Origin of the sequence: Xanthomarina sp. F1114 (genome assembly GCF_026410255.1) — a bacterium.
Taxonomy (GTDB): Bacteria; Bacteroidota; Bacteroidia; order Flavobacteriales; family Flavobacteriaceae; genus Xanthomarina.
In genome coordinates, this window is the sequence record NZ_JAPMLL010000010.1 from 57,672 (window position 1) to 115,342 (window position 57,671).

General features: G+C 33.8%; 49 protein-coding genes, 1 tRNA gene and 1 pseudogene (2 of these 51 cut by a window edge). 20 read left to right on the forward strand and 31 right to left on the reverse strand.

The features are described from left to right. The 10 genes from trpD to OS188_RS09640 form a co-directional block, all read left to right on the forward strand. Positions 1–164 carry the final stretch of an anthranilate phosphoribosyltransferase gene (trpD, locus tag OS188_RS09595; RefSeq protein ID WP_267148621.1) on the forward strand. 835 nt of this gene lie to the left of the window's left edge, so 164 of the gene's 999 nt are visible here — the last part of the coding sequence; its start codon lies off the left edge, out of view; it ends in the stop codon at positions 162–164. Then, the gene (gene trpC / locus OS188_RS09600; protein ID WP_267148622.1) at positions 161–946 is read left to right on the forward strand and encodes an indole-3-glycerol phosphate synthase TrpC; all 786 of its coding nucleotides are present in this window, start codon (positions 161–163) and stop codon (positions 944–946) included. Before trpD ends, trpC begins: the two co-directional genes overlap by 4 nt. Next, positions 943–1,575 carry a phosphoribosylanthranilate isomerase gene (locus OS188_RS09605; protein ID WP_267148623.1) on the forward strand — a complete coding sequence of 211 codons (633 nt, stop codon included), beginning with the start codon at positions 943–945 and terminating at the stop codon, positions 1,573–1,575. Before trpC ends, OS188_RS09605 begins: the two co-directional genes overlap by 4 nt. Then, on the forward strand, positions 1,572–2,753 hold the full coding sequence (gene trpB / locus OS188_RS09610; protein WP_267148624.1) for a tryptophan synthase subunit beta: 1,182 nt from the start codon (positions 1,572–1,574) through the stop codon (positions 2,751–2,753). The genes OS188_RS09605 and trpB overlap by 4 nt, the downstream gene beginning before the upstream one ends. Before the next feature lie 162 nt (positions 2,754–2,915). Further along, positions 2,916–3,680, forward strand: a complete 765-nt coding sequence (gene trpA, locus OS188_RS09615) for a tryptophan synthase subunit alpha (RefSeq protein WP_267148625.1) — start codon at positions 2,916–2,918, stop codon at positions 3,678–3,680. 55 nt (positions 3,681–3,735) lie between these two features. After that, entirely contained in the window at positions 3,736–5,451 is a 1,716-nt protein-coding gene (locus OS188_RS09620) for a metal-dependent bile salt hydrolase (protein ID WP_267148626.1), read from the forward strand. A gap of 12 nt (positions 5,452–5,463) precedes the next feature. Then, a complete protein-coding gene (locus OS188_RS09625; RefSeq protein WP_267148627.1) occupies positions 5,464–6,498 on the forward strand; it encodes a DUF481 domain-containing protein in 1,035 nt (344 codons plus the stop codon). 145 nt (positions 6,499–6,643) lie between these two features. Then, on the forward strand, positions 6,644–6,787 hold the full coding sequence (locus tag OS188_RS09630) for a hypothetical protein (protein WP_267148628.1): 144 nt from the start codon (positions 6,644–6,646) through the stop codon (positions 6,785–6,787). Between the two features lie 86 nt (positions 6,788–6,873). Then, the gene (locus OS188_RS09635; protein WP_267148629.1) at positions 6,874–7,323 is read left to right on the forward strand and encodes a tRNA (cytidine(34)-2'-O)-methyltransferase; all 450 of its coding nucleotides are present in this window, start codon (positions 6,874–6,876) and stop codon (positions 7,321–7,323) included. A 72-nt stretch (positions 7,324–7,395) separates the two neighbouring features. Beyond that, on the forward strand, positions 7,396–8,058 hold the full coding sequence (locus OS188_RS09640) for a hypothetical protein (protein WP_267148630.1): 663 nt from the start codon (positions 7,396–7,398) through the stop codon (positions 8,056–8,058). A 4-nt stretch (positions 8,059–8,062) separates the two neighbouring features. Here the strand turns inward: OS188_RS09640 and OS188_RS09645 are convergent, their stop codons facing one another. Together OS188_RS09645 and argS are read right to left on the reverse strand one after the other, a co-directional pair. Then, on the reverse strand, positions 8,063–8,461 hold the full coding sequence (locus OS188_RS09645; protein WP_267148631.1) for an STAS/SEC14 domain-containing protein: 399 nt from the start codon (positions 8,459–8,461) through the stop codon (positions 8,063–8,065). Positions 8,462–8,593: 132 nt separating this feature from the next. Continuing rightward, positions 8,594–10,378 carry an arginine--tRNA ligase gene (gene argS, locus OS188_RS09650; protein ID WP_267148632.1) on the reverse strand — a complete coding sequence of 595 codons (1,785 nt, stop codon included), beginning with the start codon at positions 10,376–10,378 and terminating at the stop codon, positions 8,594–8,596. Between the two features lie 442 nt (positions 10,379–10,820). Between argS and OS188_RS09655 the strand changes: the two genes are divergently transcribed. Continuing rightward, on the forward strand, positions 10,821–12,890 hold the full coding sequence (locus OS188_RS09655) for a tetratricopeptide repeat-containing sensor histidine kinase (protein WP_267148633.1): 2,070 nt from the start codon (positions 10,821–10,823) through the stop codon (positions 12,888–12,890). On the opposite strand, the gene ctlX is transcribed toward OS188_RS09655, so the two are convergent. Further along, on the reverse strand, positions 12,887–13,819 hold the full coding sequence (gene ctlX / locus OS188_RS09660; RefSeq protein WP_267148634.1) for a citrulline utilization hydrolase CtlX: 933 nt from the start codon (positions 13,817–13,819) through the stop codon (positions 12,887–12,889). The genes OS188_RS09655 and ctlX overlap by 4 nt on opposite strands. 115 nt (positions 13,820–13,934) lie before the next feature. On the opposite strand from ctlX, the gene OS188_RS09665 reads away from it, so the two are divergent. Beyond that, positions 13,935–14,447 carry a DUF3124 domain-containing protein gene (locus OS188_RS09665; protein WP_267148635.1) on the forward strand — a complete coding sequence of 171 codons (513 nt, stop codon included), beginning with the start codon at positions 13,935–13,937 and terminating at the stop codon, positions 14,445–14,447. Between the two features lie 91 nt (positions 14,448–14,538). After that, positions 14,539–14,880 (forward strand): SdpI family protein, encoded by a 342-nt coding sequence (locus OS188_RS09670; RefSeq protein ID WP_267148636.1) that lies wholly within the window; start codon positions 14,539–14,541, stop codon positions 14,878–14,880. 76 nt (positions 14,881–14,956) lie between these two features. Here OS188_RS09670 and OS188_RS09675 read toward each other — a convergent pair whose 3' ends face one another. The 7 genes from OS188_RS09675 to porU all read right to left on the reverse strand — a co-directional run bounded on the left by OS188_RS09675 (position 14,957) and on the right by porU (position 25,303). Further along, positions 14,957–15,643 carry an SDR family NAD(P)-dependent oxidoreductase gene (locus tag OS188_RS09675; RefSeq protein ID WP_267148637.1) on the reverse strand — a complete coding sequence of 229 codons (687 nt, stop codon included), beginning with the start codon at positions 15,641–15,643 and terminating at the stop codon, positions 14,957–14,959. Beyond that, complete coding sequence (locus tag OS188_RS09680; protein ID WP_267148638.1) at positions 15,633–16,655, reverse strand: M28 family peptidase; 1,023 nt, start codon at positions 16,653–16,655, stop codon at positions 15,633–15,635. The genes OS188_RS09675 and OS188_RS09680 overlap by 11 nt, the downstream gene beginning before the upstream one ends. A gap of 96 nt (positions 16,656–16,751) precedes the next feature. Continuing rightward, on the reverse strand, positions 16,752–18,398 hold the full coding sequence (locus OS188_RS09685; RefSeq protein WP_267148639.1) for a pyruvate dehydrogenase complex dihydrolipoamide acetyltransferase: 1,647 nt from the start codon (positions 18,396–18,398) through the stop codon (positions 16,752–16,754). Positions 18,399–18,401: 3 nt separating this feature from the next. Continuing rightward, positions 18,402–19,400 (reverse strand): pyruvate dehydrogenase (acetyl-transferring) E1 component subunit alpha, encoded by a 999-nt coding sequence (gene pdhA / locus OS188_RS09690; RefSeq protein ID WP_267148640.1) that lies wholly within the window; start codon positions 19,398–19,400, stop codon positions 18,402–18,404. A 175-nt stretch (positions 19,401–19,575) separates the two neighbouring features. Then, positions 19,576–20,058 (reverse strand): cytidine deaminase, encoded by a 483-nt coding sequence (gene cdd / locus OS188_RS09695; RefSeq protein ID WP_267148641.1) that lies wholly within the window; start codon positions 20,056–20,058, stop codon positions 19,576–19,578. A 94-nt stretch (positions 20,059–20,152) separates the two neighbouring features. Further along, positions 20,153–21,397 (reverse strand): type IX secretion system outer membrane channel protein PorV, encoded by a 1,245-nt coding sequence (gene porV / locus OS188_RS09700; protein WP_267148642.1) that lies wholly within the window; start codon positions 21,395–21,397, stop codon positions 20,153–20,155. Positions 21,398–21,430: 33 nt separating this feature from the next. After that, positions 21,431–25,303: a type IX secretion system sortase PorU gene (porU, locus tag OS188_RS09705; protein ID WP_267148643.1), complete on the reverse strand. Its 3,873-nt coding sequence runs from the start codon at positions 25,301–25,303 to the stop codon at positions 21,431–21,433. Positions 25,304–25,568: 265 nt separating this feature from the next. Here porU and gldJ point away from each other — a divergent pair, with 265 nt between their 5' ends. The 3 genes from gldJ (at position 25,569) to OS188_RS09720 (ending at position 30,005) form a co-directional block, all read left to right on the forward strand. After that, positions 25,569–27,263 carry a gliding motility lipoprotein GldJ gene (gldJ, locus tag OS188_RS09710; protein ID WP_267148644.1) on the forward strand — a complete coding sequence of 565 codons (1,695 nt, stop codon included), beginning with the start codon at positions 25,569–25,571 and terminating at the stop codon, positions 27,261–27,263. 65 nt (positions 27,264–27,328) lie between these two features. Next, positions 27,329–28,603, forward strand: coding sequence for a UDP-N-acetylmuramoyl-tripeptide--D-alanyl-D-alanine ligase (locus tag OS188_RS09715; protein ID WP_267148645.1), 1,275 nt, complete (start codon positions 27,329–27,331; stop codon positions 28,601–28,603). A gap of 79 nt (positions 28,604–28,682) precedes the next feature. Continuing rightward, on the forward strand, positions 28,683–30,005 hold the full coding sequence (locus OS188_RS09720) for a S28 family serine protease (RefSeq protein ID WP_267148646.1): 1,323 nt from the start codon (positions 28,683–28,685) through the stop codon (positions 30,003–30,005). A gap of 127 nt (positions 30,006–30,132) precedes the next feature. Here the strand turns inward: OS188_RS09720 and OS188_RS09725 are convergent, their stop codons facing one another. The 6 genes from OS188_RS09725 to OS188_RS09750 form a co-directional block, all read right to left on the reverse strand. After that, the gene (locus OS188_RS09725; protein WP_267148647.1) at positions 30,133–31,425 is read right to left on the reverse strand and encodes an aminopeptidase P family protein; all 1,293 of its coding nucleotides are present in this window, start codon (positions 31,423–31,425) and stop codon (positions 30,133–30,135) included. 3 nt (positions 31,426–31,428) lie between these two features. Beyond that, the gene (locus tag OS188_RS09730) at positions 31,429–32,673 is read right to left on the reverse strand and encodes an NAD(P)/FAD-dependent oxidoreductase (RefSeq protein WP_267148648.1); all 1,245 of its coding nucleotides are present in this window, start codon (positions 32,671–32,673) and stop codon (positions 31,429–31,431) included. Between the two features lie 11 nt (positions 32,674–32,684). Continuing rightward, entirely contained in the window at positions 32,685–33,695 is a 1,011-nt protein-coding gene (locus tag OS188_RS09735; RefSeq protein ID WP_267148649.1) for a 4-hydroxyproline epimerase, read from the reverse strand. Next, the gene (locus OS188_RS09740; protein ID WP_267148650.1) at positions 33,688–35,424 is read right to left on the reverse strand and encodes a DUF885 domain-containing protein; all 1,737 of its coding nucleotides are present in this window, start codon (positions 35,422–35,424) and stop codon (positions 33,688–33,690) included. The genes OS188_RS09735 and OS188_RS09740 overlap by 8 nt, the downstream gene beginning before the upstream one ends. Positions 35,425–35,428: 4 nt before the next feature. Continuing rightward, positions 35,429–37,021, reverse strand: coding sequence for an aldehyde dehydrogenase (NADP(+)) (locus OS188_RS09745; protein ID WP_267148651.1), 1,593 nt, complete (start codon positions 37,019–37,021; stop codon positions 35,429–35,431). Between the two features lie 172 nt (positions 37,022–37,193). Continuing rightward, entirely contained in the window at positions 37,194–38,108 is a 915-nt protein-coding gene (locus OS188_RS09750; protein ID WP_267148652.1) for a dihydrodipicolinate synthase family protein, read from the reverse strand. A 148-nt stretch (positions 38,109–38,256) separates the two neighbouring features. Here OS188_RS09750 and OS188_RS09755 point away from each other — a divergent pair, with 148 nt between their 5' ends. Beyond that, on the forward strand, positions 38,257–39,108 hold the full coding sequence (locus OS188_RS09755; protein ID WP_267148653.1) for an AraC family transcriptional regulator: 852 nt from the start codon (positions 38,257–38,259) through the stop codon (positions 39,106–39,108). A 211-nt stretch (positions 39,109–39,319) separates the two neighbouring features. On the opposite strand, the gene OS188_RS09760 is transcribed toward OS188_RS09755, so the two are convergent. From OS188_RS09760 to OS188_RS09795, 8 genes are all read right to left on the reverse strand, one after another. Then, positions 39,320–39,397, reverse strand: a tRNA-Val gene (locus tag OS188_RS09760). Positions 39,398–39,460: 63 nt separating this feature from the next. Next, the gene (locus tag OS188_RS09765) at positions 39,461–40,678 is read right to left on the reverse strand and encodes a bifunctional folylpolyglutamate synthase/dihydrofolate synthase (RefSeq protein ID WP_267148654.1); all 1,218 of its coding nucleotides are present in this window, start codon (positions 40,676–40,678) and stop codon (positions 39,461–39,463) included. Positions 40,679–40,681: 3 nt separating this feature from the next. Then, a complete protein-coding gene (locus tag OS188_RS09770) occupies positions 40,682–41,587 on the reverse strand; it encodes an energy transducer TonB (RefSeq protein WP_267148655.1) in 906 nt (301 codons plus the stop codon). 4 nt (positions 41,588–41,591) lie between these two features. Beyond that, entirely contained in the window at positions 41,592–41,984 is a 393-nt protein-coding gene (locus tag OS188_RS09775) for an ExbD/TolR family protein (protein ID WP_267148656.1), read from the reverse strand. After that, complete coding sequence (locus OS188_RS09780; RefSeq protein WP_267148657.1) at positions 41,984–42,685, reverse strand: MotA/TolQ/ExbB proton channel family protein; 702 nt, start codon at positions 42,683–42,685, stop codon at positions 41,984–41,986. The genes OS188_RS09775 and OS188_RS09780 overlap by 1 nt, the downstream gene beginning before the upstream one ends. Before the next feature lie 51 nt (positions 42,686–42,736). Beyond that, positions 42,737–44,131: a sodium:proton antiporter NhaD gene (gene nhaD, locus OS188_RS09785; protein WP_267148658.1), complete on the reverse strand. Its 1,395-nt coding sequence runs from the start codon at positions 44,129–44,131 to the stop codon at positions 42,737–42,739. A gap of 12 nt (positions 44,132–44,143) precedes the next feature. Then, the gene (locus OS188_RS09790) at positions 44,144–45,370 is read right to left on the reverse strand and encodes a Glu/Leu/Phe/Val dehydrogenase dimerization domain-containing protein (protein ID WP_267148659.1); all 1,227 of its coding nucleotides are present in this window, start codon (positions 45,368–45,370) and stop codon (positions 44,144–44,146) included. 161 nt (positions 45,371–45,531) lie between these two features. Next, positions 45,532–46,599, reverse strand: a complete 1,068-nt coding sequence (locus OS188_RS09795; RefSeq protein WP_267148660.1) for an anhydro-N-acetylmuramic acid kinase — start codon at positions 46,597–46,599, stop codon at positions 45,532–45,534. A gap of 91 nt (positions 46,600–46,690) precedes the next feature. Here OS188_RS09795 and OS188_RS09800 point away from each other — a divergent pair, with 91 nt between their 5' ends. Continuing rightward, positions 46,691–47,833, forward strand: a complete 1,143-nt coding sequence (locus tag OS188_RS09800; RefSeq protein ID WP_267148661.1) for an acyl-CoA dehydrogenase — start codon at positions 46,691–46,693, stop codon at positions 47,831–47,833. 101 nt (positions 47,834–47,934) lie between these two features. Here the strand turns inward: OS188_RS09800 and OS188_RS09805 are convergent, their stop codons facing one another. From OS188_RS09805 to OS188_RS09815, 3 genes are all read right to left on the reverse strand, one after another. Continuing rightward, positions 47,935–48,066 carry a hypothetical protein gene (locus OS188_RS09805; protein ID WP_267148662.1) on the reverse strand — a complete coding sequence of 44 codons (132 nt, stop codon included), beginning with the start codon at positions 48,064–48,066 and terminating at the stop codon, positions 47,935–47,937. A gap of 188 nt (positions 48,067–48,254) precedes the next feature. Continuing rightward, positions 48,255–48,800 (reverse strand): sigma-70 family RNA polymerase sigma factor, encoded by a 546-nt coding sequence (locus tag OS188_RS09810; protein WP_267148663.1) that lies wholly within the window; start codon positions 48,798–48,800, stop codon positions 48,255–48,257. A gap of 356 nt (positions 48,801–49,156) precedes the next feature. Beyond that, positions 49,157–52,573, reverse strand: a complete 3,417-nt coding sequence (locus OS188_RS09815; protein WP_267148664.1) for a methylmalonyl-CoA mutase family protein — start codon at positions 52,571–52,573, stop codon at positions 49,157–49,159. Between the two features lie 137 nt (positions 52,574–52,710). On the opposite strand from OS188_RS09815, the pseudogene OS188_RS09820 reads away from it, so the two are divergent. Both OS188_RS09820 and OS188_RS09825 read left to right on the forward strand, forming a co-directional pair. Beyond that, positions 52,711–53,418 (forward strand): annotated as a pseudogene (locus OS188_RS09820) (DUF4197 domain-containing protein). A gap of 155 nt (positions 53,419–53,573) precedes the next feature. Then, the gene (locus tag OS188_RS09825; protein ID WP_267148665.1) at positions 53,574–53,777 is read left to right on the forward strand and encodes a Lacal_2735 family protein; all 204 of its coding nucleotides are present in this window, start codon (positions 53,574–53,576) and stop codon (positions 53,775–53,777) included. A gap of 38 nt (positions 53,778–53,815) precedes the next feature. On the opposite strand, the gene OS188_RS09830 is transcribed toward OS188_RS09825, so the two are convergent. The 4 genes from OS188_RS09830 to OS188_RS09845 all read right to left on the reverse strand — a co-directional run. Continuing rightward, entirely contained in the window at positions 53,816–54,601 is a 786-nt protein-coding gene (locus OS188_RS09830; protein ID WP_267148666.1) for an ABC transporter substrate-binding protein, read from the reverse strand. A gap of 48 nt (positions 54,602–54,649) precedes the next feature. Beyond that, positions 54,650–55,474, reverse strand: a complete 825-nt coding sequence (gene pyrF, locus OS188_RS09835) for an orotidine-5'-phosphate decarboxylase (protein ID WP_267148667.1) — start codon at positions 55,472–55,474, stop codon at positions 54,650–54,652. Between the two features lie 33 nt (positions 55,475–55,507). Beyond that, positions 55,508–56,584: a peptide chain release factor 1 gene (gene prfA, locus OS188_RS09840; RefSeq protein WP_267148668.1), complete on the reverse strand. Its 1,077-nt coding sequence runs from the start codon at positions 56,582–56,584 to the stop codon at positions 55,508–55,510. A 589-nt stretch (positions 56,585–57,173) separates the two neighbouring features. Next, positions 57,174–57,671: the final stretch of an adenosylcobalamin-dependent ribonucleoside-diphosphate reductase gene (locus OS188_RS09845; RefSeq protein ID WP_267148669.1), read on the reverse strand. The gene runs 2,061 nt beyond the window's last position; 498 of the gene's 2,559 nt are visible here — the last part of the coding sequence; its start codon lies off the right edge, out of view; it ends in the stop codon at positions 57,174–57,176.

Consider the following 57,671-nt stretch of genomic DNA (forward strand, 5'->3'; position numbering starts at 1 on the left):
CAGAAGCCCAAAACAATGTAGTCTGTGCCAATGCTGCTATGGCAATTGCAACAGTTACAAAAAAGCCTCTAGCAGACAGTTTTAATTTAGCAAAAGAGTCTTTGGAAAGCGGGAAAGCTCTAAATAGTTTTAAACAATTAGTAGATATAAGCAATAAAACATGAACATTTTAGACAAAATAATAACAGACAAACGTCAAGAACTCATCTTAAAAAAAGAGATCTTCACTGTAAAAATGCTTGAACAGATTCCTTTTTTTGAGAGAAACACCTTTTCCTTAACCCGGAAATTACAAAATAGCCATTCTGGAATTATTGCCGAATTTAAAAGGTGCTCCCCTTCAAAGTCCATGATAAATAATACGGCCTTAGTAGAAGATATAGCCATTGGTTATGAAAATGCAGGGGTTTGTGGTATCTCCGTTTTAACCGATGAAATATATTTTGGAGGCACATTAGACGATTTAATAACTGCCAGACAAAATTGCAATTTACCCATTCTTAGAAAAGAATTTATAATAGACGAACTTCAAATTATTGAAGCCAAAGCCTTTGGTGCAGACGTCATTTTATTAATTGCCGCCATCCTGACAAAAGCTGAAATAAAAAGATTTTCAGAATTAGCAAAAAGCCTGAATTTAGAAGTGCTTTTGGAAGTTCATAACGAAGAAGAACTACATAAATCTCTTATGCCTAGCCTTGATATGATTGGTATTAATAACAGAGATTTAAAGACCTTTGAAGTGAGTCTTGAAACCAGCAAAACCTTAAGCAAACTTATACCAAACAATTTTCTAAAAGTATCAGAAAGTGGCATTAGTTCTGTTGAAGCTATTACAGACTTGCAGGCTTATGGCTATCAAGGTTTTTTAATAGGTGAGAATTTTATGAAGACTGAGAATCCTGGAAAAAGTGCCAAAGAATTCATAAAAAACATAGACAGATGAAGCTAAAAGTTTGCGGTATGAAATACCCTAAAAACATCCAAGAGGTTGCAAGTTTAGAGCCTGATTATCTAGGTTTTATTTTCTATGAAAAATCGTCACGGTTTTTTGAAAACGAACACTCTATAATACCAAAACAAATAAAGAAAGTTGGTGTTTTTGTAAATGCCGAAGTTTTTGATATTGTAGAAAAAGTAATAAGACACAAATTAAATATTATTCAACTACATGGCAAGGAAGACGAACTTTATGTATTGCGTTTAAATATGGCTTTAAGGCTATTGTCTCCAAATGTACTTGTTTGGAAAGTATTTGCTATGGAAGATCATTTCGACTTCAACAAGCTAAAACCTTTTGAAAATAAGGTCGATAAATTCCTTTTCGATACTAAAGGGAATAATCCAGGAGGAAATGGATATACTTTTAATTGGAAAACTTTAAATATTTACCCTTTTACAAAACCATTTATTTTAAGTGGAGGCATAGGCTTAAACGAATTGGAAAACTTAAAGACATTTTTTAAAAAACCAGTTTCCAAGTATTGCTATGCCATTGATGTTAATAGTAAATTTGAAACATCTCCAGGACTAAAAGACATTGAAAAGTTAAAAACATTTATAACGCAATTATGAGCTACAATATAAACACAAAAGGTTATTATGGAGATTTTGGAGGTGCTTATATTCCAGAAATGCTCTATCCAAATGTAGAAGAATTAAGGCAGAATTATTTAAAAATTATGTCGGATTCAGAATTCCAAAAAGAATTCCATCAGCTATTAAAGGATTATGTTGGCCGGCCATCTCCCCTCTATTTTGCCAAACGCCTTTCCGAAAAATATGAGACGAACATCTATTTAAAACGCGAAGACCTAAACCACACAGGAGCTCATAAAATTAATAATACCATAGGTCAAATTCTTATGGCAAAACGCTTAGGAAAACATCGTATTATCGCCGAAACCGGAGCAGGACAACATGGGGTAGCCACAGCTACTGTTTGTGCTTTAATGGGTTTAGAATGTATTATTTATATGGGAGAAATTGATATTGCTAGACAAGCTCCAAATGTAGCACGAATGAAAATGCTTGGTGCAACAGTAATTCCGGCAAAATCAGGAAGTAAAACTCTAAAAGACGCAACTAACGAGGCTATAAGAGACTGGATTAACAATCCAATAAACACACATTATATTATAGGTTCTGTGGTTGGGCCTCATCCCTATCCAGACATGGTTGCTAGGTTTCAAGCTATAGTTTCAGAAGAAATTCAATGGCAATTAAAAGAACAAACGGGGAAAACAAAACCAGACTACATAATAGCTTGTGTTGGCGGTGGTAGTAATGCGGCCGGAGCTTACTACCATTTTTTAGACAATACAGATGTTAAATTAATTGCCGTAGAAGCTGCTGGAAAAGGCATTCATTCTGGAGAAAGTGCTGCTACCTCTGTATTAGGAAAAGAAGGCATTATCCATGGTAGTAAAACACTTTTAATGCAAACAACCGATGGACAAATTACGGAGCCCTACTCCATTTCGGCAGGACTTGATTATCCCGGAGTTGGACCTATGCATGCACATTTGTATAAGTCAGGTCGTGCAGAATTTCTATCAATTACAGATAATGAAGCTATGAACGCAGGATTAGAGCTTTGTCAATTAGAAGGAATTATTCCCGCTATAGAAAGCTCTCATGCCTTAGCCACCTTTAAAAAGAAACAATTTAAACCAAACAATGTTGTTGTGCTAAGTCTATCTGGCCGTGGCGATAAAGATTTAGAAACCTATATCAATCATTTTAAATTATAGCATCATGGCGTTACCACAAGGGTCAGGCTTTCGGCAGTCGCTCTTTGCAAGGAGCTCCAACAACTGCCTCAATCCTTAACGCAGAAGAAAATCTAGGAAGTTGTTTTTTTACTTCAGACTTGATAATTAAGAAATAAAAGACACGCATTTAAGCAATAAAAAATGAATAGAATTAATAAAAAACTACTGGAAAACAAAAAACTACTTTCTATATATTTCACAGCAGGTTACCCCAGTCTAGATAATACAGTTTCTATTATAGAAGGTTTAGAAAAAAACGGTGTAGATATATTAGAAATTGGACTACCATTTAGCGATCCACTTGCCGATGGCCCAACCATTCAAGCGAGCTCCACTCAAGCTCTAAACAACGGAATGACGACCAAAGTTCTTTTTACCCAACTTAAAGACATTAGAAAAACTGTTTCTATTCCTCTAATTATCATGGGATATTTTAATCCAATCTTACAGTATGGCGTAGAAGCCTTTTGTAAAAAATGTCAGGAAGTTGGCATCGACGGACTTATTATTCCAGATTTACCTGTCGATGTTTATCACGATGAGTATCAAGAGATTTTTGAAAAACACAAACTCATCAATATATTTTTAATCACACCTCAAACAAGTGAAAAACGCATAAGATATATCGATTCTATTTCCAACGGGTTTATCTATATGGTAAGTAGCTCTAGTGTTACTGGAAGTCAATCAGGTTTTGGCGAAGCACAAACTCAATACTTTAAACGCATTGCTAATTTAAAGCTTAAAAATCCTCAAATAGTTGGTTTTGGAATTTCAGATAAAACAACTTTTAACCAAGCCACACAATTTGCAAAAGGTGCCATTATTGGAAGTGCATTTATTAAATATGTATCAGAATTTGGTGTAAATAATCTCAAAAGGTTTATAAACACTATAAAAGATTAGCCAAAACAAAGACAATTTTAATATCTTTATGGTTTCTAATCAACCTTAAACCCTAATGAAAAAGTTCACATCAATCCTATTATTAGCTCTTGTTTTCTTTACATCTTGTAAAGAAAAAAGCAAACAAGAAAACACTACTAATATAAGCAAAGCTACTGTGTATTACGGAGGCGATATTTTAACCATGGAAGGTGAAAAACCTGAATATGCGGAAGCTTTAGTTGTTCGAGACGGTAAAATAGAATTTGTTGGCGATTCTAATAAAGCTATGGAAATTGCTGGTGCAGGTCACAAAATGATTGACTTGCAAGGAAAAACACTTTTACCAGGATTAATAGATGGACACACACACTTTTCTATGTTTTCCACCCAAGCAATTGGAGCTCAAATTCTACCTCCACCAGATGCTGAGGCCAAAGACATTCCTACACTTATCAATATTTTAAAAGAGTGGAATACACCTGAAAACAGAGAACTGACAGGATGGATTTTTGGAATGGGGTTTGACGACTCGGTTCTTGAGGAAAAACGATTTCCTACCAAACACGATCTAGATCAGGTTTCAACTGAATTTCCAATTATAATTGTTCATATTTCTGGACATTTTGCAGTTGTTAATTCAAAGGGCTTGGAAATGCTTAACATCACTTCTGAAACTAAAGACCCTGAAGGCGGTTTAATTAGACGCGAAAAAAACAACGAGCCTAATGGTGTTTTAGAAGAATTGGCAGCCATCCCATATATGATGAAAACTTTAATTCCAACAAATAAAGAAGCTGCGGATAAGTTTTTTGAAGCTGGACAAAAAATGGCTGTTTCTTATGGTTATACAACAGCTCAAGATGGTAGAGTAATGCAAAACCACGAAGATTTAGTCTCATTAGCAAAAGCAGATAAATTAAAAATAGATGTTGTTAGCTATATAGACTATCTATTTGTAGATGAATTTATGGATTCTGAATGGAATAGTAAATCTTATATAAACCATTATAGAATTGGCGGAATGAAGGTAACCTTAGATGGGTCGCCACAAGGTAGAACAGCCTGGAGAACACAACCCTATTTAATTCCACCAGATGGAGCAAAAAAAGATTATTTAGGCTATCCTGCTATTCCAGAAGACAGTGTATTATCTAATATTTACGAAAAAGCTTTTAAAAATAATTGGCAAATTTTAACCCATGCTAATGGAGATGCTGCAATGGATCAAATGATTCGAACCATGAAGCCTCTTACAGAAAAATATGGTAATAAAGATAGACGTAACGTCTTAATACATGGGCAATATGTACGAGATGACCAATTAGATTCCTATAAAGAAATGGACGTTATTGCCTCACTTTATCCCCTGCACACATTTTATTGGGGAGATTGGCACAAAAAAATTATTGGAGATAGTTTAGGTAATAAAATTAGCCCTACAAGAACAGCTCTAAACAAAGGTTTAAAACTTACCATACATACAGATGCTCCTGTAGCTTTACCCAATCTTATGCGCGTTGTTTGGATTGCTGTTGAAAGGACTTCTCGTTCCGGAGTAATTATTGGAGAAGAAGAAAGATTAACTCCTTACGAAGCTTTAAAAGCTATTACCATTTGGTCTGCTTATCAGCATTTTGAAGAAGACACAAAAGGCTCTTTAAAAGCTGGCAAACTTGCAGATTTAGTTATTCTAGACAAAAACCCTCTAAAAGTGACTCCTTCAGAGATAAAAGATATTGTTGTTTTAGAAACAATTAAAGAAGGAAATACAGTGTACAATTCTAATTAAAATTAAATATTAATGTCTTTAAGTTTTACTAACCCAACCAAACTAACCTTATTATTATTTTTATTTTTCAGTAGTTTTTCTTGGTCTCAAAACGACACGCTTGTTTTAAAAAATAAGGACAAAATTATTGGAGAAATAAAATCTATGGACAGAGGTGTTTTAACATTAAAAACAAGTTATAGCGATTCTGATTTTAAAATTACATGGCTTGATATTATTAGCATTAGAAGTGAGCAAACTTATATGTTAACCTTATCTGATGGAACCCGAGTAAACAGCACGCTGTACACAAAAACTGGAAACGAAGGAAAAGTAACCCTAAACCATACCGAAGAACTTACTACAGATATTAAAAATATAGTCTATATAAAACCTGTAGAAAACGATTTTTTATCTCGTTTAACAGCCTCCGTATCTTTAGGTTTTAATATTACAAAAAGTAATAATTTAAAACAATTCTCTGTAAGTAGTAATCTAAGCTATACAGCATACAAATGGTTACTATCTGGTAGTTATAACTCGGTTAGAAGTAATCAAGACGATATTGAAGAAACGCATAGAACAGATGCCAATGTTATGATTAATTACTTTATGAAAAACGACTGGTTTTATTCTATGTCGGCCGATTTCCTATCGAACGATGAACAAAAATTAAAATTACGGTCCACTATAAAGGGAGGTCTAGGTAAATATATGGTTCATACAAATAGAATGTATTTTGGTGGAGGTTTTGGTTTGGCTTTTAACAATGAAAAATATACAGACGAATTAAATACAAATAGAAACTCCCTGGAAGCCTATGGAGGTTTACAGTTCAACATTTTCGACTTAAATGACATTAGCTTAAACACGGATATAACATTTTTCCCGAGTTTAACAGAGGGAGGTCGTTATCGTTTGGATTATAATCTTAATTTTAAATACGATTTGCCTTTAGATTTCTTTATAAAACTAGGCTTATCTTATAACTACGATAGTAAACCAGTAGAAGGAACTTCAAATTCAGATTATGTGTTTCAGTCTTCTTTTGGATGGGAGTTTAACTAATTATTTAAATGCTTATAATTAAAAACACCATTTTAAATCAAAATCACCAATTTAACATTTAAAACACTGATTTTAAGATAGTTTTAATATTGTTTCATTTTAAGATTTGTATATTCTATATGAATCATAAAACAAAACAAACGCCATGGGCAAGATAAAAGATAAAAAGAAATTTGAACGAACCAAGGAACAAACCAATCCTACAAATCCTATTGGAAAAATAAAAAACGAAGTCAACCAGTTTGATATAGATAAGGACACCATAAAAAAGCAACAAAATAAAAAATAAATAAAATTATTCAGTTTTTACAGAAACCTATTCCTATTAGAATGGGTTTTTGTTTTGTCTAAAAATAACACTAGTTAAACTACCTTATGGCATTAAATATTGTACTTATAGAACCAGAAATACCAAATAACACGGGCAATATTGGACGCTTGGCTTTAGCGTCTGGTTCCAATTTACATTTAGTAAAACCTTTTGGGTTTGAGATAAGCGATACGCGATTAAAACGTGCCGGATTAGACTACTGGCAACATTTAAATGTACATTATTACGAAAACATCGACGAGTTCTTTAGTGCAAACTCAAATGCAAAAATGGTGTTTCTATCTAGTCATGGTACAAAATCTCATTGGGATATCTCCTTTGAAGATGAGATGTTTTTGGTTTTTGGAAAAGAATCGGTGGGTTTACCAAAATCTATTCTTGAAAGCCATTCGGAAAAATTATTTAAAATTCCTTTATTTAGTGAACATGTTAGAAGTTTAAACCTGGCCAATGCTGTAGGCATTGTTGTTTACGAAGGACTTAAAACTATATAGAAATAATTTCTATTACCTGCTAAACAGAACGTATAGAAGTTGTTCTAATTTCTTAATATAAATTTTAAACTTATGAAATATCACGTGATTATCAATAGTGTAAAATCTGTTGAAGAATTAAAAGACGCTTGGTCAAATAATGATTATATACAATTACTTGAAAAATTTGGTTTTGACGATGCAAAAGACTCTAAGCCGGAGGATTTACTTGAACTTCTCTTTATGGCAATATCAGATTTTGAACCAGAAGAAGCTGCTGCCATTATTTTAGATTATAAATTATCAGAGCATTTAAACGAAAATCAGATAGAACAAATTTCTCATGAAATGTTATTGGATAAAATATCAGAAGAATATGCTGACATTACATTACATCATGAATTATATAATATCAATCAATTATTAAATAGGGCTTATAATGGCACCTTTCCAAATGCTAAAGCTACATTAATTGAGTTTGAAATGACTCCAAATAAAGAGGTTTCAAAAGAAAATGTATTAAAAGCTTTTAATGCTACACTTGCCAATAGCAATATTATAAAGCGTTTATTTTCTAATCAACTTGCTGGCCAAGAACCATTTGAAGAAGCAGAAAGTATTATTTGGGATTTAACTTCTAACGGAGAAAACACATATGTATTAACCACATCTGAGTATTGGATGAGTAAAGACGAGTTTTCTGAAGCAGAGTTCGACGTAACTACTATCGAATTTGAAGGGGAAGAAGACGATTAATCTTCTACTTATTAGGGTTAAGGTTGTTATTTTTTTCTTGCTCGTACAAAATCCACTGTAAAGCCTCTTCCCTATCTGAAAATATGCGGAGGTTCCAAGCTTCTTTTCTAGGAAGCTTATCTAACATATCTGTTGCCATGCTGGTTGTTTGATTATATGCAACTACAGCCATAGCCGCAATTTCCTTGATAGTTGCTAAGTTTCTTTGTGCAAGAAAATTATAAGTATAAGCATTTTTTTTATTGATAATTAAGTAGAACGGAGCTTTTAATTTAGATCTCAATAAATCGTGATAATGGCCTATCATTTCTTCGTCCATAACCACTCCTCGGTTGATTATAACTTCAGCAATTTGCTCTTGTAAAACAATTATTTTACCGTAAGGCACTGTTATTATTTTCATTTCTTAATCGGTTGGCATATACAAAACCTAGAAATCTAGATAAGGCCAATTATCTATACCAATAAAGTTACAATAAAAATAAAAACAATCTGTTTTACAATGTATTTTTTTATAAAATAATTCTCAGCATATTTACATGCGCTCTGGCACCTGAATCCCCAGCAAGCTAAAAGCATTTTTAATAATGTTAGCCACAACCATAGATAATTGTATTCTTAATAGCTTTTCGGTATCTGTATCTGCACCAAGAATAGATACATTCTGATAAAAAGAATTGAATTCCTTAACTAAATCATAGGTGTAATTTGCTATTAAAGCTGGACTATGATTGTCTGCTGCGTTTTGAATAACCTCCTCAAAAAGTTGAATTTGTTTAATTAATTCTCTTTCTTTTTCATGTAGAGTTATTTCTGTTGAATCTAAGACAACATTAGAATCCATATTGGCTTTTCTCAATATAGATTGAATTCTGGCATAAGTATATTGAATAAACGGTCCTGTATTTCCTTGAAAATCTATCGACTCCTTTGGATCGAATAAAATTCGTTTTTTAGGATCTACTTTTAAAATGTAGTACTTTAAAGCTCCTAAGCCAATTACCTTATACAAATCTTGTTTTTCAGATTCTGTATAACCGTCAAGCTTTCCTAATTCTTCTGAGATGTCTCCAGCTGTAGAAGCCATTTCTTTTATTAAATCGTCGGCATCTACAACAGTTCCTTCACGGCTTTTCATTTTACCCGATGGCAAATCGACCATCCCATAACTTAAATGAAACAAGTTATCAGCCCATTCAAAACCTAATTTCTTCAGTATTAAAAACAGTACTTGAAAATGATAATCTTGCTCATTTCCAACCGTATAAACCATTCCGCCTACGTCCGGAAAATCTTTAATACGCTGAATAGCTGTTCCAATATCCTGTGTCATATAAACAGCAGTTCCATCACTTCTTAAAACGAGCTTTTCATCTAAACCTTCGTCTGTTAAATCGCACCAAACAGAACCATCTTCCTTTTTAAAGAAAACACCTGTTTTTAAACCTTCAGTAATAAACTCTTTTCCTAATAAATAGGTTTCGCTTTCGTAATATAAGGTATCAAAATCTACCCCTAAGTTTTTATAAGTAATGTCGAAACCAGCATAAACCCAAGCATTCATTTTCTTCCAAAGTGCAACCACTTCCTCATCGCCAGCTTCCCATTTTAAAAGCATGTCTTGAGCGTCTTTTAAAATAGGCGCATTCTTTTTTGCTTCCTCTTCAGTTTGACCTTCTGCAATTAAATTTTGAATTTCCTTTTTGTATTCCTGGTCAAATTTCACATAATAGTTCCCAACAAGTTTATCTCCTTTAACTCCCGTAGATTCAGGGGTTTCGTTATTTCCATAATGCTGCCAAGCAACCATACTTTTACAAATGTGAATACCTCTGTCGTTAATGACTTGTGTTTTATAAACTTTCTTTCCAGAAGCTTCTAAAATTTCAGATACGCTATAACCCAATAAATTGTTTCTAATATGTCCAAGATGTAATGGTTTGTTGGTGTTTGGCGAAGAATATTCTACCATAACAGCTTTATCTTCTGGCTTTGGACTAACATAACCGTACTGTAAATCTGTACTAATCTTGTTAAAAAACTGAATATAATAACTATCACTTATTTCAACATTTAAAAACCCTTTTATAACATTAAAACCAATTACTTCTTCCACATGCTCAACTAAGTATTCTCCAATAATTTCGCCTATTTGTACTGGGTTTCCTTTAACAACTCGTAACATGGGAAAAATAACTACAGTTATATCTCCAGCAAACTCCTTTCTTGTAGCCTGAAATTCGACGGATGGAAGTTCTTTCCCAAAATTAGTTTGAACGGCTTGAATAACTTGCTTGCTTAGGATATCTTGAAGACTCATGGTTTATGTTTTTTAAGGATGCAAAGATAAAACTTTTATCACAGCTGAAAAGCCTATCCATGTAGTTAATATGGCTTATTAAATTTTATAAACTCAAAACACCAAATTAATTCTAATTTTAGCACCATATCCAATTGTATTTTTAGAAAATGCAGAACATGCATTTCATCGACTAAAGTGCAGTTTTTCCTACTTTTTTACCTTTCATCGAAAGCTCTTTTTTAGTCAATTTTTTTTAGCATCATTTCAACCAATTTTTTGGCATTAAAACCCATAAATTAGATTATTACGTCTCTTTTCACAATTTTTGTTAGACAAAGCTATTAATCGTCCCCAAACTATGGACACAATTGAACTATCTAACTATTGCGACTCTAAATAAAAGCTACCCCTCTTAACCTCAACAAGTTAAAAGCTCATTTTATTGTTGCAAAGCTATCTTATGAAAAACTTATTTTCTATAGTTGCTTGCCTTGTTTTTTTCATTGGTTTTACTCAAACCAGAGAACAGGATAGTCTTACCATTCAATTAGCTTTTCAAAAATCTGATACCACCAAAATAGAGACCTCTTTACTTCTTATTAAAGAATTATACAATAATGATGAATATGATAAGGCTCTAAAGTACATTTCGCAAACAGAAAAACTGTCGCAAAACCTCAATTACAAAAATGGGATTGCAGAAATTACATATTACAAAGCTTTAATTTATGCGTTTAAAGATGATTATATAAACTCTAGAGACAATTATTTAAAGGCAAAAGAGCTATTTATTCAGTTGCAAGATACCTTACATATAGCAAAAGTTAACAACAGCATTGCTTTAAACGAAATTAAACGAGGCAACTACAACACTGGGCTTCAATACTCATTGCTGGCATTAAAAGAGTTTGAAAAAAGAAACTTAAAACAAGAGTTACTTACAGCTTATAAGTGTTTAGCTAGGGCCTACTTTCAAATAAACAACCAGTCAAAAGCGACCGAATATTATTCAAAAGCTTTAGAAATTGAAAAGCAATCCAATAATAATAATAATAATAATAAAGGTTCTATTGAGGTACTGGAAAAGTTAGCTAGTCTATACTCTCTTCAAAAGGAACATAGAAAATCTATTGACTATTACGAACAAATTTTAAAGCAAATTCCTTCTGAAAACGATTCTCTAAGAGGCGAAATACTTCCAAAATTAGGTGGCGAATATCTGCAATTTAATGAGTACGACAAAGCTTTAGAGCATTTGGTTAAAGGATTAAGGTTAAACCGAAGTTTAAATAATTCGCATGGAATTCTTGTTTCCTTAAACAATCTTGGCGCATTAAATTTACATAGAAAGCATTTAAAATATGCCGAAATTCAGTTATATGAAGCTAAAGATATTGCAAATGCAATTGACGACAAACAGGAGCAATTAAAGAATTATGGCCTATTAAAATCTTTAGATTCAACCAATAAAAGGTTTGATCGTGCATTTATTTGGCAAAAAGAATATTATCAGCTGCAAAACGAATTAGAGCAAGCTGAAATTAAACCACAAACAGAAGAAGAAACTCCTCAAATAATAAATAACTTAGGAATAAGCTCTAAAGTCAATAAGGAGGTTTCTAAAAATGAGCAGGAACCTGTAAAAACTCAAAAAGAATTTGATAGATTAAGGCTTATTTTTTATGGATTACTAGGAGCTATTGCCATACTTTCTACATTCTTAATTCTTATCTATTTAAAACGAAATAGCCGTCTGAAATATACTAGAGAACTAGAAGAAAAAAACGAACGTATTGAAATTCAAAATGAAGCCATTTTAGAACAAACAAAACATTTAGAAGATATTAATAAGGTTAAAGACAGACTTTTCTCTATTGTTTCGCACGATTTAAAAGACTCCTTAACCTCTATAAAAGGTTTTATAGATTTATTAAAAGATGGCTCCTTAACTCATGAAGAATTTAAATCTTTAATTCCAGAATTAAGCGATAATGCGAATAATGCGTCTTTGCTTTTATTTAATCTATTAAATTGGTCTAAGTCGCAAATGCAATCTCTAGAATCGAACCCAACCCTTTTTGATTTACAAGAAGTATTTACCGATAAAATTAATTTATTGGAACAAAGCATGGAAAAGAAAGGTATTATTTTAAGAGATAAAACCTTACGCGATTTTGTTTATGCCGACAGAAGTATGGTAGAAATAATTATACAAAACATTCTAACCAATTCTATAAAATTTAGTAAAGAAGGAGATACAATTACTATTGCAAATCAAATAAGCAATGGCAAGTCTATAATCAGTATTTCAGATACTGGAGTTGGCATTTCAAAAGAAAACCAACAAAAACTATTTAAAAGCTCTTCTTTTACAACCATAGGTACCAAGAATGAAAAAGGTACTGGTTTAGGTTTAACTATCTGTAAAGAATTAGTAGAACTAAACCATGGTAGAATTTGGGTTGAAAGCGATTTAAATATTGGAACTACCTTTTATGTGGAGTTACCTAAATCGAATCCTCAAGATTAAGACTTAGGTAAAAACACCTCGGCCATCATGCAACGCGCACTTCCACCTCCACAAGTCTCAATAGTCTCTAAAGAACTTGATAAGATATCACAATGTTTTTCTATGGTTTTAATTTGAACCGGAGTTAAGCAATCGTGAGCAGCTTGACTCATTACTAAGTAACATTGGTCGTTTTCTCCCTTAACTTGCAGCATATTTCCAGCAAAATTAGCAACTTGCTCTTCTGTAATAGCAATTACTTCTTTCCCGTCTTCCTTTAATTGTTTTACAACATTTTTACGTTCTTTTTTATCGTCTATGGCATCTAAACAAATAACTGCAAATGTTTCTCCCAATGTCATCATTACATTTGTGTGGTAGATAACCTTACGTGTGTCTTCTACGGTTTGATAGGCTGTAAAAATAACAGGAGTATATTCAAAATCCTCACAAAATTCAATAAGTAAATCTTCATGAGCTCTTGCAGATAATGCACAGTATGCCTTTTTGTTAGCTCTATCTAAGATTAAGCTTCCTGTACCTTCCAGAAACACCTCTTCGTCTTCAGCCGAAGTATAATCAACAATTTGATTAATATGATAACCTAAGCTCTCAATTTCTTCGAGAACATCTTCTCTGCGTTCCACACGTCTATTTTCAGCAAACATTGGATATAAGGCAACATCCCCATTTTGGTGAAAAGAAATCCAGTTATTAGGGTAGATAGAATCTGGAGTATCAAACTCATCTGTATCACTAACAACAATAACCTGAACACCTACTTGCCTCAACTTTTTAACAAACACATCAAATTCTTCTTGAGCTTGAGTATTAATTTCTGCATTCTTCAAGTCCAATTCTTCCTGAAAATAATTATTTACAGCAGTTTGCTCATTCATTCTAAAATTAATAGGACGAATCATTAAAATGGTATTTGTGGTCTGTTGCATAAGTTTATTTTTTAAAGTGCAAAATTACCTATTTAAAACGAAAAGATATTGTTTAAAGCAATAAAAATTGTTACTTTACTCTGTACATATTTACTTTATTTAATTACAAGAATTTATGAAACGTTTATTAGTTATTATGCTGTGTTCGCAAGTACTTTTTCTATCGTGTATCGAGAGTAAAAGCACGAGAGAAATCAAACCTATAAATTGGGAAGAAAGAGAAATTAGCATGACCAAAACGGATAGTTTTAATTTAGGACAAAGTTACCTTTCTGTTTATTCTGAAATTTATAGCATTACAGAACACCGTACCATTAATTTAACCGCTACTGTAAGCTTGAGAAATATTAGCCCTACTAAGGATATCTATTTATTAAATGCCAGTTATTACAATACTTCTGGAGAATTATTAAGAACCTATTTTAATAAACCAGTAGCCTTAAAACCCTTAGAAACCTTAGAGATTATTATTGATGAAAATAATAAACACGGAGGTTCTGGTGCCAACTTTGTGTTTGATTGGGCCGTTGAAGACGAAAACGATCCAGAACCGCATTTTGAAGCTGTTATGATTTCTACTTCTGGACAGCAAGGGATTTCCTTTTTAACTCAAGGAGTCAAACTGTAATTTATGTAATTAGTAATAAATTAATTATAAAGAAATATAATAAAGCCTAAATGAGCTGGCTAAAAAAAACCTTAAAAATCTATACCAGAAAATGCCAAGCACCAACCTGATATTTATAATTCCTGTTTCAACCGGACTCATTTTCATAATTTCGGGATTCATAATGCTAATATTTCCACCTCAAAAAATAAATAATCTTTACGGTTATAGATCTCCAAGTTCTAAGAGAAATCAAGAAACTTGGGATTTTGCTCAGAAATACTCCTCGAAGGAATTGATAAAACTTGGAGGTTTATTAGCCTTATCTGGACTGCTTGGATTTATCTATCACCCAGTTAGAGACACAGCCATGATTATTGGTCTAGCATTAGTTATTTTAACTGTAATTATTCTCATAATTAGAGTGGAATCTGCAATAAAGAAGAATTTATAAAGACAGGTCGCAACCTGTCCTAACAAGAATAACATCTATAAACCTAAACAAATTACGCCACTAATCACCTTTTAATCTAAGGTGTAGAATTCGCCACCTGCAACAACTTTCCATTATAAAATTGATGTCCTTCTAAAGAAAAATTTCCAATATATTTCGACATTTCAAAAGCTGAAATTGGTGCTTCATAGCCTGGAAATGCTTCCTCTAACATCTCGGTTTGTACAGCGCCAAGAGCCAAAACATTAAAACTAGGTCCCGTTTCTTTAAATTCTTCTGCTAATAATTCAGTCAAAGATATCACGGCTCCTTTACTGGAACTATAAGCCGAAAGCCCAGGAAATTTAACGCTTCCTTGAACACCACCCATTGAACTAATACTAACTACATGCCCCATTTTACCCATAAATGGAAGCACGGTTTTTATCATTTCTGAAACTCCAAAAACATTGGTTCTATAAACCCACTCAAATTCCTCAAAAGTAGTTTCTATAAACGGTTTATTTAATAAGGCACCTGCATTATTGATTAAAATATCAACCTGTTTCCAATTATTTTTAATAAAATCTGTGATTTTACTAAAATTAGAAGGCTCAGTTATATCAAACGAAAACGTAGTAACATTCTCTAATTGAAGTGTTTCAACCGAAGCTTGATTTCTTGACAATGCCAATACTTGATGTCCTTGCTCTGCAAAATGCTTTACAAGCTCAAAACCGATTCCTCTACTAGTTCCTGTAATTATAATATGTTTAGTTTTCATGTAATGTAATTTCTTTTGTTGGTGTTTTACTCATTCTTTCAATTACGGGAAGCATCTTATTCATTAAACTTGCCATATGCTCATAATCTAACTGATCTGCTTCGTCTTTTACATGATGGTAATAGTCGTAATTAGATAAATCGCAAGACGAAATAGTCTGACTTGGCAATTTAAATTCCTCATAAAAAGGATAGTTATCAGAGGCTTTAAATAATTGATACTGCTTAGCAACTTCCGATAAACCTACAAGATTAGTTCCAGCATATTCGTTGATTTTATCTGCCATATTAGAGCTGTCATACCCTGTTACAAAAGCAACATATTCTCTGTCTGTAAACGGAACTCCAATCATTTCGAAATTTAACAAAGTGTACAGATTTATTTCTTCAGTCTTTAATTTTTTAGCCAAGTGTTTGGCACCTAACAAGCCCATTTCTTCTGCAGAAAATAAGACAAACATCAAGCTTCTTCCATTTGACTTAGTTTTTGTAAAGTATTTTGCTAAAGCTAAAACTGCACTGGTTCCAGCTGCATTGTCGTTAGCTCCATTGGCAATAGAATCAGTTCCTACAGCTTTTCCATAGCCAATATGATCGTAATGTCCGCCAAGAATGATAACCTCTTCTTTTAGTTTTTCATCATTCCCTTCAAGAAAACCAATGATGTTATATGCATTCTTTTCACCTACTTTAAAACTATCTCTATAAGTTTCAAAATAAGGTTTAAGCTTATAGCTCTTAAACTTATTCTCTATATAAGAAGCTGCTTGCTCAATACCTTCAGTTCCAGTATTCCTTCCTTTTAATTCATCTGAAGCTAAAAACTCAACCGTTTCTTTAAGTTCTATACTTGTTATTGGTTTGGAGTCTGAAGACGAAGTCATTATAACATCGTTTTTTGAAGGACTAGGAATCGAATTCTGACTAGGATCTTCATTATTCATTACAACCTTTGTAGACTTACAAGCCACTAAAAGAAATACAAAGCCAAAGAGGGTTAAAAAGTGTTTCATGAGTTTTATTATATTTTGTTTAAAGATAAAAAAACCTGTTTCATTTTAAATGAAACAGGTTAATAATATACTTAGTTTGGTTTAATATAAAAATAATTATACCAACATGGTTACAGGGTTTTCTATATAACCTTTTAAAGTAAGTAGAAATTCTGATCCTGTTGCTCCATCAACTGTTCTGTGATCGCAAGCCATGGTTAATTTCATGGTATTTCCAACTACTATTTGCCCATTTTTAACCACTGGTTTTTCAACAATAGCTCCAACAGATAAAATAGCAGAGTTAGGTTGATTGATAATAGATGTAAAGCTCTCTATTCCAAACATTCCTAAATTAGAAATAGTAAAGGTGCTTCCTTCCATTTCTTGCGGTGTCAGTTTTTTATTTCTAGCTTTTCCTGCAAATTCCTTAACAGACGCTCCAATTTGCGTTAAACTTTGCTCGTTAGCAAATTTTACTACCGGAACAACCAAACCATCTGGAACTGCAACTGCTACACCAATATGCACATGGTTATTTAATTTCATTTTATCGTCAAACCATTGCGAGTTTACTTGTGGATGTTTCTTTAAAGCCAACGCACAAGCCTTAACAACTATATCGTTATACGAAATTTTTGTGTCTGGTAACGAATTATATTGAGCACGGAAAGCCATAGCATTTTCCATATCAAACTCCACATTTAAATAGTAATGCGGTGCAGTAAATTTAGATTCCGCTAAACGCTTAGCTATAACCTTACGCATTTGAGAGTGCTTTACCTCATCGAAATCTTCTTGTCCTGTTGGAACAAATTTCCCAACTGAAGCCGTAGCCGAAGGACTAAAGTTTTCTATATCGCGTTTTATAATTCTTCCATTTTCTCCAGAACCTTTTACTTGAGAGATATTAATTCCTTTCTCATCGGCCATTTTTTTAGCTAATGGAGAAATAAATACCCTTCCTGAATCTGAAGATGATGCCGAAGTGGAACTTGAAGATGATACTTCTTTTTTAGTTTCCGTCTTAACAGGTTCTTCCTTTTCTTTTTTAGGCGCTTCTTTTGATGAAGCTTCATTTTTAGAGGAAGCACCTTCTGCTTTAAAGTTTTTAGCAATATTTGAAACATCTGTTCCTTCCGGACCAATAATGGCTAAAAGAGCATCCACCTTAGCCGACTCTCCTTCTTTTAAACCTATATATAATAAAGTTCCAGCTTGAAAACTTTCGAATTCCATAGTGGCTTTATCTGTTTCAATTTCTGCCAGGATATCGCCTTCAGAAACTTCTTCTCCTATTTTTTTAAGCCATGTAGCCACGGTACCTTCTTCCATGGTATCGCTTAAACGTGGCATAGTAACTACAGTTACTCCTTCTGGTAATTCTGTGTCTGATTCTTCTTCTGATTCTGAATCGGCTTTTTCTTGCCCCGTTTCTTCGTCCTTAGACCTGTCTTTATCCTCAGATGGCTCTTCAGATTTATTTTCTGATTTAGAACTGGATATTAAATCTGAAATATCTTCTCCCTCTTCGCCAATAATCGCTAATAACTCATCAACTTTTGTTGTCTCTCCTTCTTGCACCCCAATATGAAGCAAGGTTCCTTCATGAAACGACTCGAACTCCATAGTTGCTTTATCTGTTTCAATTTCAGCAAGAATATCGCCTTCTTCAATTTTATCTCCAACTTTTTTCAACCAAGTAGCAACGGTACCTTCTTCCATGGTATCGCTTAAACGTGGCATGTTTATAATTTCAGCCATAGCTTATATTTTGTGTTGTATAAATGGATAATCTTTTTGATCGTAAACAGCATCGTACATAACGTTTAATTCTGGATACGGAGATTCTTCAGCAAATTTTTCGCATTCGCTAACTAAATCTTTTACACGCTTATCTATTTTCTTTATATCGGCTTCCGAAGCATATTTCTTTTCAAGAATAATATCTTTTACCTGAGTAATAGGGTCTATTTTCTTGTATTCTGCTACTTCATCCTTTGTTCTGTAATGCTGGGCATCACTCATCGAGTGACCTCTATATCTATATGTTTTTAACTCTAAGAAAGTTGGTCCATCTCCACGTCTGGCTCTTTGAATAGCCTCATCGAAAGCTTCAGCAACTTTTACAGGATTCATACCATCTACTGGGCCACATGGCATTTCGTATCCTAAACCAAGTTTCCAAATATCTGTATGGTTGGCTGTACGTTCTACAGATGTTCCCATAGCATAACCATTGTTTTCGCAAACAAAAACAACTGGAAGCTTCCAGTTCATAGCCATATTAAAGGTTTCATGAAGAGAACCTTGTCTGGCTGCTCCATCTCCAAAACAACATAAGGTAACAGCGTCTATATTATGGTATTTATCTCCAAAAGCAATTCCTGCTCCTAATGGAATTTGTCCGCCAACAATTCCGTGGCCTCCATAAAAACGATGTTCTTTAGAAAAAATATGCATAGAACCACCAAGACCTTGAGAGGTTCCAGTAGCTTTCCCATACAATTCTGCCATAACACGTTTAGGATCAGCCCCCATCCCTATGGGTTGTACGTGATTTCGGTATGCCGTAATCATTTTGTCCTTAGTCAAATCCATGGCGTGTAAAGCACCAGCTAAAATAGCTTCTTGACCATTATACAAGTGAAGAAATCCTCTTACTTTTTGTTGAATATAAACGGCAGCAAGTTTGTCTTCAAACTTTCTCCAGAACAACATATCCTCATACCATTTTAGGTAAACTTCTTTGGTTATTTTTTGCATTTAATTACATATTAAAAAATATTTTTCAATATAAACCTCTTTAGGGTTTAAGAACATTTTCCTCATTTTTAGAAACAAGGAGAAACAGTCTACAAAAGTAACACTTTAGTCACTAATGAAAAAACTGTAAATCGTAAAATTTTAGCTGAAGACTCTTAAAACTTTTAAAACTCCTTTATAAGACAGCCTTATCGAATATTAAAGGCAATAAGTTTGCTAAGGAATGAGATCTCATAACCTTCCCTGTCTCCCCCATAAAGTAGATTTCAATATTGGAATTCTGTTTTACTTCATATTCTGCAATAGCTTGCCTACAAGCACCACAAGGAGGAATAGGGTGAATAGTTTGATGTATTTTAGAACCTGCAATAATAGCCATTCTAACTATTTTAGCGTCTGGATATTGAGACCCAGCATAATAAATAGCTGTTCGTTCTGCACATAAACCTGACGGATAAGAAGCATTTTCTTGGTTGCTTCCTAAAATTATTTCGTTATTATCTAATAAAATTGCTGCACCAACACTAAACTTCGAATAAGGTGAATATGAATTATTTCTAGCAATAGCCGCCTGATCCATCAATGCAACAACCTCCTTTGGCAATTCTTCTAAATTGTCGTAAACGTTTAATTTAGATTCAATTATTATTTCTTTCATTTGTTTGAAATATACTTAAAGATAATGATACTATTTCAGACAAAAAAACTATTGCGATTGGCAATAGTTTTTTTGTGGGCTTTTAAAATATAGCTTAATACTCTGTATAAGCTTCTCTGTCTATATTGAAAGTTAAAGAAAAACGCAAGGTGTTTTCTAATGGACTAGGCACTTTTGATGCCGAGAACAGATAAGACAAGTCAATACCAATAACATTGTATTTAAATCCTGCTCCTATAGCAAAAAACTGTCTGGCTCCTTTTTCTGGACTTTCATGGAAATATCCAGCTCTAAAAGCAAAAGAGTCCTGGTAATAATACTCTGCCCCTAAAGCCCAGGTCCATTCTTGCATTTCTTCGCTAAAACCTCCAGGTGCATCAGCAAAAGACTGGAACATACCTTTCATGAAACCAACGTCCGGGTCTTTTCCTTCAATAATATAATTGGTGTCCCTTTCAATTAGATTGTCTACTGACGCGTCATAAACGCCATCTCCATCAACATCTTCATACACCAACTTTGTTCCTGTTATTGGCGGTGTTGGTACTAATAGTTTTGTAAACTCGGTAGATAATGAAATTTTATTATAATCGTCTAAAATAAAATCAAATCCTGCTCCTAAACGTAAAGTTGTAGGCTGAAAGTTTTCTTGCCCCCCTTCGTCGTACTTAAATTTTGGTCCTATATTCTGAATAGCAAATCCAAACCTGTATTTACCATTAAAACTATTATATGCTTCCTCTTCACTTTGGTAAAAACCTGATATATCTACACCAAACGTACTAGCTGCAGAAGTATCGTTATTACCATCCGGAATTTTCAAATCTGAATTTAAATAACGCATAGCAACTGCCATTCCAAATGCATCACTTAATCTCAATCCATAAGAAAGATCGAAAGTAAACTCGTTCGGACTTTGGATTAATGGGGTTTGATTTTCATCTTCAACAAACTCAATATCTCCTAAAGAAAAATATCTAAAACTAGCTGCAAAAGAACTTCTTTCATTCAATCTATTAAAGTAGGTTACATTTCCTAAGAAAATATCATTTACTAATTTACTTAAATAAGGTGTATAACTTATTGCAACTCCTTGTTTGGTTTCAGAAAACACATATTTAGAAGCGTTCCATTGTTGCGAAAAACCATCAGCAGAAGTAGCTACCCCCATGTCTCCCATAGCAGCTGCACGTGCATCTGATGCAATAAGTAAGAAAGGAACTCCTGTTGTTATAACTCTCGAGTCGTAGGGATTAGGAGTTATTTCTTCAACAATATTTTGAGCTTGCATTTGAACAGCAAAAACGAATGCCGACAATATTAAAATTGATTTCTTCATAAATTATTTTTATTTAACAAATATATATTTTTATTATAGTATAACAAGTTTCTCTATTTTCTCAACGGTTTTATTTAATACTGCAGAACGCACAGTAAGTTTATAAATATAGACGCCTTTCCCAATTTTATCTCCAAAATCATCACGGCCATCCCAGACCATATCTCTTGATAATGAGGTAGCTCCGTTATTACAACATTCTCCACTGTTGGTTTGTCCGTTTATAGTTTTTACTAATTTTCCAGAGACAGTAAATATTTGTACTAAAACGTCTAAAGATTCTGAACTATTGTGATTGAACCAAAATTCGGTATAATTAACAAAAGGGTTTGGATAATTTAAAACGTTTTCAATAACCAATTGCTGATTCTCATCATACACTACAAATTGAATTTCTGTAGTAGAAGAGTTATTATAAACATCCCAAGCTTTAACAGACATGGTATGTAAACCAGGTTCTAAATCTCTTAAAGGGTAATTTACAATCCCCTTTTTATAATCGTCCAATTCTGTTTGATAGTAGTCGTTTAAGACATAAGGATTTGCTTCGTCTCCATCTAAAATGCCAACAATATCATGCCCAATGCCACTAGCTGTATTAATTCCGTTTTCGTCCTCTAATTTTATTAACAAATTAGGCGATCTATTTGTTATGCCTCCAGATACAAAACTTTCGTCGTTCATATAGGCCGCAATTACTGGTCCTATATTATCTTCTGGCGCATTTTCATTTAAGCCTCCTATTTGAATTTGATTAACACTGGCCCCTGCCTGATCTTCATGAACTCCATTTCTTTTTGCATATAAACTTACGCGTCCAAAATCTACTGGAATACCTATATCTCTTGGCACTACAAATTCAATATCAAACTGTCCATTAGTTATAGAAGATTGTCCTCTAAAAATAATTGGTCCCAAGGTTTCAAAATCCATAATTATTAAATCTCCGCCCTCTGTAACTCCATCGTTTCCTAAGGTTTGTCTTTCTATGTTTTTGTCGTAAACCGTGGCTGACAGAACTCCATTATAATTGGATAATATGTTTCCAGACAAGTCTGTAACTTCTCCTGAAAGCTTAACACGACTTAAAGCTTGTAACACATCTATGGTTCCGTTTATGGGAGCATCGTTAACTTTTGTCAATACAATATTGGGTTTTGGAAAAGCCAAAGTCATAGCAGGATCTCCAATATAAAAAACCAGCCTTCTTTGACCGAGAATTGAAATAGCAGGATCGTTTTTAGTCAGTCTTAAAGCTTCTGCCATAGATGGGTATTCATGCCCAGAATACGGGGTATTGCTCCCATAAGAAAACAAATATTGCTCTAGTGCTTTATTAAAAGTAACGCCCACATTTACATAAACCTGTCTTGTTGTAGTAATTAGAGAAATAGCTCCTCCATCTTTATTCCAATAGGTGTATTCTCCTGCTGTAGGACGAAGTGGATTATCGAATTTGGTAAATTCGCAAGTTACAGTAACAAAACAATTGAGTTTACATACATTATTTAAACTTTGAGCATCGGGTTTTTCAAAAATACGCTCATGGGCCAATCCATCTTCGCCGCCATGTCCAAAGTAATTTATAACCAAAGCACCTGTTTCAATAGCATTGTTTATAGCCACATTGACCGTAGGATACCTATCGCCCCCTGCTGAAGACTCTTGTTTATAAGCATCCGAATGAATTTTAGTAACATTAATAAAAGGTTTTTCTATGGCTACTTCATCTCCAATAAAATCTGTAGTTTCCTGAAGAGATTTTTCCCAAGCTATATTGACATCATCAGAAATAACTACAAAATTATTTCTCCAGCTCCCATAAGAATCGTCTATATAATATCTTTCTATTTTATCTACAAGCTCTCTGGCACTCTGATAGTTTTCGGCTAAAATTCTACCTACAGCTATATCTAATTTATCCGAAATCTCCATAGACCCTTCGTTCTCATCCATCATTCCATAATAATCATCGGAAATAAAAGAGTTTGCAAGACTAAAACTATTATAGGAATGCCAGGAAGGTACAAAATTAGTGTTATTAGGAATTCGGTCTTTATAATCATAAGAGCCATCTCCAAACAAACAAAGGTATTTTATACGGGAATCTTCAGAACTGGCATTGTCATAAATATATTTTACAAAATTTCTAATAGCTCCAATATCCTGATTTCCGGTACTAAATTCTGCATATATTTCATTTAAACCAACAACTTTTACTTTCAAATTGTTGTTTATTCTATTTATTTGTGCCAATCTTTCGGCTTGACCGTAGAGACTATTAGGAGTAACTATTAAATAATCAATATCATCGTTTTGTCCTTGAGTATTTTTAAAAATAGTCCCTTTTAAATTTTGATTGTAAACGGAAGAATTAGAACTCTGAGAAGGCTCGTAATAATTTAATGGAGTTACAATAGCGTAAGATTTCAAGGTTCCCAGACTAGAGGTAAAACTAAAACTAGAACTATTATCTTCGTTTACAGCTGTTGTTACATTATATATGTCTGTAACATCCCAAATTTCCTTAACCTGAGATGTATTGCTTATATTATATTGACCAATTCCCGTCAATTGGGTAACTGCCTTATTTTTAAAAGTAAATTGATTCCCTGAAAAATTTAAAGCCCGGGTTGCTTCTAAAGAAATATAATCTACATATGCTAAAGCGGAAGGGTTTCCACCTTTATTGTATATTAACGACACAGCTATGTTAGAAGAGCTCACATTAATATTGTTGTTAAAAATAGACTCAGTTGCCAAATTAGCGTCTGAGGTTGCTGCAAGTGGCATGGTAGTAATATTATCACTATTAACCTTAACCGTCATTGTTGTTGGTATGGCAGATGTAGCTCCAAGATACACTTTTAGATTAACAGGTTCCGAAGTTACTAGATCGGGAAAGTTAAAATTGAAAGTTTTGTCGGTTTCTAAATCAAATTTATCTCCAAACCAACGTCTTCCTACGGTTACCAAATTATATTCATCCTTTTCGTGAAACTTGTAATCTTGAAAAGTGTCTATCATTAAATCAACGGGTCCAGAAGGCTGCATAAACGGTTGAACACGCTTTCCATTTCCAGGACTTATATTTATGTAATAATAGGTCTTTTCTGTATAATTATTAATATGAGTATTACTAACGGCATCGAACCCAAATGGTCCTTGACCATAAAAGAGAATATAATCTGTATCGTTAAAAACGCCATCATTTTCTCCAACTACTCTAATAGCATTTTCTTTTACGTCTATGGGATAAGGCTCCGAGTTAGCAAACGGAATCATCCTTCCACCATTACCATATAGCTTTATGGTGCGTGGGTCAATATTATTGACATTAACTCCCATTCTAGACAAGAAGTCTTTAGTTATTCTAAATACGCCAGTGGCTTCTATATAAAACTTGTACCATTGTCCATTATTTAAAACAGAATTACTAATAACACGTTGGTTTCTATTAGAAGGTAATCTGCCATTGGAATAACTAACCGAAAACGAGGTTACTTTCTTAATGGTTCCGTTAGCTTCTTTTATAATTGGCGATAAAACAAAGAACGCACTCATTTTGTTTCTTGCTACCGAAGTCTTTAAACTATATGTTAATTCCGAAGGCAAAGTTTTTTCATCTAAATCTAATAACTCTTTAGATGTTATAGTAGTATAACTAACGTTAGTTACACGAACGGAAGCCTCATCGACCGCTTGATTAATCTGCCATTGCGCTACAAATTGAACTCCATCAATATCATCATAATTATAATTAGCTTCACTAAAACCAGGCAATTTAATGGTATAGCTTTCCGTTGCAAGCACCTTTTCTCCTTCCCAAAGAATTTTAAATTGCTTTTGTTGCGAATAGAGAACTAGAGTCGTAAAAAAAAATAGGAATAGGAATTTCTTTTTCATTGATTAAATAACGTGATTAATTGTCTGTTAGTATGACAAAACAAACAATTTTAGAAAACCTTTCAAAATTACAATAATAATTTATAAATAATACCGTTATTTAGACACAAATTAGTGGGGATTAACGACCAAAAATCATCGTTATAACGCACAATAAATAGGATGAAATACATAAAAAAATCATCAAATTTTATAAATTAACTTGTATTATTACCGATATTTCTTATATTGCGTCACCAAAAATAGTATAAGCTTACTTAAAAGTATGAATATGAAAAAAGTTATGGCATTTAAGATTTTGTTACTCTTAGCAATTTCTATAACAACAGTTGGTTGTAAACGATCATCTAGCTCCAACAGCTCTAGAGCTACTGGTTGGCAAATAAATAATAAGGATGGTGGGTTCCAATACAACACACAATTTAAAGAACAAGAAACTGCGCCAGGCCTCGTTTTTGTAGAAGGTGGAACATTTACCATGGGTCGCGTTCAAGACGATGTGATGCACGATTGGAATAACACGCCAACCCAACAACACGTTCAGTCCTTTTATATGGACGAAACAGAGGTAACCAACAAAATGTACTTAGAGTACTTAGATTACTTAAAAAAATCATATCCTCCAACAGAAGATAATTACAGAGCTATTTATAATGGTGCGCTTCCAGATACTTTAGTTTGGAGAAACCGTTTAGGATATAACGAAGTGATGACAGACAACTATTTACGTCACCCGGGCTATGGAGAATATCCTGTTGTTGGTGTAAGTTGGATTCAGGCTGTAGAATTTTCTAACTGGAGATCCAATCGTGTTAACGAATTAAAGCTTATGAATGAGGGCTATATCAGTAAAGATGCTGCTTACCAAAAAGGAGAAGGAGAAACTTTCGATACAGATACTTATATTAACGCACCAACTCAAGTTTACGGAGGTAACACAGAATATACAAGCTCAGAAAACACCAGAAGAAGAGTTCAAACTAATGCGGAAGGTGAAGAAACAGGACTATATGCTACAAGAGAAACTGGAGCAATATCTCCTAAATACAGACTTCCAACAGAAGCAGAATGGGAGTATGCGGCTTTAGGTTTATCTGAATTAAGAAGCTACAACACCATTAGAGGTAGAAAAAAATATCCTTGGGATGGACAATATACACGCTCTGGAAAACGTAAAGTAAGAGGAGACCAATTGGCTAACTTTAAACAAGGAAAAGGTGATTACGGTGGAATTGCAGGATGGTCTGACGATGGTGCCGATATTACAAACGAAGTAAAACAATATGCTCCAAACGATTTTGGATTATATGATATGGCTGGAAACGTAGCAGAATGGGTTGCGGATGTATACAGACCTATAGTTGACGACGATTTTAACGATTTTAACTACTACCGTGGAAACGTTTATACTAAAAATGCCATTGGAGAAGATGGAACAGTAAAAATTGTAACTGCAGACGAAATTGTTTTCGATACCTTACCTAACGGGAAAGTTATTGCAAGAGATTTACCTGGACAAATTGCTCAAATACCAATTGATGAAGATGAAACGTATTTAAGACAAAACTTCGACAGATCTGATAACAGAAACTTTAGAGATGGAGACAAACAATCTTCTCGTCAATATAGAGAAAGCGACTTTGGAGACGATGAAAATGCTGTAGATGGTGAAAACTCTTTAACTAGTAAAATGTACAACTCGCCTAAACATAATGTAGAAGTAGACGATTCTACAGGGGCATTAATTAGAGAGTACGACAAATCTAATAAAAGAACCTCTTTAATAAACGACGAAGTTCGTGTGTATAAAGGTGGATCTTGGAAAGATAGAGAATACTGGTTAGATCCAGCACAAAGACGTTATTTCCCACAAACTATGGCTACAGATTATATTGGCTTTAGATGTGCTATGTCAAGAGTTGGTTCTAAATCTAAAAACAAGAACAAAACAAAAAACTAAGAATTTTTCATATCTTTTAAAAAAGTCCTAACAATTAGTTAGGACTTTTTTTATACTTTTATTTTATGAAAATAGAACAACTACATGCGCTTTTTTTAAAGCATCCCTCTGTATCGACAGACACACGGAAAATAGCTAAAAACGATTTATATTTTGCTCTTAAAGGCGACAACTTTAATGGCAATGTGTTTAGCAAACAGGCTCTGGAAAACGGAGCTTCATATTGTATTGTAGACGAAAAAGAATACGCCGTAAACGACCATTGCATTTTGGTTGAAGATGTACTAGAAACACTTCAAGAATTAGCTAAATTTCATAGAAAGTATCTCAATTTACCAATTATAGCCTTAACCGGAAGTAATGGAAAAACTACTACCAAAGAGTTAATTCAGGCTGTACTTTCTAAAAAATATAAAGTTTCTGCAACTCTTGGCAATTTAAACAATCATATAGGTGTACCACTAACTTTGCTAAAAATGACTAATGACACGGAGATTGGAATTGTTGAAATGGGAGCCAATCATCCAAAAGAAATAGAGTTTCTATGCAATATAGCGTTTCCAGACTATGGACTGATAACTAATTTTGGCAAAGCCCACCTAGAAGGTTTTGGTAGTATTGAGGGTGTTATAAAAGCAAAATCTGAATTATATGAACATCTTATAGGTCATAAGAAAACTATTTTTATAAATTCCAACGACCCCATTCAAGTAGAAAGAAGTAAAACAGCTACCACCTACTCTTTTGGACAAAACAAAACAGACAATTTTATTATCCATTTTAAGAGTGCGCAACCCGAGGTAACAGTTACTTATAATAACAACGAAATAAATAGTCAACTTATAGGAGAATACAATTTCAATAACATCTCAGTTGCCATAGCTCTTGGGGCTTATTTTAAAGTGAATACACAACAAATAAAAGCAGCTATAGAAAACTATATTCCCAAAAACAACCGATCGCAAATTGTTGAAAAAGGAACAATTAAAATTATTCTGGATGCTTACAATGCCAATCCTTCAAGTATGGCAGTTGCTTTAGAAAATTTTGGGAAACTAAAAGTTGAAAATAAAATGGCCATTTTGGGAGACATGTTCGAGTTAGGTCAGGATGCCCAAAAGGAACATCGAGCCATTGCCGAATTAGCTAATTCCATAAACATATCGAAAGTGATATTTATTGGAGAAAATTTTTATCACGCCATTCCAAAAACAAAAAATACGTACAAGTCTTTTCAAGACTTTAAAACAGATTTTAATTTTGAAAACTTAAATAATGCCAATCTTTTAATTAAAGGCTCTCGTGGCATGGCTTTAGAACGGATTTTAGATTTGTTATAAAAATCTTAAACTAAAAAAGAACAAGAATTATATTAATTATATTTATCCCTTCTTAAAATTCAAAACTAAACTTTCCATTATGACCTTTTTTCGTTCCTTTTTCTTATCGCTTTTTATACTCTCTTTAGTTGGCTGTCAAACCCTACAACCTACAGCTCCTCCTCCAGAAATCAAGCTCAGTACTTTTGAAAAACTAGCAGGTATGAAAAACGTGGTTAGTATAGAAAAAAAAGACCCAGTAAGTCATTTTGACGAAAATTATGAAATCTGGTTTGAGCAACCGGTAGATTATGAAGATTCTTCAAAAGGAAGTTTTAAACAACGTGTTTTTTTAGGTTATGAAAACCCAGAGCAACCAGTAATAGTAGAACTTAAAGGTTATGGTATTGGTTCAGAGAAAGCAGGAGAATTAGCGAACCATTATAAGGCAAACCAATTAAGTATTGAGCATAGATATTTTAACAACTCGCGTCCAGAAGAAATAGACTGGAACACACTTACAGTTAAAAATGCAGCTAAAGATCAGGCCAGAATTATAGATGCAATTAGAAATGCTTTATATCCAAACACTAAGTTTATTTCTACCGGAATTTCAAAGGGCTGTCAAACAGTTATGTTACATCGTAGATATTTCCCGGACAATGTGGATGCCTGCGTATGTTATGTGGGGCCTTTAAATTTTGAACGTGAAGATCCTCGAGTTTATAAATTTTTAAAGGAAGTAAGCACGCAAAACAATAGAGACAAAGTGAAAGCTTTTCAAGAATTGTGTTTTGAAAATAGAGAAGCACTTCTAGAAATGATGAAAACGGCAGCCATAGAAAAAGATATGTCTTGGGAATTTGGTGTAGAAAAAGCCATAGATTATACCATTTTAGAATACTCTTTTGCATTCTGGCAATGGGGAACACCCATTGAAAATATTCCAACAGGTGAGGTGTCGCCTGAGGAGATTTACAGGCATTTGATTAACGTGGTTGGATACAGCTTTTTCGAAGAAAAGTCTGTAGAAAGTTTACAACCGTATTTCTGGGCAGCTTTAACCGAACAAGGTATTTACGGCTATGAAACGGCTCCATTTAAAAAATATTTAAACACGGATAAAGACATTTATACATTCGATTGGGCTTTTCCAGAAGGTTTTTCTAAATCCTTTGATTATGCACCTATGCAAGAAGTTAAAAACTTTTTAGACTATGTGGCTGAAGATATGCTTTTTATATATGGCGAATATGATTCTTGGAGTGCAACAGCCGTAGAATTAGAGAACGACACTAAAAACAGAGAACTTTATAAATATGTCTTACCAGAAGGAAGTCACACGACAAGAATAAAGAGTTTTAGTCCAGAAAAACAGAAGGAAATCTATGATATTATTGATGCTTGGCTAATAAACGAATAAGTTTATTTTCTATGGATTAGATAGAATAAACACATCAATTTTTATAAGTAAAAAGGCGAAAAAGGTTTGGTTAAACTTTTTTCGCCTTTCTAAATTTAATAAAACAGTTTATACGTTTTGTAGCTTATTAGGACGACATTAAAGCTTCAATATCATCAATTTCAATAGGCATGGCTCTGGTAAGATTAATATTTCCTTCTTTGGTAATTAAGTAATCATTTTCCAATCTACAGCCTATTCCTTCTTCTGGAATATAAATACCAGGTTCGCAGGTTAGCACCATTCCCGGTTCTAAAGCTCGAGTATATAATCCCACATCGTGAACATCTAAACCAATATGATGTGCCGTTCCATGCATAAAGTATTTTTTATATAAAGGTTTTTCAGGATTTTGATTTGCTACAGCTGTAGCATCTAATAAACCGAGTTTTATAAGTTCGGTTTCAACCAGTTTTGCCATTTGTGCTTCATATACCGAAGGAATAACTCCTGGTTTAAGCAATTTACTACCTTCCTTTAAGCAATGTAAAACAGAACTATAAACCTCTTTTTGCCTTTTAGAAAATTTGCCATTTACAGGGAAACACCTAGTGGTATCGCTATTGTAATTAGCATAACACACTCCAAAGTCTAAAAGAATCATATCTCCACTTTTACAGATGTCATCGTTGGTATTATAATGCAAAGCACAAGCATTTTTTCCTGACGCCACTATGGGTTTAAAAGCATGTCTTGTTCCTCCTGAGGCAATTAAATTGTATGCTAATTCTGCTTCCAGCTGAAATTCTTTAATATCTGGCTGACAAGCTTTTAATACCCGTTTAAAAGATGCCACACTAATATCTGCAGCTTGTTGCATTAGCCCTACTTCTTCTTCAGATTTAACTGGTCTTAAGTCTCTTGTTATTTTTGCTGCTCGATGATAATCATGCAACGGATATTTTTCCTTACACCAGTTTATCATTCTGTCTTGCTGGGTTTGCTGATTGAAGGTAACACGCTTTATATGCTCATTATGTCCTAGATAAATGCCATCAGCTTCAAAAGCCATAAGCTGTAGTACTTTTTCAAAATCATGAATCCATTCTACTCGGGCAATTCCAGAAATATCTGTTGCTTGTTCTTTGGTTAACTTTTCGCCATCCCAAATTTTAATTTGCTCATTTGTTTCTTTAATAAAAAGTATCTCCCGATTTTCTTTCCTATTGGCTTCCGGATATACTATTAAAATAGTTTCTTCTTGATCGATCCCACATAAATAAAACAAATCGTTGTTCTGGGTAAATCCCATAACATCGTCTGCATTGTTATGCTTAACATCGTTTGAAGTTAGAATAGCTAACGTGTTAGAACGCATTTTAGCTGTAAAATTGTTTCTGTTTTTTATAAATAAACTCTTTGGTATCTGATTGTAGCGCATCTTTTAAAATTTTCTATCTGGATGAAATAAATTAAGGTCTAATATAGGTTTTTTATCAGAAATAACTTCTGAAACCAGCTTTCCTGTTACGGGTCCCATACTCCAGCCCATCATAGCATGACCTGTAGCAATAGTTAGGTTTTTACATTTTAAAGACCGACCTATATAAGGTAAACCATCTGGGGTAACGGGACGTAAACCTGAAGCTGCATCGTTCTTTTCATCTTGTGTTAAAAGAATGTCGGGATAATAACTATTTGTCGCTTTGGCAATGGCTTCAACCCGATTTTTATTTATTTTATGGTTGATTCCTGCAATTTCCATAGTTCCTGCAAAACGTGTAAATCCGTTCATAGGAGTTATGGCTACTTTAGCTTCTGCTAGAATAGAAGGAATAGTAATTCCAGTATGTTGAGTGGTATTTATACGATAGCCTTTCCCCGCTTGAAGCAATAAGTTAATTCCCAATTTTTTACTCAATAAAGCACTCCAGGAACCGGCAGACAAAACAAACTCATCTGCTTTTAAAGTCTGATTTTTGGTTTTTATAGCTTCTATTATTCCCTTATTTACAACTAGGTCTTCCACCTTTTCATTTATAAATAACTGCACTCCTACTGCTTTTAAATACGCTTTCATTTCTGTCATAAATTCTTGAGGGGTGGTATGGGAATCGCATTTATAATAGGTGGCTCCTTTAATATTAAATGTAGCATTTGGTTCTAAAATTTTTAAATCTTCTTTACTTATTTCATCAACCTCCAAACCTTCCTGTTTTGCCAAATGCATTGTCTCAATTTCTTCTTCTAGCATCTTATTTGTCTGACATAACATAAGCAAGCCCTTTTTTTCGTACTGAAATTTAAATTGCTCATCGCGTTTAATAGCATCGTATAAACTCTGACTTAATAAGGACATATTCTTAATGGCAGGAATGGATTTTCTAACATGACTAATAGTACAGGATTTATTAAAAGCTAAAGTCCATTTTATAAAATCAGAATTCAAACGAGGTTTTATATATAAAGGACTTGTTGGGTTAAACATCCATTTCAGACCTTTTTTCATAACTCCCGGAGCTGCTAATGGCACAAAATGACTTGGCGATAAATAGCCCGCATTAATATAAGACGCACCCATATCCATATTAGATTGATCTATAATACTTACCTGGTGACCTTCTTTCTGAAGGTAATAAGCAGAACATAAACCTATGATCCCTCCTCCGATGATAATAACTTTTTTCATTGAGTCATTGTTTATATCACTTGAAATCCTAAAGCATACGGATCGTCCTCTGTATCTATAGTAATTGTATTATGTCCGTAAATTTTTGCCCAGCCTTTTACACTTGGAATAATAGCCAACTTTCCGTCTAGGCTTGTTTCTTTTTCCACCCGACCAATAAATTTGCTACCTATAAAACTCTCATGAATAAAATCTTCTCCAACTTTCAATTTCCCTTTGGCATATAATTGTGCCATTCTAGCTGAAGTTCCTGTTCCACACGGACTTCTGTCAATAGCTTTATCTCCGTAGAAAACAGCATTTCTACCGGAAGAAATTTTATCTATAGGCGTTCCTGTCCAAAGTAAATGAGTGACATCTTTAATAGTTTTATTTTCTGAATGAATAAATAGATTGGGATATTTTTGATTGATTCGCTGTCTAATAACTTGAGAAAACTGAATAATTTTTGATGCTGAGAACGCCTGAATCCCTGAGAAATTTTCTTGCGGATCTATAATGGCATAATAATTCCCTCCGTAGGCAACATCGAATGAAATTTCTCCCAATTCCGGACAAGCAACGGTTAAATCCTGAGCTGCTAAAAAACTTTTTACATTGGTTATTTTCACCCAATCTACTTTGCTTCCGTTTTGATGATATTCAATCTCTATCACACCAGCTGGAGCTTCCATTCTAATTTTACCTGGAATTTTAGGACTTACTAAACCTTCTTCAATAGCTATGGTAATGGTTCCAATAGTTCCATGTCCGCACATTGGCAAACACCCTGAAGTTTCTATAAATAGAATGGCAAAATCGTTTTCTGGATGGTGGGGTGGAAACAAAAAACTTCCACTCATCATATCGTGACCTCTAGGTTCGAACATAAGACCTTTTCTAATCCAATCGAATTCCTTGAGGAAGTACTGACGTTTTTCGCTCATATTATTTCCAATCAATTCTGGAGCACCTTGTGTTATAACCCTTACGGGATTACCACAAGTATGAGCGTCGATACAAACAAAAGTCCTTTTACTCATTTTTTATTCTCTGAATATAATTATTTACACGAGCTTCCATAATGGCCAGGGTTACGGTACCTTCACCCAAAATTACTTCGTGAAACTCTCTAATATCAAACTTATCTTTTAATTCTCTCTCAGCTTTTTCACGTAATTCTCTAATTTTTATTTCACCAATTTTATATGAAATGGCTTGTCCTGGCCAAGAAATATACCTATCGGTTTCTGTATGAACTTCGTGCATAGACAAAGCTGTATTTGAAGCCATATAATCAATAACTTGCTGTCTTGTCCAACCTTTAGCATGAATGCCAGGATCCACAACTAATCTACAAGCTCTCCACATTTCGTAGGTTAACTGTCCAAACTTTTCATAGGGAGTTTGGTATATTCCCATTTCATCCGCTAAGTATTCAGAATACAAACCCCAACCTTCTCCATAAGCTGATAGATATAAATTTCTTCTAAATTTTGGAATAGAATCTCCTAATTCATTATTTAAAGAAATTTGTAAATGATGTCCTGGAACAGCTTCATGAGCTGTTAATGCAGGAATGGTATACAAAGTTCTACTTGGTAAATTATAGGTGTTTACCCAATAAAACCCAGCTGTTTTAGCGTTGTGGGATCCAGAATATCTACCACTTGTATATTTAGGAGCAATGGCAGCAGGAACCGGAACTACTCCATAAGGTTTTCTTGGTAAAGTTTTAAAGTATTTTGGCAGTTCGCCATCAATTCTTTTTGAAATATCTCGAGCAAACATCATTAACTCTTTAGGTGTTTTTGCATAAAACTGAGCATCGGTTCTAAGAAAATCTAAAAACTCTTCAAAGCTTCCTTTAAAACCTAAATCGGAAATAATTACTTCCATTTCGGCTCTAATTCTCGCTACTTCTTTTAATCCTATTTGATGAATATCTTCGGCCGTATATTGATTACTGGTCGTAAAATAATTAATTCTATTCTGATAGAATGCGTCCCCATTTGGAATGGAAACAACACCTAAGTCATCTCTTGAATTTGGAAGATATTCGGTTTCAAAGAAGTTCTTAATTTTTCTATATTGAGTTATTACATCGTTTTCTATCTGGGTTTTTGCAACTGCCAAAACACTGTCTTTTTGATGACTTGTTAAATCTTCTGGCAACTTTTTAAAAGGCGCATAAAACTCGCTCTCCTTATAATCTGCAACAAGGTGTTTGCTATAAGAAAAACTATAATCCCCAAAAACAACAGCAGGTTGCGCCATGCCTTCTTTAATACTCTCTCTTAAAATTGCTAAATTATAATCTACCTTTTTAGGCAATTCACTTAACTTGTCTAAATAAGATTTAACCGCTTTATAATTAGAAAAAGTAGTTTCTGCCATCTGACTTAAATTCAAATGAAAAGCAGATTCCGAAGTAATAGTATTGAGATACGTTTTATAGGTATTAGAATCGATTTTATCCTGCAGGACAAAACGTAAAAGGTCTAAGGAGATTTGCTCAGATTCGCTCAAAGATTCTTCATTTATATTTAAAAGCTGCTGCTGAAGTTCTTTGGCAAAATTGGCTTCCTTCTGATAGAATTTAGCTGTATTTTCAACCGACTCATAAGGTTCAAAATCGTACTTTCTTTCAGTTTCATAGGTTTTTATAACATCCTCTAAAAAGACTTCTGAAGATTTTTTTTCAGGCGTATCTTTCTTACAAGCCATAAGACTTACAAAACAAAGACCTACTAAGTATGTTAAAACTTTCATGGAATTAGATGCTGTCTGTAGATGTTTTATTATTGATTAAACGTGAAATCTGCAAGGGATTTTCGTTTTTTAATTCGTCTGGTAATAAACTATCGGGCCAATCTTGATAGCTAAATGGTCTTACCCAACGTTTTATAGAGTGAATGCCTACAGCTGTAAAGCGGCTATCAGTCGATGCTGGATAAGGTCCGCCATGAACCATAGACGGACAAACCTCAACTCCTGTTGGAACACCATTGTAAATAATACGTCCAACTCGGTCTTGAAGCGCCTCTATAACTTGAACATAATCACTAACTTCCTCTTTTTCGGCAATTAGAGTTCCTGTTAATTGTCCTTCAAGTTTGGAAATAATCTGTTCTAACTGTTCCTTATTTTCACATTGAACGACCATAGAATAGGGTCCAAAAACCTCATGATGTAAGCTCGTATTTTTTAAGAACGTAGCTCCTTCTACCGTAGTTATTGTCTGTCTGGCATAATTGCTTTTTACCTGATTATCAAAATCGGCAACAACGGTTAAATCAGCTTGAGAAAGAGCTTTTTGTTTATTGGCTTCATAAGCATTAATAATATTTGGATGTAACATACAGGAAGGCTCAATTTTTACAATTTCGTCAGATAAATTTTGAATAAAACTCGAAAGAGCGTCTCCTTTTATCCCTAATAATAATCCTGGGTTTGTACAAAACTGCCCTGTTCCCAGAGTTATAGAGCCGGCGTAAGTTTTAGCTAAAGCCTCTCCTCTATTCTTTAAAGCATGAGGCAAAATAATTACAGGGTTAATACTTCCCATTTCGGCAAAAACAGGAATGGGTTCTTCACGTTTGGCGGCTAAATTGTATAAAGCTCGGCCGGCACGAATACTTCCTGTAAATCCAACAGCTTTTACACCAGGATGAGATACTAATTGCGTACCTACTTCAATGCCACTACTGTTTAAATTTGAAAACACCCCATTTGGCATTCCAGTTTTTTCAGCTGCTTTTATAATAGCCGAAGCTACTAATTCTCCTGTTCCGGCATGCATGGGATGAGATTTTACAAGTACCGGACATCCAGCTGCCAAAGCTGCAGCTGTATCTCCTCCAGCCGTAGAATATGCCAAAGGGAAATTACTCGCTCCAAACACTACAACAGGTCCTAATGGCACTAACATTTTTCTAATATCAGATTTTGGCATGGGTTTTCTATCCGGTTGTGCCGTGTCAATACTTGCTTCCACCCAAGAACCTTCGTTTAATAATTCGGCAAAAGCCCTTAATTGCCCAACAGTTCGTCCTCTTTCTCCCATGGCTCTCCCTTGTGGCAAACCAGTTTCGGAACAGTAAATGTCAATTAATTGAGAATCTAATGCTAATATTTCGTCTGCAATGCTGTTTAAAAATTCAGCTTTCTTCTTTCCCGAAACATTCCTATAAACTTTAAATGCTTTTGTGGCAAGATTAACCGCTTCATCTATTTCTTCTTTTGTTGCTTCCGTATAAATAAGCGGGTTTTCAATGTTTAATTGCGGATTAAAAGTTTTATATGTCTTACCTGCCTGGTTCCCTTGTGCTGAAAGTTGATTTCCTATATAATTTTTTCCTGTTATCATAATCTCCTTTTATTCCTCTAAATAGGGAGGTTTTTAATTTATTCTTTATGTCTTCACCACTAATAATTTTATAAATACGCGAGTAAAAACTACTTCCATTTGCTATATATATTATAAAACAATTATTAGAGGTCTGTTAAAGGTAAATAATTAGCTTATATTTCTTTTAAGTTTATAGGTTTTTATAATCTGGCAAAATGGGTCTGTTTTTAAGGCATTGTTCAATAACTCGTAATACCTGTTTCCGTTCTTCTCCAATTAGAGGAAGTCTGGGGGCTCTAACGTTTTCAGATCCAATTCCTGTGGCTACTTCTGCCAGTTTAATATTTTGAACTAAGCGTGGCACAATATCCAATTCCAACAAAGGCATAAACCATCTATAAATCTCTAAGGCTTCTTTAATTCTACCTGCTTTTTGCAATTCGTAAATAGCAACTGTTTCGGCAGGAAAAGCACAAACCAATCCAGCAACCCAACCATCGGCTCCTATTAATAAACTTTCTAAAGCAATAGTATCAACACCGGTCATTATTTTTAGTCTATCTCCAAAATTATTTTTAATTCGGGTAATATTAGTAGTATCTCTGGTGGATTCTTTAACTGCTTCTACATTATCATATTTCAATAATTGATCAAACATCTGCATGCTTATTTTAACCTTATAATCTACCGGATTATTGTAAATCATAATAGGCAAATCGGTATTTGTAGCGACAGATTTAAAAAACTCTACCGTTTCTCTATCGCTGGAAGTATAACGCATAGGCGGTAACATCATCAATCCTTGAGCTCCGTCTTCTTCGGCTTTATGCGCTGCCTCAATGGCGGCTCTTGTGGTTTGTTCGGCAATATTAATAAATACGGGAACCTTGTCTTTAACTAAATCGACAGCTGTACGTGTTAAGCTACGTTTTTCTTCATCCAACAAGGTACTTGCCTCGCCTAATGTCCCTCCAAGCACAATTCCATGAACACCGGCTTCTAATTGCGCTCTAATATTAACTTCAAACATGTTTAAATCTAGTTCATCTGCATCTGTGAACTTGGTTGTAACTGCTGGCATAATGCCTTTCCATTGAATACCCATAATAAAATTTGTTTTAATCTACACAAATTTAATTAAGTTTTGTACTTGACTATAAGCTATTTTTATCCAATTTATGTACTATCTTATCCTATTTTAAGTAAAAACAGAATATAATGCTTAATTTTGTATTTAAAATGAAATCTAAATAATGAAAGTCCTTCCGTTTAAAATCCCAAAACCTGAACTGGCTAACCTGGTCTATCAAGTAGATCGTGAACCTTATTTTTATGATAAATTACATCAACACGAAGACATCCAAGTAAGTTTAATTCTTCAAGGTGAAGGTACGCTGATTGCTGGTGATGCAATTAACTATTACAAAACAGGCGATATTATTGTTCTTGGGAGTCAGCTGCCTCATGTTTTTCAAAGTGATAGAGAACTAGTAGAGCAATCGCATATGCAGTCTTTATTCTTTACAGATGATAGTTTTGGTAGCGATTTTTTTAAATTAGAAGATCTAGCCGAAATACAAGTCTTTTTTAAAAGAGCACTTCACGGATTTATGGTAACTTCTCACCAAGATGAAATTAAAGCGCTTTTTAAAAAGATTGAATCTGCCAGTAAATTAGAGCGACTTATAATCTTATTAAAATTATTGAAACTACTTTCTATATGTGAATATAAAAGTTTGTCCTCTTTTATCTATGAAAAAAACTTTTCTGTGACCGAAGGAGAACGCATGAGAGATGTTTTCGATTATACCATGACTAATTTCGATAAAGAAATCACTCTAGAATCTGTAGCCGATGTGGCCAACATGACTAAAAATGGTTTCTGTAAATATTTTAAAAAATATACCAACAAGACTTATATTGTTTTTTTAAATGAATTGCGAATAGAACATGCGTGTAAACATTTATTGTCCAACCAAGATTTAACGATTTCCGATGTAGCTTATAAAGTGGGGTTTAATAATATTTCAAATTTTAACCGACAGTTTAAAAAAGTGAAGCACAAAACTCCTTTGATTTATAAACAAGAAAACCTCAAGTCTTAGCATAAAACAAGAAAAGATCCATACAAATTGTATAGATCTTTTTTTATATGAGCGATAGAAGTTTAAATATCTACTTTAACAAAACATTTTAGTTAAGCTCTAGCCAAACTTTCAATTGAAATCTACCTTTTTGAATTTGCTTAAAGTTTAATTTTAAATATGGAATTTAGCCTAAATAAAAAATCCACACTAAAAAAGTGTGGATTTTTGGTGGTGGGCGCGAAGGGATTCGAACCCCTGACCCCCTGGGTGTAAACCAGGTGCTCTGAACCAACTGAGCTACGCGCCCTTCGTAATTGGACTGCAAATATAGATATGTTTTCCATATTGCAAAAGCTTTTTTGAAAAAATTTTAAATTATTTCTGCAACTACAAAAGTACTACCTCCAACATAGATTAAATCTTTAGAATTTGAAGCACTTTTTGCTGCTTTTAAAGCCTCATTTACACTTAGATAGCTTTTTCCTTTCAAGCCAACAGACAAAAATGCGGCTTGCAATAAATTTTCATCCATGCCACGTGGCACATCCGGTTTACAGAAATAATATGTGGCATTTTTAGGTAAAATGTCTAAAATTGAATTTAAATCTTTATCATTTACTACTCCAAAAACAATATGTAGCTTATTATATATTTCTTCTTCCAACTGTGCAATCACATATTTTAACCCTTCTTTATTATGTGCTGTATCACAAATAACTTTAGGATACTCTTGTAATATGTGCCACCTGCCTTGTAAACCTGTATTCTCTACTACCTGTAACAATCCTTTTGTAATTTGATTTAAAGAGGTTTTAAAGTAGCTCTGGTTTAAAACCTGAAGCGTTTGTAAAACTGTTTTTATATTTTTCTGCTGATAATGTCCTTTTAAATCGCTTGAATATACTTCTTGGATTAACTTATCGGCAAAATAAATTTCTGAACACTTCTTTTTAGCATACGCCTTAAAGACCTGTTGGGTCTCTTTTTGGGTTTCCCCAATAACTACTGGAACACCTGGTTTTATTATACCCGCTTTTTCACCGGCAATAAGCTCTAAGCTATTTCCTAAGAACTGGGTATGGTCTAAACCTATATTGGTAATAACTGAAACTTCAGGAGTTATAATGTTTGTAGAGTCTAACCTCCCACCTAAACCAACTTCAATAACGGCAATATCTACCTCTTGCTTTGCAAAATACTCAAAGGCCATTCCGGAAGTCATTTCAAAAAAAGATAAACTTTCAGATTCTAAAAAGGCTTTATTTCTCTTTATAAAATCTATAACAAAAGCCTGACTCACCAAAACGCCATTAATTTTAATGCGCTCTCTAAAGTCTTTTAAATGTGGAGAAGTAAACAAACCTACCTGATAACCTGCTTCTTGTAAAACTGAGGCTAACATATGACTTGTAGAACCTTTCCCATTAGTTCCAGCTACATGAATGGTTTTAAATTTGTTATGTGGATTATTTAAATGTTCGGCTAGTAAATACGTGTTTTTTAAATCTGCCTTATATGCGGACTTCCCTTGCTTTTGATACATTGGGAGTTGAGAAAACATCCAATTGATAGTATCTTGATATGTCATGAATTATTGACCTAAATTGAAATTTACTTTAACAAAGCCTATTTGCCTATCTGGCGCTTTACTATCTGCACGCCATTTATGAGATAAAGCTATTTTCTTAGCCGGTTCCAGTAAGCAAGCTGCCGTATTAGTTGTGCCTTTTACGCCTGGTTTCGCTTCAATAACATCGCCGTTTCTATTGACAACAATTTCTACGATAACCATTCCGGACTCATTACAATCTTGTTTAAAGACTTTTTTAGTTGGAGTTCCTCGTCCTCTTAAACCGTAGCCAACACCTCCACTACCAGAGCCTGCTGCCCCAAAATAACTAGCAGCATACGGATCGCCATCAAGTTGCCCCTTATCTCCTGCTTTATTATCATCTCCTTCGCCTCCGGTTTCTTGTCCTTCAGATTTACTTACACCCCCAATTAAAGCATCCAGTTTTTTCTTCTTTGCTTCTTTTTCTGCTTGCTCTTTTGCTTTCTTTTCTGCTTCTGCTTTGGCTTTTGCCTCTGCTTTAGCCTTGGCTTCAGCCTCAGCTTTCGACTTAGCATCTGCTTCTTTTTTGGCTTTTGCTTCTGCCTCTTTTTTCTTTTTAATAGCAATAGACTCCTCGCTATCGTTTGTTAAAACATCTTCGGCTTTAGAGTTTGAAGCTGCAGCATCGGCCTGCTCTTGTTCTGGTTGTTTAACTGTTTCCTGTGGTTCTTTTATAACTTCCTTAGGTTCAGATTTAACAGGTTTTGTAGGTTGCACTTGACCAGATCCAAAATCTGTAGTACCAAAGTTAACAGCAACACCATATTCTTCAGGTGGATCCATATATTGAGCCCCAACAACAAAAAGCAACAAGACTATCAGCACTGCAATAAGTGCTGTAATCTTAGCCGAATTACGCTCGTGTATGGTCTCGAAATATCTCATTTATCTAATTAGGTTTTACTGCCAGAATAACTTTGAATTTATTTCTATTAGCAATATCCATAACTTTTACCACATGTTCTACCGGTACAGATTTCTCTGCCCGTAAAACTAGAGTTGGTTTGTCTTCTGTAGAAAGTGCTGCAATAAGTTCTTCTTCTAACACACTTTCTCCAACCCTTTTTTGGTCTATATAATAAGTCAAATCCTTTTTAATGCTTACGGCAACCGACTTTTTATTCTCGGTTTTTCCACTAGCTGTAGGTAATAAAATATCTATGGCATTTGTAGTTACCAAAGTAGATGCAAGCATAAAAAAGATAAGTAACAAGAAGACAATATCTGTCATAGACGACATATTGAATTCTGGAGTTACCTTATTTCTTCCTCTTAAATTCATTAAATAGGTTCGTTTAAGTGATCTAAAAATTCTAAGGAATTAGCTTCCATTTGATATACAACCTTATCTGTTTTAACCACCAAATGGTTATAAGCTATATATCCAATAATCCCTACAATTAAACCTGCAACTGTAGTTGTCATGGCTGTATATAAACCATCGGCTAAAAGTTTAATGTCAATCTGACCTCCTGAGTTTGCAATTTCAAAAATGGAAAGAATCATTCCAATTACGGTACCAAGGAAACCAATCATTGGAGCTGCTCCAGAAATGGTTGCTAACACACTTACATTCTTCTCGAGACTGTAAATCTCCAAGCGGCCTGCATTTTCAATAGCTGTATTAATATCTTCTAAAGGTTTTCCTATTCGGGTGATTCCTTTACTAATTAAACGGGAAACAGGCGAATTTACTTGCGCGCACAACATTTGAGCAGAATCTATTTTTCCATTAGATACATGATCTTTTATTTGATTCATAAAATTAGCATCAATTTTCGAAGCAGCTTTTATGGCAAATAAACGTTCAAAATAAATGTATGTGGCTACAATTAGTAAAATAAACAAGATGGTTATAATAACCATTCCAGCAGTTCCTCCGCTAGTAATTAATTCTATAATGGATAAGGTTTTTTGTACTGGTTCCCCATCTGTAAGCATCTCTGTTCCCTCTTGAACTTCTTGCAACATTGAATTTATCATAAATTATTTCTATTATTAAGTTTATAACGCAAGTTTGTATTTTAAATTATATTAAAAGATGGTTCTTGTAAACATAAAAGTTAAAGAACCAACTAAGAAGCCAATTAAGGCTAACCATGCAATATTTTTAAGGTACCAGAAAAAATCAATTTTTTCCATTCCCATAGCTACTACCCCAGCAGCCGAACCAATAATCAACATACTTCCACCAGTTCCTGCAGAATATGCTATAAAGTGCCATAGCTCGTTATCAATTGGCTCAGAAAACATTCCTAAACTGGCTGCAACTAATGGTACGTTATCAATTACTGCAGATCCAACTCCTAATAAAAGTACCACTAAGTCTGAAACACCTTCATGATGCAACTCAGTACCTAGCATGGGCATATTCTCTTGTAGGCTGGAAGCAAAATTAAATAAAATACCCAAAGATTCTAAAGCAGCAACTGCTAATAAAATTCCTAAGAAGAATAAGATACTTGGCATTTCTATCTTAGACAACGAGTAATGTACTGGACTGTGGTGTCCGTGTATATCGGTATCCTGATTAGCATCATAAGTTAAAGCAAACTTTCTGTTGCTATATACTTCTGCAAATGTAGCTACTATCCCAAGGGCTAACATCATCCCTATATAAGGTGGTAAGTGGGTAAAGGTTTTAAAAATTGGAACAGAGACAATCCCTCCTAAACCTAAATACAGCATAATAGAGCTGTATTTATCTTTTGGTTTATCGGTTCCTTCTTCTTTGCTTTTGATATTGCCTTTAAACGCTGGTAAAAATGAAGCAATAAAAACTGGCACAACCATACACAATAAAGAAGGTAGAAATAAATAAACAAATAAATGTTCTGTGGTTACTTTTTTACCAATCCAAAGCATCGTTGTTGTTACATCTCCAATTGGTGACCATGCTCCCCCGGCATTTGCAGCTATAATAATTAATCCCGCATACCAAATACGAGAATCTCTATCTAGAACAATTTTCTGTAAAATTGAAATAAGTACAATTGTAGCAGTTAGATTATCGATTATAGCAGAAAGAAAAAAGGCTAGAAAGCCAAAAATCCATAAAATACGTTTTTTACTATTAGTTTTAACGTAAGTTTTTATAGTTGAAAAGCCATCAAAATAATCAATAATTTCAACAATGGTCATGGCTCCCAATAAGAACACAATAATTTCGGCTGTTTTACCTAAATGGTGCAACAGGGTTTCTTCCATTAAATGAGTTTTCTCTTCTGTACTAAAGGTTCCAAAATTTTCAATCAGCATATGTTTCGCCGAATTGAACCATTGTGGAAAGGAGTCTATTCCTAAAGCTATTAAAGCCCAACAAATAGCCATCATTACTAAGGCCGGAATAAGTTTGTCTATTTTTAATTTATGTTCTAAAGTAATAGCCAGGTAGCCCAGTACAAAGACTAAAATAATAATTGCTTCCATTAATTTAAATTATTAAACAAGCTGTTTTAGTGCTATTTCGAATGCAGTTGCACTAATATTGGTTTTAGAATCGTTTTTATTATAAACATCCTGAATCACTTTTCTAATAGTTTCTGAAATATCATTAAAAATAGCTTCATCCGTCATTTGTACTTTCGCTTCCATAAAATAAGCGAACACACGAGCCATTCCACAGTTAGATATAAAATCTGGAATCAAACTAATATGTTTATCTGCATGCTCCATGATAGGTCCAAAAAAGATTTCTTTATCTGCAAATGGAACATTAGCACCACAAGAAATAACTTGCAAACCACTATCTATCATTTGGTCTAATTGATCTTTAGTAATTAATCTAGAAGCAGCACATGGTAAGAAAATCTCAGTTTGAATACCCCAAATTTTCTCATTAACTTCTTCAAAAGGCATAAGCTTATCAGATACTAAAGTATTGCCATCTTTTGCTAAAAATAATTCAGTAATTTCTTCAAAAGTAAATCCATCTTCGTTAATAAGCCCGCCAGAGATGTCTAAAATCCCAACTATTTTAGCTCCCATTTGAGACAGGTAAAATGCAGCAGCACCTCCAACATTCCCAAATCCTTGAACCACTACCTTCTTATCTTTTACATTACCTCCGTAAATACTGTAATATTGTTTAACGGCTTCGGCTACCCCAAAACCTGTAATCATATCAGCAATTGTATATTTCCTTTTAACACTTGGAGAGTAGTCCGGGTTTTCAATTACCTTAATAACTCCTTGTCTTAACTGACCAATTCTGTTAATTTTACCAGCTTCAGAGGCTTTAAAGTGGCCATTAAAAACACCTTCCTGTGGGTGCCAAACGCCTCCACCTTCTGTCATAGGTATTACTTCGTGAATTTCATCCACATTCATATCTCCACCGGTACCATAATAACTTTTTAACAGAGGAGAAACAGCCTTAAACCAACGTTCTAAAACACCTTTTTTCCTTGGGTCTTTAGGGTCGAAATTAATACCAGATTTTGCTCCTCCTATGGGCGGTCCCGAAACAGTAAATTTAACTTCCATAGTTTTAGCTAGAGATAACACTTCGTTCATATCTAAGCCCTTTCTCATTCTAGTTCCACCACCTGCAGCTCCTCCTCGAAGCGAGTTGATTACTGTCCAACCTTCTGCGTCTGTTTCTGGATCTTTCCAATTAAATATAATTTCTGGTTCTGTGTTTTCGTACTTCTGAAGTAATTCTTTCATGAGGTGAGATTCATTTTAAAAAAATGGAACGAGATGGAACATTGAAAATTCATAGGAAAACAAATATTCAACATATCAACATTTCATTCAGTTAGTTAATTTATAAATGTGCAAACAAATATAAAAAACTAATAGCCTTCTTAGCTAAAATTCTAGTAAATTTAATCATTAAAAATTATTCCGGAACTATGATCGTATTTTGCCCCTGTAACACTACTGAGGCAGTTGACTTCGTTTTGAAGTTTTAAGACTCCTAGAAAACCAAAAACCAAAGCTTCTTTAAATTCGACCAACGTGTTTTCTGGGATAACTAATTTATTAGTAGTCCTCTCATTAATTTTTTGGATTAAAAAATCGTGGTAGGCACCTCCACCAGTTACCAGAACCTGAGCGTGATTTTTTTTATTGATTTCTGCTGAAATCTGAATAGCTACATGCTCTACAAAGGTTCTCAAAATAGTTTCTATTGGTAAGTGAAACGAATCTATTAATGGGAATATATATTCTTTAACCCATTCTAATCCCAAGGATTTTGGAGGCTCTTTTTTATAAAAAGCCAGATTATTCAATTTGCTTAAAAGTTCTAAATTGATATTTCCAGTTGAAGCAATTTGTCCCTTATCGTCAAAATCATGTCCTAAATAAGATACATAATGATTTAAAACAATGTTTACTGGACAAATATCGTATGCTATTCTTTGCTTCTCTATGTCGGTTGAAATATTTGCAAAACCGCCTAAATTTAAACAGAAATCATACTTAGAAAACAGCAAGGCATCGCCTATAGGGACTAAAGGAGCACCTTGCCCCCCTAAAGCCACATCTTCAATTCTAAAATTACAAACAATAGGTGTTTTTAGAGCTTCATATATACTCGCCAAGTTCCCAATCTGATAGGTCACCCCTTTTTCTGGCCTATGTAAAGCTGTATGCCCATGAGAACAGATAGCATCTAAATTATCAATATTATTTTCAGTAATAAAAGCTTTAATAAGAACCGCTAAGTATAAGGTATAACTTTTGTCTATTTCCTGAAGCTCTTCTATCGAGTTAGATACCAGATTCTTGAGAGTGTTATACCATTCTTTACTATACGCTATGGTTTTGGAATTATGAATTTTATAGAACCAATCCCCCTTGTTTTTAGTAAAACTTACATCTACTAAATCCACTCCATCTAAAGAGGTTCCAGACATAACACCAACAACATGATATTCAGATTTATTCATATCCCGTAAAAATAGCAATCCCTTTTGAAAAAATGCTAATAAAAAAGTATCTTTGTGGACTTTTAAAATAATATTACAATTACAAGAAACTATGGATTTTAACCTAACAGAAGAACATATAATGATTCGCGATGCCGCTCGCGATTTTGCACAAACTGAATTACTTCCTGGTGTTATAGAACGCGATAACGCTCAAACTTTCCCAGACAATCTGGTAAGAAAGATGGGAGAACTAGGGTTTATGGGGATTATGGTAGACCCAAAATACGGTGGATCTGGAATGGATGCAATATCTTATGTGTTAATTATGGAGGAACTATCTAAAATAGATGCTTCTGCTTCTGTAATGGTTTCTGTAAACAATTCTTTGGTATGCTACGGTTTAGAAGCTTATGCTAGCGAAGAGCAAAAACAAAAATACCTTACAAAATTAGCCACCGGTGAAGTGCTTGGCGCCTTTTGTTTAAGTGAGCCTGAAGCTGGTAGTGATGCAACATCGCAAAAAACTACAGCTATAGATAAAGGAGATCACTACGTTTTAAATGGAACTAAAAACTGGATTACTAACGGAGGTCGCGCAGATGTATATTTAGTAATTGCACAAACACACAAAGAAAAAGGCCATAGAGGAATCAATGCTTTTATTATTGAAAAAGGCATGCCAGGTTTTGATATTGGACCCAAAGAAGATAAGTTAGGAATTAGAGGAAGTGATACGCATACCTTACAGTTTAATGATGTAAAGGTTCCTAAAGAAAATAGAATTGGAGAAGATGGTTTCGGATTTAAATTCGCCATGAAAACGCTTTCTGGAGGTCGTATAGGAATTGCTGCTCAGGCTTTAGGAATTGCTGCAGGCGCCTATGAATTAGCTTTAAAATACTCTAAAGAACGTAAAGCTTTTGGAACAGAAATTTGCAACCACCAAGCTATTGCTTTTAAGTTAGCCGATATGGCAACTGAAATTGAAGCTGCAAGAATGTTGGTTATGAAAGCTGCATGGGATAAAGATCAAGGCAATAATTACGATATGTCTAGTGCTATGGCAAAACTATATGCATCTCAGGTAGCTATGACGCATACGGTGGAAGCGGTTCAGATACACGGTGGAAATGGTTTTGTTAAAGAATACCACGTAGAACGTTTAATGCGTGATGCTAAAATTACACAGATTTACGAAGGAACATCAGAAATACAGAAAATTGTAATTTCAAGAGGTGTTATTAAGGATTAAGACACTCAAGTTTTAATAAAATTATAAAAGTCCAAACTCAATTTATTAAGTTTGGACTTTTATAGTTTTAATCTCTTTTAAATTGTCAGAAAGACGATGCTTCAACTCGCCGATTTTAATGGAATAATATAACCTTCTGCTTGGTGATATTTTTCAGATTTAATAATGTTTACTAACCAGTCTAAATGGTTTTCAGACTTTCTTCTAAAACTGTAATTTAAGGTTGCTTCCATAATAATAGTGTTTAAAATTGAATCAAATTAAATTTACAACTTGAAAGATTGTAATTATAATTTTTTAGTCAAACAGCATATTTATCAACCTAATATGTAGGCAATTACATAAAAACAAGATAAAAAACACATGCATAGCTGTTTAAAAAACTTACTATCTAATCGCAATAAATACTAAACAGTTTTTACTAAAGGGTAGAACACACCTTGCAGTCTTCTTTTTCTTTTATCTCTCCCACCAATACACCTTTGCTATTCATTTTTAAATCGCAGCAATCCATATATCCTTGAGTAATCAGTTTTCTAGCTCTTTGTATTTGCGACTTAATCGTGGGAAGTGGCAGCTTTAATTGTTCTGCTACTTGAGCTTGTTTTAATCCCTTAATATCTGCCAAAAATAAAGGGTCTCGATATTTTTTAGGTAACTGCTTAATAATTCCATGTAAGCAATCGTGTTCCGTATGTTCGTTTTTATTCTCTATAAAAACAATATCGGTCTCAGATAGTGTAGTCGATATTTTATTTTTTCTAAAATAATCTAAGACCGTATACCTAGCCACCGAAAACGTCCAGGCTTTTAACTTCTCGGTATCGTTTAAAGAATCTTTTTTGGTATGTATTTTAATGAAAGTGTCTTGGAGTAAGTCTTCTGCAATAACTGGATTTTTCACCTTACTTAAAATAAAGTGTTTGATATCGTCTGCATATAAATTCCAAATCGTTTGGGTAGTCATTCTTCAAAAAATTAAAAAGCAGTAATTTCTTTAGCATAAAATTACTAAAAAAATTACCGCTTCTTTATTATTTAGCATTACTTAACAATTGCAATTAGCACAAGTACAATTTTCGCAAGTACAGTTTTTACAATTTCCATCTTGGCAACCTGAGCAGGTGCAAGTACATTCTTTATTATTCATAATATATTGTTTTTAAGTTCGTATAATAGACGTGGAAACTTGGAAAAAGATGCATTTTAATATAAAAACCTCACAAATTTTTAAAATTTGTGAGGTTTTTATATTAAATTCTATGACAGGCTCTGTATAAGCGATTCACACAAATTTTCAAAAAAGAAAATTTGGTTCTCTGCTTACATATTCCGTCTATACTGTCCGCCTACTTCAAATAATGCAGAAGTAATCTCTCCTAAAGAACATACTTTACAAACCTCCATCAAGGCTTCAAAAATATTCTCGTTATGAATGGCTCTCGTTTGAAGATCTTTTAATAAATCCTCCGTGTCATATGCTTTATGAAGATTCTCTAAGGTTTTTATTTGATGTTGCTTCTCCTCTTCAGTGGCACGAATTACTTCTGCCGGCTGAACCGTTGGAGAACCTTTTGAACTTAAAAAAGTATTCACACCAATAATTGGGAAATCGCCATTATGCTTTAAAGTTTCATAATACAAACTCTCTTCTTGAATTTTACTACGTTGATACATAGTTTCCATAGCACCAAGAACGCCTCCTCTTTCAGTAATTCTATCGAATTCTAAAAGAACAGCTTCTTCCACTAAATCGGTTAACTCTTCAATAATAAAAGAACCTTGAATTGGATTTTCATTTTTAGCCAAGCCTAATTCTTTATTAATGATTAATTGAATGGCCATTGCACGACGTACAGATTCTTCGGTAGGTGTAGTAATCGCTTCATCGTATGCATTTGTATGTAGCGAATTACAGTTATCGTAAATAGCATACAAGGCCTGAAGTGTGGTTCTAATATCGTTAAAATCAATTTCCTGAGCGTGTAAACTACGTCCAGATGTTTGAATATGATATTTCAACATTTGAGCTCTGGCATTAGCGCCATACTTATGTTTCATGGCTTTTGCCCATATTTTTCTAGCTACACGACCAATAACAGCATATTCTGGATCGATACCATTTGAGAAGAAAAATGATAGGTTTGGACCAAATTTATTAATATCCATCCCACGAGATAAATAATACTCTACATAGGTAAACCCGTTAGAAAGCGTTAGTGCCAATTGCGTAATTGGATTGGCTCCAGCTTCTGCAATATGATATCCTGAAATAGACACCGAATAGAAGTTACGCACGTTATTTTCAATAAAATACTCCTGAACGTCTCCCATTAATCTCAAAGCAAATTCCGTAGAGAAAATACAGGTATTTTGCGCTTGATCTTCTTTTAAAATATCGGCTTGAACTGTTCCTCGAACTTGAGCAATAGTTTTAGTTTTTATATCTAAATATACATCGGCAGGCAAGACTTGATCTCCGGTTACACCTAATAACATCAATCCTAAACCATTATTACCTTCTGGCAAATTACCGTTGTATTTAGGTCTTTCTATCCCTTTATCTTTATATTTTTTTACGATTTTAGTCTCTACTTCTTTTTCTAAACCGTTTTCTTTAATATAAAGCTCACATTGTTGGTCTATGGCTGCATTCATAAAAAACCCTAGCAACATAGGTGCAGGACCATTAATCGTCATACTTACCGAAGTCATAACATTTGCTAAATCGAAACCAGAATACAGTTTCTTAGCATCGTCTAAACAGCAGATTGAAACCCCTGCATTACCTATCTTTCCGTAAATATCTGGACGTAAATCTGGATCGTTTCCGTAAAGTGTCACACTATCAAAAGCAGTGGATAATCGCTTAGCTGGTAAACCGGCACTTACATAATGAAAACGTCTATTGGTACGTTCTGGCCCGCCTTCTCCCGCAAACATTCTTGCCGGATCTTCTCCTGTACGTTTAAACGGATATAATCCTGAGGTATAAGGAAATTCTCCTGGGACATTTTCTTGTAAACACCATTTTAAAATATCTCCCCAGGCCTGATATTTAGGTAAGGCTACTCTTGGGATTTGTAAGTGAGATAACGACTCTGTATGTGTTTCTATTTTTATTTCCTTATCTCTAACTTTAAAGGAATAAATAGGGTTTTTATAGGTATTTACTTTTTCGCTCCATCCTGTAATCACTTCCCAGTTGTAAGGATCCAGATTCAGTTTTACTCGATCAAATTCTCCAACAAGCAATTTAATAAAGTCTTTATTCTCTTTAGATTCTATAGATTTTGAATCGATACCTGCTTTGTCTAATTCAGGGACATTTCCAACAATAGATTCTATGGTTTTATAAATACCATATAGTTTTTGAGCTACCTCAACTTGTTCGCTAGCTGTTTTATCGTACGCGCGATTATTTTCAGAGATTTCAGATAGGTAACGCGTTCTAGAAGGAGGTATAACAAAAACCTTTTCGCTCATTTCTTCGGTAATCTTAAAATCAGATTTTAAATTAACCTTTGTTCTTTCAACTAATTTATCCATGATAGCTTTATAAAGCGTATTCATTCCAGGATCGTTAAATTGCGAGGCTATAGTTCCAAAAACCGGCAAATCTTCCGGCTTGGCATCCCATAATAAATGGTTGCGCACATATTGTTTTTTTACATCACGTAAGGCATCTAAAGCTCCTCGTTTATCAAATTTATTGATAGCTACCAAATCGGCAAAATCAAGCATATCGATTTTCTCCAATTGGGTTGCTGCTCCAAATTCTGGCGTCATAACATATAAAGACACATCTGAATGTTCAATAATTTCGGTATCAGATTGTCCAATTCCCGAAGTTTCAAGAATTATTAAATCGTATCCTGCCGCTTTTAAAACTTGAATAGCTTCATGAACATATTTTGAAAGTGCTAAGTTAGATTGACGGGTGGCCAAACTACGCATATAAACTCTTGGAGAGTTAATAGCATTCATTCTAATTCTATCACCTAAAAGCGCTCCTCCCGTTTTTCTTTTTGAAGGATCGACTGAAATTAATCCAACAGTTTTTTCTGGAAAGTCGATTAAAAACCTACGAACTAGCTCGTCTACTAAAGAGGATTTTCCTGCTCCACCAGTTCCTGTAATTCCTAGAACAGGTGTTTTAGATTTTTCATTAATCGTGTGAATTTTATCTAAAGTATCTTTTGCTACTTTCGGAAAGTTTTCTGCAGAAGAAATAATTCTCGCAATAGCTTTAGCATTTTTCTTTCGAAGTAAATCTAGCTCATTATTTAAAGAGTCTCCTATAGCATAATCTGCTTGCTCTACCAAATCGTTAATCATGCCTTGTAAGCCCATTTCACGACCATCATCTGGAGAATAGATACGAGCGATGCCGTAGTCCATTAATTCTTTAATTTCAGAAGGAAGAATTACACCTCCACCTCCACCAAATATCTTGATATGTTCGGCGCCTCGTTCTTTCAGCAAATCGTACATATATTTAAAGTACTCATTGTGTCCGCCTTGATATGAAGTTAAACAAATAGCATTGGCGTCTTCCTGAATGGCTGTATTTACAACCTCTTCAACACTTCTATCATGTCCTAAATGAATGACTTCTACTCCTGTAGATTGAATAATTCGACGCATGATATTAATAGCCGCATCATGCCCATCAAAAAGAGAGGCTGCTGTTACTATTCGTACTTTATGTTTAGGGGTATAAGGTGCTATAGGTTCCATGTATAATTATCTTATTTTTTTAATGGGACAAATTTACGCAATATTCAACAAACCTACCACACTCCTTTAAATTTATAATGTTTGCTTTAATCTGAAATAAGCAATTGATACATTATATTTGTCAAAAAAATGATATTATGATAAAGAAACTGTTTGTTTTAGCCCTAATTTTAAACCTGACTACCTGTGCCGAATTACAAGAAGTAGTAAATCAATTACCAGAAAACACTACCGAAATTAGTAACAGCCAAATTGCAGCTGGCTTAAAAGAGGCTTTAGACCAGGGAATTGATAGACAGGTAACCAAACTAACCCAAACAGACGGTTATTATAAAAACGATTTGGTAAAAATATTATTACCAACAGAATTACAGAAAGTAGATAAAGCGCTTCGAGATATTGGCTTAGGTTCTTTGGCAGATGAAGGCTTAAAAGTCTTAAATCGCGCAGCTGAAGATGCCGTTGGTACAGCAACACCAATTTTTGTAGATGCTGTTAAATAAATTACTTTTAACGATGCAAAAACTATTCTTCTTGGAGAAAATGATGCCGCTACACTTTATTTAGCAGGTAAAACCGAATCGGCTTTATATACGGAGTTTCATCCTGTAATAAATAACTCGTTTAAAAAAGTAGGAGCCGATCAAATTTGGTCCAACTTAATAAACAAATACAACAGTATTCCTTTTACTTCTAGTGTGAATCCTGATTTAACAGATTACGTAACCGAGGAAGCTTTAAAAGGAGTTTATAAAATGATTGCTGTTGAAGAAAAAGATATCAGAACAAAGTTCTCATCTAGATCTACCGATTTACTAAAACAGGTTTTTGCTCTACAAGATTAGGAGTTACATTTTCCTTTAAAATCTAAAATCCGTAAGTTAATTCTTAAAATTAAAATCGATTCTCACAAAATCGATTTTTTTTATTAACAAACTAAACATTTAACTTGCTGAATCCCATTATTTTAAATATATTTAAAATTCAAAAGGTATGAGTAATGGAAAATTCTAGCAAAATCAAAAAACACCAAATCAAGTTACAAAAACGATACAAGCGCTTAATAGAACAAGCTTATAACCTACGCCAAACGGATTGCGCTATGAGCGATATTTCCGAATTTAAAGCTATCAAGCTATTAAATAAAATAAATAGATTAAACTATTTAAGCAGAGAACCGGGAAAGCAAAGATTAGCACCTTAGATTCTTTTTTAAAACAAAACTTCAGTAAAATCTTTAATCTATAAAGATTCAAGTCTGAGTGTTTTAAAATATTGAAAAGATTTAGTTAGTCTAGAACCATACCAAGAAAATAATTCCCCATCCACCAACAATACCTTAGCTTTTGGATATTTCAATTTCATAGCGTTTATATGCTCTTCTTTAAACGGAAAAGGTTCCGTTGAAAGCAAAATAACATCTACATCCTGGCTCAGATCTTTCTCTAAATCAATTTCTGGATATCTCTCTAAATCCTCAAAGTAATTTTTAAAGTGTCCGGCAGACAATAGCGTATTAATAAAGTTATCATTGGCAGCAACCATCCAGGGGTTTTTCCAAATAAAATAGGCCGTATTTAACTTGGGTTGGTTTTTTATGAAATCTTGAAAGGTTTTGTGTTCATTTTTAATTTTCGAAACAATCTCTTCTGCATTACTTTCTACCTGAAAAATGGTTCCATACATTTTTATTAATTCCAAACAATCTTCAATCGTATAAATATCGCTTAAATGAACCGGAGCAATCTTCTCCAGCTCTACTATCATCTCTTGCGTATTTTCTTCTTTATTACACAAGATAATATCTGGTGCAAGCGCTTTAATTCTATCGAAGTGAACTTGCTTGGTACCACCTACTACTTTTATATTGGAAATAAGATGATATGGATGCACACAGAATTTCGTAATTCCTACTAAAGAAGATTCCAGACCTAAATCGTATAGCAATTCTGTTTGTGAAGGTACTAATGAGACAATACGAGTTGGCTTGCTCCTTAATTCAATAGTTCTGTTTAACTGATCTTTCATTTGAATAAATTACAATAATTGCATTTTTAATCAAAAAAGTGAAATTATTTAATACGACTGTACACTTAAGATATTTTCCATTTCTTGCTGAAGTTCTTTTGCTTTAATTGCTGCTGCTTGAGCAAAATCTTTCTGCTGGGAAGCATAAATAATGCCTCGTGAAGAATTAATAAGTAAACCTACATTTTTATTTAGACCATATTTACAAACGTCTTGCAGGTTTCCTCCTTGAGCTCCAACTCCTGGAACAAGAAAAAAGCTATCTGGGACAATGGTTCTAATATGAGCAAAGTATTCTGCTTTGGTTGCCCCAACGACATACATTAAATTCTCAGAATTTTTCCACGTTTTCGATGTTTCTAAAACCTGCTTATATAATTCTTTTCCTTCTAATGTTTTCGTCTGAAAATCGAAAGCACCTTCATTAGATGTCAAAGCTAACATAATGGTGTGTTTTTTTTCGAAAGCCAAAAAGGGTTCAACCGAATCTTTCCCCATATATGGAGCTACAGTGACACTATCAAAGCCTAAATCCTCAAAAAAAGCTTTAGCGTACATACTGCTAGTATTACCAATATCTCCTCTTTTGGCATCTGCAATGGTAAAAATCTCAGGATGCTTCTTATTTAAATACTGAATCGTTTTTTCTAAAGATTTCCAGCCTTTTAAACCATAGGCTTCATAAAACGCAGTATTAGGTTTGTAAGCAACACATAAGTGATGTGTGGCATCGATAACAGCTTTATTAAAAGCAAAAATTGGATCTTCTTCGTTTAATAAATGTTGAGGAATTTTATTTAAATCCACATCTAATCCTATGCAGAGAAAGGATTTCTTTTTTTGTATTTCTGAAACAAGTTGGGTTGTTGTCATCTAATAAAAAAAGCCTCTAAAAGAGGCTAGGTTTTAAATTACGTCTGTATTAGCTTTTAATTTTTCGGTATTTTCGGCTAACTGAAGTTCGTCAATAATTCTTTGAATATCTCCGTTTACAATATTATTCAAATCGTATAATGTTAAACCAATTCTATGATCTGTAACACGACCTTGAGAATAATTATAAGTTCTAATTTTAGCACTTCTATCACCAGAACTTACCATAGACCCACGTTTTTCGGCATCTTCTGCATTTTTCTTTGCCAATTCCATATCGTACAATCTGGAACGCAATACTTTAAACGCTTTTTCTTTATTTTTATGCTGAGATTTTTGGTCTTGACACTGAGCTACCAATCCTGTTGGTGTATGTGTTAAACGAACAGCCGAATAGGTTGTATTTACCGACTGACCTCCTGGTCCCGACGAACAGAAATAATCAATTCGAACATCTTTGGGATTAATTTCTACATCAAACTCTTCTGCTTCTGGGAATACCATTACCGTGGCAGCACTTGTATGCACACGCCCTTGAGTTTCTGTTTGTGGCACACGTTGCACACGGTGAACACCAGCTTCAAATTTTAAAGTTCCGTAAACATCGTCTCCGGTAACTTCAAATTGAATCTCTTTAAATCCGCCATTGGTTCCTTCACTATAATCTACAGTATCTACTTTCCAACCTTTACTTTCACAGTATTTACTGTACATTCTAAATAAATCTCCTGCAAAAATACTGGCTTCATCTCCTCCTGTTCCAGCACGTAATTCCACAACCGCATTTTTAGAGTCTTCCGGATCTTTAGGAATTAATAATACTTTTATTTCCTCTTCCAACTTAGGAATTCCTTCTTTGGCTTCTTCGTATTGCATTTTAGCCATTTCAACCATTTCTGGATCACTTCCATCTGCAATAATCTCTTCGGCTTCTTTAAGGTTTTCAGTAAATTCTATATAGAGATCACGTTTATCCATTAATAAGCGTAAATCTTTATATTCTTTGTTTAATTCTACATAGCGTTTTTGATCTGTCATTATATCAGGTTGAATGATTAAATCGCTCACCTCATCAAAACGTTGCTTTACTATTTGTAATTTATCTAACATGTATTTTACTAAATTATGTTGTCAAAAATACGATAAATTATGGATTTTTTTAGATTCTTCTATTTTAACTTAAATCAATTATTAGGAAATATTTCGTTAAGAAAAGCGTTTTTATTTTATGATTCAGCGTTTTGGAGCCATATTATTATTTTATAAACCTTATGTTCTTTGGTCGTTTGGCGTGACACTATTTCTAATGGCTTTTAAATCTAATTTGGCAATTATTTATATGGCAAAGTTATTTTTAATCATCTTTTTATGGTATTTTTTATCAAAAACCACAGCAAAACGGAAACTGCTATTTTATAAAAATCTTGGAATTTCTACTCTCAAACTCTTTAGCGTTATCTATATTATAGATGTATTTATAACTACTTTTTTCTTTAAGTTGATTGGTGATTTTATTTAAATGCCATACAAATGCTCTTTGTAAAAAATAACCAGAAAAGCACAAAATATTTTGCTTCTACAAACCGTTCCAGAAAACAACCTCTTCAGATAAGCAACAATAGAAAAACATGTTATAAACAAAAAGAAGCCACTTAAATTTTAAGTAGCTTCTTATTAATTACAGTCCTTTTACAGAAATCTATCCACATTTAGAAGAACCACAGTCCTTACATGTTAGACAGCCTTCTTGATATATTAAATTGGTAGAACTACAGCTGGCACAAGTTTGCCCTTTGGCTTGTGTGCCATCTTCTACATAACGTTTAATGGCACGAACTACGCCATTTTTCCATGTATTAATAGACTCGCTGTCTAATTGAAGACTATTAATTAAATCTACAATTTTATCAATTGGCATTCCGTGACGTAAGGTACTTGAAATCAGTTTTGCATAATTCCAATATTCTGGATTAAATTTATGCGAAAGTCCTTCAATAGTGGTTTTATAACCCCTTTTATTTTTATACTGAAAATCGTATCGCGAAGTTCCATCTTCATTTCTATTTTTAATGATGACACCATTATTTGCCCAACGTGGAATTAATATTCCATCTTCGTCATCTGCTAATCCCGTAAATACTTCGTAAGGTTTCCCATCTATCAAGCCAATAAATGCAATCCACTTATCTTTATTATT

Bases quoted from the DNA above. Each gene is read 5' to 3' on its own strand.
- porV (WP_267148642.1), bottom strand. From the start codon at position 21,397: ATGAAGAAATCAATTTTAATATTGTCGGCATTCGTTTTTGCTGTTCAA.
- OS188_RS09665 (WP_267148635.1), top strand. From the start codon at position 13,935: ATGAAACGTTTATTAGTTATTATGCTGTGTTCGCAAGTACTTTTTCTA.
- OS188_RS09770 (WP_267148655.1), bottom strand. From the start codon at position 41,587: ATGAGATATTTCGAGACCATACACGAGCGTAATTCGGCTAAGATTACA.
- trpB (WP_267148624.1), top strand. From the start codon at position 1,572: ATGAGCTACAATATAAACACAAAAGGTTATTATGGAGATTTTGGAGGT.
- OS188_RS09715 (WP_267148645.1), top strand. From the start codon at position 27,329: ATGAAAATAGAACAACTACATGCGCTTTTTTTAAAGCATCCCTCTGTA.
- OS188_RS09680 (WP_267148638.1), bottom strand. From the start codon at position 16,655: ATGAAACACTTTTTAACCCTCTTTGGCTTTGTATTTCTTTTAGTGGCT.
- OS188_RS09745 (WP_267148651.1), bottom strand. From the start codon at position 37,021: ATGATAACAGGAAAAAATTATATAGGAAATCAACTTTCAGCACAAGGG.
- cdd (WP_267148641.1), bottom strand. From the start codon at position 20,058: ATGAAAGAAATAATAATTGAATCTAAATTAAACGTTTACGACAATTTA.
- OS188_RS09740 (WP_267148650.1), bottom strand. From the start codon at position 35,424: ATGAAAGTTTTAACATACTTAGTAGGTCTTTGTTTTGTAAGTCTTATG.
- OS188_RS09630 (WP_267148628.1), top strand. From the start codon at position 6,644: ATGGGCAAGATAAAAGATAAAAAGAAATTTGAACGAACCAAGGAACAA.
- OS188_RS09670 (WP_267148636.1), top strand. From the start codon at position 14,539: ATGCCAAGCACCAACCTGATATTTATAATTCCTGTTTCAACCGGACTC.
- OS188_RS09750 (WP_267148652.1), bottom strand. From the start codon at position 38,108: ATGGGTATTCAATGGAAAGGCATTATGCCAGCAGTTACAACCAAGTTC.
- ctlX (WP_267148634.1), bottom strand. From the start codon at position 13,819: ATGCAACAGACCACAAATACCATTTTAATGATTCGTCCTATTAATTTT.
- OS188_RS09795 (WP_267148660.1), bottom strand. From the start codon at position 46,599: ATGAATAAATCTGAATATCATGTTGTTGGTGTTATGTCTGGAACCTCT.
- OS188_RS09755 (WP_267148653.1), top strand. From the start codon at position 38,257: ATGAAAGTCCTTCCGTTTAAAATCCCAAAACCTGAACTGGCTAACCTG.
- OS188_RS09605 (WP_267148623.1), top strand. From the start codon at position 943: ATGAAGCTAAAAGTTTGCGGTATGAAATACCCTAAAAACATCCAAGAG.
- OS188_RS09790 (WP_267148659.1), bottom strand. From the start codon at position 45,370: ATGAAAGAATTACTTCAGAAGTACGAAAACACAGAACCAGAAATTATA.
- OS188_RS09645 (WP_267148631.1), bottom strand. From the start codon at position 8,461: ATGAAAATAATAACAGTGCCTTACGGTAAAATAATTGTTTTACAAGAG.
- OS188_RS09765 (WP_267148654.1), bottom strand. From the start codon at position 40,678: ATGACATATCAAGATACTATCAATTGGATGTTTTCTCAACTCCCAATG.
- argS (WP_267148632.1), bottom strand. From the start codon at position 10,378: ATGAGTCTTCAAGATATCCTAAGCAAGCAAGTTATTCAAGCCGTTCAA.
- OS188_RS09655 (WP_267148633.1), top strand. From the start codon at position 10,821: ATGAAAAACTTATTTTCTATAGTTGCTTGCCTTGTTTTTTTCATTGGT.
- trpC (WP_267148622.1), top strand. From the start codon at position 161: ATGAACATTTTAGACAAAATAATAACAGACAAACGTCAAGAACTCATC.
- OS188_RS09640 (WP_267148630.1), top strand. From the start codon at position 7,396: ATGAAATATCACGTGATTATCAATAGTGTAAAATCTGTTGAAGAATTA.
- OS188_RS09735 (WP_267148649.1), bottom strand. From the start codon at position 33,695: ATGAGTAAAAGGACTTTTGTTTGTATCGACGCTCATACTTGTGGTAAT.
- OS188_RS09730 (WP_267148648.1), bottom strand. From the start codon at position 32,673: ATGAAAAAAGTTATTATCATCGGAGGAGGGATCATAGGTTTATGTTCT.
- trpA (WP_267148625.1), top strand. From the start codon at position 2,916: ATGAATAGAATTAATAAAAAACTACTGGAAAACAAAAAACTACTTTCT.
- prfA (WP_267148668.1), bottom strand. From the start codon at position 56,584: ATGTTAGATAAATTACAAATAGTAAAGCAACGTTTTGATGAGGTGAGC.
- porU (WP_267148643.1), bottom strand. From the start codon at position 25,303: ATGAAAAAGAAATTCCTATTCCTATTTTTTTTTACGACTCTAGTTCTC.
- OS188_RS09635 (WP_267148629.1), top strand. From the start codon at position 6,874: ATGGCATTAAATATTGTACTTATAGAACCAGAAATACCAAATAACACG.
- OS188_RS09775 (WP_267148656.1), bottom strand. From the start codon at position 41,984: ATGAATTTAAGAGGAAGAAATAAGGTAACTCCAGAATTCAATATGTCG.
- OS188_RS09800 (WP_267148661.1), top strand. From the start codon at position 46,691: ATGGATTTTAACCTAACAGAAGAACATATAATGATTCGCGATGCCGCT.
- OS188_RS09685 (WP_267148639.1), bottom strand. From the start codon at position 18,398: ATGGCTGAAATTATAAACATGCCACGTTTAAGCGATACCATGGAAGAA.
- OS188_RS09780 (WP_267148657.1), bottom strand. From the start codon at position 42,685: ATGATAAATTCAATGTTGCAAGAAGTTCAAGAGGGAACAGAGATGCTT.
- OS188_RS09810 (WP_267148663.1), bottom strand. From the start codon at position 48,800: ATGACTACCCAAACGATTTGGAATTTATATGCAGACGATATCAAACAC.
- OS188_RS09620 (WP_267148626.1), top strand. From the start codon at position 3,736: ATGAAAAAGTTCACATCAATCCTATTATTAGCTCTTGTTTTCTTTACA.
- OS188_RS09805 (WP_267148662.1), bottom strand. From the start codon at position 48,066: ATGGAAGCAACCTTAAATTACAGTTTTAGAAGAAAGTCTGAAAACCAT.
- OS188_RS09815 (WP_267148664.1), bottom strand. From the start codon at position 52,573: ATGGAACCTATAGCACCTTATACCCCTAAACATAAAGTACGAATAGTA.
- OS188_RS09625 (WP_267148627.1), top strand. From the start codon at position 5,464: ATGTCTTTAAGTTTTACTAACCCAACCAAACTAACCTTATTATTATTT.
- OS188_RS09725 (WP_267148647.1), bottom strand. From the start codon at position 31,425: ATGCGCTACAATCAGATACCAAAGAGTTTATTTATAAAAAACAGAAAC.
- pdhA (WP_267148640.1), bottom strand. From the start codon at position 19,400: ATGCAAAAAATAACCAAAGAAGTTTACCTAAAATGGTATGAGGATATG.
- OS188_RS09830 (WP_267148666.1), bottom strand. From the start codon at position 54,601: ATGAAAGATCAGTTAAACAGAACTATTGAATTAAGGAGCAAGCCAACT.
- nhaD (WP_267148658.1), bottom strand. From the start codon at position 44,131: ATGGAAGCAATTATTATTTTAGTCTTTGTACTGGGCTACCTGGCTATT.
- pyrF (WP_267148667.1), bottom strand. From the start codon at position 55,474: ATGACAACAACCCAACTTGTTTCAGAAATACAAAAAAAGAAATCCTTT.
- gldJ (WP_267148644.1), top strand. From the start codon at position 25,569: ATGAATATGAAAAAAGTTATGGCATTTAAGATTTTGTTACTCTTAGCA.
- OS188_RS09720 (WP_267148646.1), top strand. From the start codon at position 28,683: ATGACCTTTTTTCGTTCCTTTTTCTTATCGCTTTTTATACTCTCTTTA.
- OS188_RS09675 (WP_267148637.1), bottom strand. From the start codon at position 15,643: ATGAAAACTAAACATATTATAATTACAGGAACTAGTAGAGGAATCGGT.
- OS188_RS09825 (WP_267148665.1), top strand. From the start codon at position 53,574: ATGGAAAATTCTAGCAAAATCAAAAAACACCAAATCAAGTTACAAAAA.